61 protein-coding genes (2 of these 61 running past the window's edge) are annotated in these 54,280 nt (G+C 67.2%); 28 read left to right on the top strand and 33 right to left on the bottom strand.

Translation table 11 applies throughout. The features are described from left to right. Together QZH52_RS20670 and QZH52_RS20665 are read left to right on the top strand one after the other, a co-directional pair. Positions 1–110, top strand: the 3' end of a protein-coding gene (locus QZH52_RS20670) for an MFS transporter (protein ID WP_301812479.1). The gene continues 1,147 nt to the left of window position 1, outside the view; 110 of the gene's 1,257 nt are visible here — the last part of the coding sequence; its start codon lies beyond the left edge, outside the window; it ends in the stop codon at positions 108–110. Then, positions 107–1,510, top strand: coding sequence for an MATE family efflux transporter (locus tag QZH52_RS20665; RefSeq protein ID WP_301812478.1), 1,404 nt, complete (start codon positions 107–109; stop codon positions 1,508–1,510). The genes QZH52_RS20670 and QZH52_RS20665 overlap by 4 nt, the downstream gene beginning before the upstream one ends. Positions 1,511–1,532: 22 nt before the next feature. Here the strand turns inward: QZH52_RS20665 and QZH52_RS20660 are convergent, their stop codons facing one another. The 4 genes from QZH52_RS20660 to QZH52_RS20645 are packed head-to-tail and all read right to left on the bottom strand — an operon-like array spanning position 1,533 to position 4,247. Then, positions 1,533–2,282 carry an aldolase gene (locus QZH52_RS20660; protein ID WP_301812477.1) on the bottom strand — a complete coding sequence of 250 codons (750 nt, stop codon included), beginning with the start codon at positions 2,280–2,282 and terminating at the stop codon, positions 1,533–1,535. Between the two features lie 21 nt (positions 2,283–2,303). Then, the gene (locus QZH52_RS20655; protein WP_301812476.1) at positions 2,304–2,945 is read right to left on the bottom strand and encodes a 2-dehydro-3-deoxy-6-phosphogalactonate aldolase; all 642 of its coding nucleotides are present in this window, start codon (positions 2,943–2,945) and stop codon (positions 2,304–2,306) included. Further along, positions 2,942–3,838, bottom strand: coding sequence for a 2-dehydro-3-deoxygalactonokinase (locus tag QZH52_RS20650; protein WP_301812475.1), 897 nt, complete (start codon positions 3,836–3,838; stop codon positions 2,942–2,944). The genes QZH52_RS20655 and QZH52_RS20650 overlap by 4 nt, the downstream gene beginning before the upstream one ends. 16 nt (positions 3,839–3,854) lie before the next feature. After that, entirely contained in the window at positions 3,855–4,247 is a 393-nt protein-coding gene (locus QZH52_RS20645) for a RidA family protein (RefSeq protein ID WP_301812474.1), read from the bottom strand. Positions 4,248–4,474: 227 nt separating this feature from the next. On the opposite strand from QZH52_RS20645, the gene QZH52_RS20640 reads away from it, so the two are divergent. The 15 genes from QZH52_RS20640 to QZH52_RS20570 all read left to right on the top strand — a co-directional run bounded on the left by QZH52_RS20640 (position 4,475) and on the right by QZH52_RS20570 (position 20,676). After that, positions 4,475–5,965 carry an ABC transporter substrate-binding protein gene (locus QZH52_RS20640; protein WP_436411615.1) on the top strand — a complete coding sequence of 497 codons (1,491 nt, stop codon included), beginning with the start codon at positions 4,475–4,477 and terminating at the stop codon, positions 5,963–5,965. Between the two features lie 18 nt (positions 5,966–5,983). After that, positions 5,984–6,934 (top strand): ABC transporter permease, encoded by a 951-nt coding sequence (locus QZH52_RS20635; protein ID WP_286522943.1) that lies wholly within the window; start codon positions 5,984–5,986, stop codon positions 6,932–6,934. Continuing rightward, a complete protein-coding gene (locus QZH52_RS20630; protein WP_301812472.1) occupies positions 6,931–7,797 on the top strand; it encodes an ABC transporter permease in 867 nt (288 codons plus the stop codon). Before QZH52_RS20635 ends, QZH52_RS20630 begins: the two co-directional genes overlap by 4 nt. Further along, complete coding sequence (locus QZH52_RS20625) at positions 7,794–8,831, top strand: ABC transporter ATP-binding protein (RefSeq protein WP_301812471.1); 1,038 nt, start codon at positions 7,794–7,796, stop codon at positions 8,829–8,831. The genes QZH52_RS20630 and QZH52_RS20625 overlap by 4 nt, the downstream gene beginning before the upstream one ends. Then, on the top strand, positions 8,828–9,817 hold the full coding sequence (locus QZH52_RS20620) for an ABC transporter ATP-binding protein (protein ID WP_301812470.1): 990 nt from the start codon (positions 8,828–8,830) through the stop codon (positions 9,815–9,817). Before QZH52_RS20625 ends, QZH52_RS20620 begins: the two co-directional genes overlap by 4 nt. A gap of 35 nt (positions 9,818–9,852) precedes the next feature. After that, on the top strand, positions 9,853–11,124 hold the full coding sequence (locus QZH52_RS20615) for an amino acid deaminase (RefSeq protein WP_301812469.1): 1,272 nt from the start codon (positions 9,853–9,855) through the stop codon (positions 11,122–11,124). An 8-nt stretch (positions 11,125–11,132) separates the two neighbouring features. After that, positions 11,133–12,035 carry a MurR/RpiR family transcriptional regulator gene (locus QZH52_RS20610; protein ID WP_301812468.1) on the top strand — a complete coding sequence of 301 codons (903 nt, stop codon included), beginning with the start codon at positions 11,133–11,135 and terminating at the stop codon, positions 12,033–12,035. Continuing rightward, complete coding sequence (locus tag QZH52_RS20605; RefSeq protein ID WP_301812467.1) at positions 12,032–13,537, top strand: N-acyl-D-amino-acid deacylase family protein; 1,506 nt, start codon at positions 12,032–12,034, stop codon at positions 13,535–13,537. The genes QZH52_RS20610 and QZH52_RS20605 overlap by 4 nt, the downstream gene beginning before the upstream one ends. A 96-nt stretch (positions 13,538–13,633) precedes the next feature. Beyond that, positions 13,634–14,611, top strand: coding sequence for a Bug family tripartite tricarboxylate transporter substrate binding protein (locus QZH52_RS20600; RefSeq protein ID WP_301812466.1), 978 nt, complete (start codon positions 13,634–13,636; stop codon positions 14,609–14,611). A 61-nt stretch (positions 14,612–14,672) separates the two neighbouring features. Next, entirely contained in the window at positions 14,673–15,626 is a 954-nt protein-coding gene (locus tag QZH52_RS20595) for a 2-hydroxyacid dehydrogenase (protein ID WP_301812465.1), read from the top strand. A 10-nt stretch (positions 15,627–15,636) separates the two neighbouring features. Next, a complete protein-coding gene (locus QZH52_RS20590) occupies positions 15,637–16,383 on the top strand; it encodes a FadR/GntR family transcriptional regulator (protein ID WP_301812464.1) in 747 nt (248 codons plus the stop codon). Between the two features lie 78 nt (positions 16,384–16,461). Then, the gene (locus QZH52_RS20585) at positions 16,462–17,838 is read left to right on the top strand and encodes an ABC transporter substrate-binding protein (protein WP_301812463.1); all 1,377 of its coding nucleotides are present in this window, start codon (positions 16,462–16,464) and stop codon (positions 17,836–17,838) included. 19 nt (positions 17,839–17,857) lie between these two features. Continuing rightward, positions 17,858–18,730: a carbohydrate ABC transporter permease gene (locus QZH52_RS20580; protein ID WP_286522926.1), complete on the top strand. Its 873-nt coding sequence runs from the start codon at positions 17,858–17,860 to the stop codon at positions 18,728–18,730. Then, positions 18,727–19,584, top strand: coding sequence for a carbohydrate ABC transporter permease (locus QZH52_RS20575; RefSeq protein WP_301812462.1), 858 nt, complete (start codon positions 18,727–18,729; stop codon positions 19,582–19,584). Before QZH52_RS20580 ends, QZH52_RS20575 begins: the two co-directional genes overlap by 4 nt. A gap of 21 nt (positions 19,585–19,605) precedes the next feature. Continuing rightward, positions 19,606–20,676: an ABC transporter ATP-binding protein gene (locus QZH52_RS20570; RefSeq protein WP_301812461.1), complete on the top strand. Its 1,071-nt coding sequence runs from the start codon at positions 19,606–19,608 to the stop codon at positions 20,674–20,676. A gap of 72 nt (positions 20,677–20,748) precedes the next feature. Here QZH52_RS20570 and QZH52_RS20565 read toward each other — a convergent pair whose 3' ends face one another. Beyond that, positions 20,749–22,545 carry a DEAD/DEAH box helicase gene (locus QZH52_RS20565; RefSeq protein WP_301812460.1) on the bottom strand — a complete coding sequence of 599 codons (1,797 nt, stop codon included), beginning with the start codon at positions 22,543–22,545 and terminating at the stop codon, positions 20,749–20,751. Positions 22,546–22,835: 290 nt separating this feature from the next. On the opposite strand from QZH52_RS20565, the gene QZH52_RS20560 reads away from it, so the two are divergent. Together QZH52_RS20560 and QZH52_RS20555 are read left to right on the top strand one after the other, a co-directional pair. Then, positions 22,836–23,072 carry an AbrB/MazE/SpoVT family DNA-binding domain-containing protein gene (locus tag QZH52_RS20560; RefSeq protein ID WP_301812459.1) on the top strand — a complete coding sequence of 79 codons (237 nt, stop codon included), beginning with the start codon at positions 22,836–22,838 and terminating at the stop codon, positions 23,070–23,072. Continuing rightward, complete coding sequence (locus tag QZH52_RS20555) at positions 23,059–23,490, top strand: type II toxin-antitoxin system VapC family toxin (RefSeq protein WP_301812458.1); 432 nt, start codon at positions 23,059–23,061, stop codon at positions 23,488–23,490. Before QZH52_RS20560 ends, QZH52_RS20555 begins: the two co-directional genes overlap by 14 nt. A gap of 4 nt (positions 23,491–23,494) precedes the next feature. Here QZH52_RS20555 and QZH52_RS20550 read toward each other — a convergent pair whose 3' ends face one another. Next, a complete protein-coding gene (locus QZH52_RS20550; RefSeq protein ID WP_301812457.1) occupies positions 23,495–24,721 on the bottom strand; it encodes a tetratricopeptide repeat protein in 1,227 nt (408 codons plus the stop codon). Positions 24,722–24,974: 253 nt separating this feature from the next. On the opposite strand from QZH52_RS20550, the gene ettA reads away from it, so the two are divergent. The 6 genes from ettA to QZH52_RS20520 all read left to right on the top strand — a co-directional run bounded on the left by ettA (position 24,975) and on the right by QZH52_RS20520 (position 32,523). Beyond that, positions 24,975–26,636 (top strand): energy-dependent translational throttle protein EttA, encoded by a 1,662-nt coding sequence (gene ettA, locus QZH52_RS20545; RefSeq protein WP_286522890.1) that lies wholly within the window; start codon positions 24,975–24,977, stop codon positions 26,634–26,636. 172 nt (positions 26,637–26,808) lie between these two features. Then, positions 26,809–28,008, top strand: a complete 1,200-nt coding sequence (locus QZH52_RS20540) for a PQQ-dependent sugar dehydrogenase (RefSeq protein ID WP_436411614.1) — start codon at positions 26,809–26,811, stop codon at positions 28,006–28,008. Positions 28,009–28,096: 88 nt separating this feature from the next. Then, positions 28,097–29,272: a hypothetical protein gene (locus QZH52_RS20535; protein ID WP_301812455.1), complete on the top strand. Its 1,176-nt coding sequence runs from the start codon at positions 28,097–28,099 to the stop codon at positions 29,270–29,272. Continuing rightward, positions 29,263–30,414, top strand: coding sequence for a hypothetical protein (locus QZH52_RS20530; RefSeq protein WP_301812454.1), 1,152 nt, complete (start codon positions 29,263–29,265; stop codon positions 30,412–30,414). The genes QZH52_RS20535 and QZH52_RS20530 overlap by 10 nt, the downstream gene beginning before the upstream one ends. Positions 30,415–30,458: 44 nt before the next feature. Beyond that, positions 30,459–31,103 (top strand): hypothetical protein, encoded by a 645-nt coding sequence (locus QZH52_RS20525; RefSeq protein ID WP_301812453.1) that lies wholly within the window; start codon positions 30,459–30,461, stop codon positions 31,101–31,103. A 4-nt stretch (positions 31,104–31,107) separates the two neighbouring features. Next, positions 31,108–32,523, top strand: coding sequence for a CsgG/HfaB family protein (locus QZH52_RS20520; protein WP_301812452.1), 1,416 nt, complete (start codon positions 31,108–31,110; stop codon positions 32,521–32,523). Between the two features lie 44 nt (positions 32,524–32,567). On the opposite strand, the gene QZH52_RS20515 is transcribed toward QZH52_RS20520, so the two are convergent. The 12 genes from QZH52_RS20515 to QZH52_RS20460 all read right to left on the bottom strand — a co-directional run bounded on the left by QZH52_RS20515 (position 32,568) and on the right by QZH52_RS20460 (position 42,451). Beyond that, positions 32,568–33,941, bottom strand: coding sequence for a TAXI family TRAP transporter solute-binding subunit (locus QZH52_RS20515; protein WP_301812451.1), 1,374 nt, complete (start codon positions 33,939–33,941; stop codon positions 32,568–32,570). 113 nt (positions 33,942–34,054) lie between these two features. Next, positions 34,055–35,071 carry a P1 family peptidase gene (locus tag QZH52_RS20510; protein ID WP_301812450.1) on the bottom strand — a complete coding sequence of 339 codons (1,017 nt, stop codon included), beginning with the start codon at positions 35,069–35,071 and terminating at the stop codon, positions 34,055–34,057. Positions 35,072–35,094: 23 nt separating this feature from the next. Continuing rightward, positions 35,095–36,078, bottom strand: a complete 984-nt coding sequence (locus QZH52_RS20505; protein ID WP_301812449.1) for a glycerophosphodiester phosphodiesterase — start codon at positions 36,076–36,078, stop codon at positions 35,095–35,097. After that, positions 36,075–36,638: a YceB family lipoprotein gene (locus tag QZH52_RS20500; protein ID WP_286536540.1), complete on the bottom strand. Its 564-nt coding sequence runs from the start codon at positions 36,636–36,638 to the stop codon at positions 36,075–36,077. Before QZH52_RS20500 ends, QZH52_RS20505 begins: the two co-directional genes overlap by 4 nt. Before the next feature lie 49 nt (positions 36,639–36,687). Continuing rightward, positions 36,688–37,482, bottom strand: a complete 795-nt coding sequence (locus tag QZH52_RS20495) for an amino acid ABC transporter ATP-binding protein (RefSeq protein ID WP_301812448.1) — start codon at positions 37,480–37,482, stop codon at positions 36,688–36,690. Further along, the gene (locus QZH52_RS20490) at positions 37,466–38,119 is read right to left on the bottom strand and encodes an amino acid ABC transporter permease (RefSeq protein ID WP_286536542.1); all 654 of its coding nucleotides are present in this window, start codon (positions 38,117–38,119) and stop codon (positions 37,466–37,468) included. The genes QZH52_RS20495 and QZH52_RS20490 overlap by 17 nt, the downstream gene beginning before the upstream one ends. A 7-nt stretch (positions 38,120–38,126) precedes the next feature. Continuing rightward, on the bottom strand, positions 38,127–38,789 hold the full coding sequence (locus tag QZH52_RS20485) for an amino acid ABC transporter permease (RefSeq protein ID WP_286536544.1): 663 nt from the start codon (positions 38,787–38,789) through the stop codon (positions 38,127–38,129). Between the two features lie 15 nt (positions 38,790–38,804). Continuing rightward, positions 38,805–39,596 (bottom strand): transporter substrate-binding domain-containing protein, encoded by a 792-nt coding sequence (locus tag QZH52_RS20480; RefSeq protein ID WP_301812447.1) that lies wholly within the window; start codon positions 39,594–39,596, stop codon positions 38,805–38,807. Beyond that, a complete protein-coding gene (locus tag QZH52_RS20475; RefSeq protein ID WP_301812446.1) occupies positions 39,593–40,390 on the bottom strand; it encodes a GntR family transcriptional regulator in 798 nt (265 codons plus the stop codon). Before QZH52_RS20475 ends, QZH52_RS20480 begins: the two co-directional genes overlap by 4 nt. 211 nt (positions 40,391–40,601) lie before the next feature. After that, on the bottom strand, positions 40,602–40,916 hold the full coding sequence (locus tag QZH52_RS20470) for a hypothetical protein (RefSeq protein WP_301812445.1): 315 nt from the start codon (positions 40,914–40,916) through the stop codon (positions 40,602–40,604). A 73-nt stretch (positions 40,917–40,989) separates the two neighbouring features. Beyond that, positions 40,990–41,955: a Bug family tripartite tricarboxylate transporter substrate binding protein gene (locus QZH52_RS20465; RefSeq protein WP_436411612.1), complete on the bottom strand. Its 966-nt coding sequence runs from the start codon at positions 41,953–41,955 to the stop codon at positions 40,990–40,992. Between the two features lie 55 nt (positions 41,956–42,010). Further along, positions 42,011–42,451: an OsmC family protein gene (locus QZH52_RS20460; protein WP_286536549.1), complete on the bottom strand. Its 441-nt coding sequence runs from the start codon at positions 42,449–42,451 to the stop codon at positions 42,011–42,013. Positions 42,452–42,641: 190 nt separating this feature from the next. Between QZH52_RS20460 and QZH52_RS20455 the strand changes: the two genes are divergently transcribed. The 3 genes from QZH52_RS20455 (at position 42,642) to QZH52_RS20445 (ending at position 46,342) form a co-directional block, all read left to right on the top strand. Next, positions 42,642–44,336: a long-chain fatty acid--CoA ligase gene (locus QZH52_RS20455; RefSeq protein ID WP_301812444.1), complete on the top strand. Its 1,695-nt coding sequence runs from the start codon at positions 42,642–42,644 to the stop codon at positions 44,334–44,336. 241 nt (positions 44,337–44,577) lie between these two features. Beyond that, a complete protein-coding gene (locus QZH52_RS20450) occupies positions 44,578–45,480 on the top strand; it encodes a hypothetical protein (RefSeq protein WP_301812443.1) in 903 nt (300 codons plus the stop codon). Between the two features lie 136 nt (positions 45,481–45,616). After that, positions 45,617–46,342 (top strand): hypothetical protein, encoded by a 726-nt coding sequence (locus QZH52_RS20445; RefSeq protein WP_301812442.1) that lies wholly within the window; start codon positions 45,617–45,619, stop codon positions 46,340–46,342. A 518-nt stretch (positions 46,343–46,860) separates the two neighbouring features. On the opposite strand, the gene QZH52_RS38640 is transcribed toward QZH52_RS20445, so the two are convergent. The 15 genes from QZH52_RS38640 to QZH52_RS20375 form a co-directional block, all read right to left on the bottom strand. Continuing rightward, on the bottom strand, positions 46,861–47,142 hold the full coding sequence (locus QZH52_RS38640) for an HNH endonuclease (RefSeq protein WP_366919309.1): 282 nt from the start codon (positions 47,140–47,142) through the stop codon (positions 46,861–46,863). 198 nt (positions 47,143–47,340) lie between these two features. After that, on the bottom strand, positions 47,341–47,556 hold the full coding sequence (locus QZH52_RS20440; protein WP_301812441.1) for a hypothetical protein: 216 nt from the start codon (positions 47,554–47,556) through the stop codon (positions 47,341–47,343). Further along, positions 47,549–47,938, bottom strand: a complete 390-nt coding sequence (locus QZH52_RS20435) for a hypothetical protein (RefSeq protein WP_301812440.1) — start codon at positions 47,936–47,938, stop codon at positions 47,549–47,551. Before QZH52_RS20435 ends, QZH52_RS20440 begins: the two co-directional genes overlap by 8 nt. Then, positions 47,935–48,444, bottom strand: a complete 510-nt coding sequence (locus tag QZH52_RS20430) for an HK97 family phage prohead protease (protein ID WP_301812439.1) — start codon at positions 48,442–48,444, stop codon at positions 47,935–47,937. Before QZH52_RS20430 ends, QZH52_RS20435 begins: the two co-directional genes overlap by 4 nt. After that, a complete protein-coding gene (locus tag QZH52_RS20425; RefSeq protein ID WP_301812438.1) occupies positions 48,441–49,469 on the bottom strand; it encodes a phage major capsid protein in 1,029 nt (342 codons plus the stop codon). Before QZH52_RS20425 ends, QZH52_RS20430 begins: the two co-directional genes overlap by 4 nt. 83 nt (positions 49,470–49,552) lie before the next feature. Then, entirely contained in the window at positions 49,553–49,819 is a 267-nt protein-coding gene (locus QZH52_RS20420) for a hypothetical protein (RefSeq protein ID WP_301812437.1), read from the bottom strand. Next, on the bottom strand, positions 49,812–49,976 hold the full coding sequence (locus tag QZH52_RS20415) for a hypothetical protein (protein ID WP_301812436.1): 165 nt from the start codon (positions 49,974–49,976) through the stop codon (positions 49,812–49,814). Before QZH52_RS20415 ends, QZH52_RS20420 begins: the two co-directional genes overlap by 8 nt. Further along, positions 49,973–50,425, bottom strand: coding sequence for a P27 family phage terminase small subunit (locus tag QZH52_RS20410; protein ID WP_301812435.1), 453 nt, complete (start codon positions 50,423–50,425; stop codon positions 49,973–49,975). Before QZH52_RS20410 ends, QZH52_RS20415 begins: the two co-directional genes overlap by 4 nt. A gap of 68 nt (positions 50,426–50,493) precedes the next feature. After that, entirely contained in the window at positions 50,494–50,724 is a 231-nt protein-coding gene (locus QZH52_RS20405; RefSeq protein ID WP_301812434.1) for a hypothetical protein, read from the bottom strand. A 126-nt stretch (positions 50,725–50,850) separates the two neighbouring features. Next, positions 50,851–51,996 carry an AAA family ATPase gene (locus QZH52_RS20400; RefSeq protein WP_301812433.1) on the bottom strand — a complete coding sequence of 382 codons (1,146 nt, stop codon included), beginning with the start codon at positions 51,994–51,996 and terminating at the stop codon, positions 50,851–50,853. Further along, entirely contained in the window at positions 51,993–52,415 is a 423-nt protein-coding gene (locus tag QZH52_RS20395; RefSeq protein ID WP_301812432.1) for a DNA primase, read from the bottom strand. The genes QZH52_RS20400 and QZH52_RS20395 overlap by 4 nt, the downstream gene beginning before the upstream one ends. Further along, complete coding sequence (locus QZH52_RS20390) at positions 52,412–52,666, bottom strand: hypothetical protein (RefSeq protein WP_301812431.1); 255 nt, start codon at positions 52,664–52,666, stop codon at positions 52,412–52,414. The genes QZH52_RS20395 and QZH52_RS20390 overlap by 4 nt, the downstream gene beginning before the upstream one ends. Next, on the bottom strand, positions 52,629–52,841 hold the full coding sequence (locus QZH52_RS20385; RefSeq protein WP_301812430.1) for a helix-turn-helix transcriptional regulator: 213 nt from the start codon (positions 52,839–52,841) through the stop codon (positions 52,629–52,631). The genes QZH52_RS20390 and QZH52_RS20385 overlap by 38 nt, the downstream gene beginning before the upstream one ends. A gap of 51 nt (positions 52,842–52,892) precedes the next feature. Continuing rightward, on the bottom strand, positions 52,893–53,408 hold the full coding sequence (locus QZH52_RS20380; protein ID WP_301812429.1) for a hypothetical protein: 516 nt from the start codon (positions 53,406–53,408) through the stop codon (positions 52,893–52,895). Between the two features lie 5 nt (positions 53,409–53,413). Further along, positions 53,414–54,280, bottom strand: partial view of a tyrosine-type recombinase/integrase gene (locus QZH52_RS20375; protein ID WP_301812428.1) — the 3' portion only. Its footprint extends 282 nt past the window's final position; the window shows 867 of its 1,149 coding nt (coding positions 283–1,149); its start codon lies off the right edge, out of view — the gene reads right to left on this strand; it ends in the stop codon at positions 53,414–53,416.

Below are 54,280 nucleotides of genomic sequence, written 5' to 3'. Positions count from 1 at the left end.
ACGACATCGTGTGGTACATCGACATCGCGCTGGCGGCCGGCGCGGCGCTGGTCAACCTGCCGATCCGCGAGGCGCGGCCGGTGCTGGTGGCGAAGACGGCGGCGGCATGACGGCGCTCGACCCCCGCACCCGGCGCCTGCTCGAAGCGCCGATCGTGCCGACGCTGCTGCGGCTGGCCGCGCCCAACGTGGTGGTGATGGTCGCGCAGGCCTCGGTCGGGCTGATCGAGACCTTCTTCGTCGGCAAGCTCGGCACCGATGCGCTGGCCGGCATGGCGCTGGTGTTCCCGATCGTGATGCTGATGCAGATGACTTCGGCCGGCGCGATGGGCGGCGGCATCGCCTCGTCGATCGCGCGCGCGCTCGGCGCCCGGCGGCGCGACGATGCCGATGCGCTGGTGCTGCATGCGATCGCGATCGCGGTCGGCTTCGGTGTGCTGTTCATGGCCGCGATGCTGCTTGGCGGCCGCTGGCTCTTCACGCTGATGGGCGGCGACGGCGCCTCGCTCGAGGCGGCCCTGGTCTATTCCCATGTGGCGTTCTCGGGCGCGGTGCTGGTGTGGCTGTTCAACTCACTGGCCGCGGTGGTGCGCGGCACCGGCAACATGGCGGTGCCGGCCAACGTGACGGTGGTCGGCGTCGTGCTGCTCATTCCGCTGTCGCCGCTGCTGATCTTCGGCTGGGGGCCGGTCCCCGGTCTGGGCATCGCCGGCGGGGCGGTGGCGCTGCTGCTCTACTACCTGGGCGGCACGCTGGCGCTGTGGGCCTACCTGCGCTCCGGGCGCAGCCTGCTGCGGCCTTCATGGGCTGGCGTTCGCTTCCGCTGGCCGCTGTTTCGCGACATCCTGCGCATCGGACTGGTCGCCGCTGTGTCGACCGTGGCGACCAACCTGTCGATCGGCATCGCGACCGCGCTGACCGGCCATTTCGGACCCGGCGCGATCGCCGGCTACGGCACGGCCTCGCGGCTCGAGTACCTGCTGGTGCCGTTGGTGTTCGGCCTCGGCGCGCCGCTGGTCGCGATGGTCGGCACCTGCATCGGCGCCGGCCAGCGCGAGCGCGCCTTGCGCGCCACCTGGGCCGGCGCGGCCATCGCCTTCGTGCTCTCGGGCGCCATCGGCCTCGCGGCGGCCCTGTTCCCGCGCCCCTGGCTGCTGCTGTTCGGACACGACCCGGCGATGCTCGAGGCCGGCGCCCAGTACCTGCGCGCGGTCGGTCCGTTCTATGGCTTCTTCGGCGTCGGGCTGGTGCTGTACTTCGCGTCGCAGGGGGCGGGGCGCCTGCTCTGGCCGGTGATCGGCAACCTGGCGCGGCTGCTGGTGGCCGGCTTCGGCGGCTGGCTGGCGCTGCGCTGGGGCGGCGACCTGCTGCATGTCTTCGCGGTGCAGGGCGCTGCGCTGGTGGTCTATGGCGTGGTCATCGCCTCGGCCATCGCGGGCGGCGCCTGGTTCGGCCGGGTCGGCTGGCCGCGAACGACCCGCGGGCTGATGCGCCGGATCCAGCCTTCCTGAGAAGCCGATGGCGGCGCGGTCCCTACGCGGGCCGAGCGGGGCGCGGCGCCGGCAGCAGGCGCCGCAGGGCCTCGAAGAACAGGTCCGACTGCTCGCGCTCGCCCTGGATCTGGGCCGCGACCTGCGCGGCCAGCGCCCGATCGACCGGCACCAGCGGCCGGCCGGTGGACTGCGCGATCACTTGGTGCAGGCAGGCGCGCTCGAGGTAGTACAGGTCGTCGTAGGCATGGGCGATGCGCGCGCCGGCCACCACCACGCCATGGTTGGCGAGGAAGGCCACGTCCTTGCCAACCATGGCGCGGGCGATCCGCTCGCCCTCGCGGTCGTCGAGCGCCAGGCCGTTGTAGTCGGCATCGACCGCGATCCGGTCCATGAAGCGCATCGCGTTCTGACTCAAGGTGGGGTCGAGCGCGCGATCGGCCGTCAGCGTCAGCGCGGTCGCATAGGGCATGTGGCAATGCAGCACCACCGCATGGCCCGTGAGGCGATGCACCGCGCCGTGGATGAAGAGGGCGGTCGGCTCGACCCGGTGCCGGCCGGCGAGCACTTCGCCATGGACGTCGATCAGCACGATGTCATCGGCGCCGATCTCGCTCCAGTGCAGGCCGCGCGGGTTGATCAGGTAGCGGTCGCCGGCGCCGGGCAGCAGGACGCTGAAATGATTGCACACGCCTTCGGACAGGCCGTGGTGCGCGGCGGCGCGCAAGGCCAGCGCGAGGTCTTCGCGCAGGGTGCGCACGGCGGGACTGGCGTAGTCGGAATCTGCGGTCATGGCGGGGTGGCGTCGGGATTGTCAGGCGCGCTGCGTGCGGTTGAACGCGGCGACGAAGCGCAGTGCGTCCTCGTGCACCGCGGCGGCACTCTTGCCCGGCTTGTAGAGCGCCGAACCGATGCCGAAGCCGGCCGATCCTGCGGCGCGCCAGGCGTCCATGTTGTCGGGCGTGATGCCGCCGACCGGCATCAGCGGCGTGTCCTTGGGCAGCACTGCGAGCAGGGCCTTGACCACCGCCGGCGACGCCAGTTCGGCCGGGAACAGCTTGAGCCCGGTGGCGCCCGCGGCCAGCGCGCCGAAGGCCTCGGTCGGCGTCATCACGCCGGGCAGGCTCACCAGGCCCAGGCGCACGGCCTCGGCGATCACCTCGGCGTTGAAGTTCGGCGCCACGATCAGTTCGCCGCCCGCGCCCTGCACCGCCCGCACCTGCTGCGGGTCGAGTACGGTGCCGGCGCCGACCAGCGCCTGCGGGAAGCGCTGGCGCAGCAGGGCGATGCTCTCGAGCGGCTGCGGCGAATTGAGCGGCACCTCGAGCAGGCGGAAGCCGGCGTCGACGATGGCGTCACCCACCGCGGGCGCTTCGGCCGGCGTGAGCCCGCGCAGGATCGCCACCAGCGGCAGTGCCTGCATGGCGGCGGAGAATTTGGCGAGCGGAATGGTCATGTCTTTCGGTGGCTGGTGGAGTGAATGGCGTGCAGGCCGGCCCAGGTGGCCTCGGCGCCGAGCGTGCGGGCCTGGGTGCCCGCGGCCTGCAGCGCCAGCTGGTAGCGCTGCGTGAGTGCGGGGCTGCCGATCAGCACCACGTCGACCGCGGCATGGACCGACTGGGTGCGCAGTTCTTCGCCGATCAGGATGCCCGACAGGTAGCTGGCGAGTTCGCGCGTCGGCATGCGGTCGAACAGCGCCAGGGTGCGCGCGCCGAAGGCGTTGTGCAGCAGGCCCTGGCCGTTGTCGGACTGCGTCACGCCCTGCAGGAAGGCGGCTTCGTCGAGCGGCGCCGAGGTGTCGAGCGTGCGCGCCAGGATCGAATGCTGGCTCAGCAGCGAATAGAGCTCGCCGGTCATGAAGGTGCGAAAGCCCGTCACCATGCCGTTCTTGACGCGGGCCCACTTGTTGTGCGTGCCGGGCAGCACGAACAGGCCGTCGCGCAGGCCGGTCAGCGCCATGGCGCCGAAGATCTGGACCTCTTCGCCGCGCATCACGTCGGGCACGCCGTCGTGGCTGTCGTTGAGGCCCGGCACGATCGAGATTCGCCCGGGTTCGATCTCGAGCACCTTGGCGCGCACCTCGGACAGGCCGGCGGGGCAGGGGCAGTAGGGGGCCTCGACCCAGCCCTGCTTGCTGCCGGCCATGCCTGAGATCAGGCAGCGGGTGCCCAGCGGGCGCATCCAGTCGCCGAACAGGGTCTCGAAGACCTCGGTGAAGCCGCCGGGCTTGACGCTCAGGATGCCGCGCGGATGGCTTTGCTCCTCGCGCACGCGGCCGTCGGCGTCGAGCAGCGCGCCGCGCAGCGAACTGGTGCCCCAGTCGACCGCCACCAGGTGATGGGAAGACATCGGCGCGGTCTCCGTCTCAGCCGCGCGGCTTGTAGGCCGTGACGTCGATCTCGACCTTGGCGTCGATCATCAGCCGCGCCTCGACGGTCGAGCGCGCGGGCCGGTGCTCGCCCAGGCATTCCATGTAGACGCGGTTGAAGCTGCCGAAGTCGCGCGCGTCGTCGAGCCAGACGCTGACCTTGGCGATGTCGGCCAGGGTGCAGTCGGCCAGCGCCAGGGCCTGCTCGATGCGCTTGAAGACCTGGCGCGTCTGCGCCTCGATGCCGCCGACGATGACCTGGCCCTGGTCGTCGGTGGGCACCTGGCCCGAGACGAAGACGAAGTCGCCGGCGCGGGTGGCGGGGGACAGCGGACGGGCCTGGCGATCGGAGGCGATCGGCGACTGGCCGAGCATTTCAACTTTGGACATGGCGGGTAGGTGTGTAATGAAATTACAGAAAAATTAAGGGTAAACCCCCGTTTGACGCGCAATTCGCTGGGAAATACGATCGCCGATGTAATGTTATTACTCACGGAGCCGCGATGCAATCTTCCGCCAACACTGTAGCCACATCTGGTTTTCTCCGGTTGAAGCCAACGCGTGGATCGCCATGGCGTCCGCTCGCGGGGGCGTTCGCCGCCTGCGTCGCGCTCGGGCTGTGGGCCGGTGCGGCCCAGGCCGAACTGCCCAAGGGCGGGGCCGCCAATCTCGCCATGGTCGGCGAGCCGCAAGGCCTGGACCCGATGGTCAGCACCGCCGACCTGGTCGGCACGATCATGCAGCACGTCTACGAGCCGCTCTACACCTTCGACGCCAACTGGAACGTGGCGCCGATGCTGGCCGAAGGCATGCCCGTGGTCTCGAAGGACGGCCTCAGCTACAGCTTCACGATCCGCAAGGGCGTCAAGCTGCACAACGGGCGCGACCTCAACGCCGACGACGTGGTGGCCTCGCTGCAGCGCTGGATGGAACTCTCGCCGCGCGGCAAGTCGGTCGCCAAGGAAGTCGAGTCACTGAGCGCCAAGGGCCCGCTCGGCGTCGAGCTGAAGCTCAAGAACCCATATGCGCCGCTGCTGGCCCAGCTCGCCCTGCCGAGCGGCATGGCCGCCATCATGGCCAAGGAGAGCATCGCGCCGCAGCTCAAGGACTTCATCGGCACCGGCCCCTACAAGTTCAAGGAGCGCCGGCCCGACCAGTTCACGGTGCTGACCCGCTTCGACGGCTACAGCGCGCGCAAGGAAGCACCGAGCGGCTATGCCGGCCGTCGCGAAGCCGTGCTCGACGAACTGCGCTTCGTGCCGGTGCCGAATGCCAACACGCGCGTCGAAGGCTCTCTGTCGGGCCAGTTCCAGTACGCCGACCTGCTGCCGGTCGAGGCCATCGGCCGGATCGAGAAGGGCGCGCCGGCGGTGGTGCCGATCGTCACGAAGAACTTCGGCTTCCCCTACATCGTGTTCAACACCAAGGAGGGCGTGCTGACCTCGCAGCCGCTGCGCCGCGCCGTGCAGACCGCGGTCGGGCAGGGCGAGCTGATGGCGGCCGGCTTCGGCGACAACCGCTTCTTCGTGGTCGAGCCGAACTTCTTCCCGAAGGGCACGCCGTACTACGCGGCGACCGGCAGCAACGTCTACAACACGCGCAATCCGCAGGCCGCCAAGGAGGCCGCGGCCAAGGCGGGCTACAACGGCCAGCCGATCCGCATCATGGCCAGCCGCCAGTACGAGTTCCACTACAACATGGCGCTGGTGATGTCCGAGCAGCTCAAGAAGGCCGGCTTCAAGACCGACCTGCAGGTGGTCGACTGGGCGACCCTGGTGCAGCGGCGCAACGACCCGAAGCTGTGGGACGTGTACTTCACCCATTCGGGCCTGTTCCCGGAACCGATGCTGTCGCCGCCGCAACTCGGCGACGACGCGCCGGGCTGGTGGGATTCAGCGGCGAAGAAGTCCAGCCTCAAGGCCTTCAACCAGGAGACCGACAGCGGCAAGCGCGGCGCCTTGTGGGGCACGGTGCAGCAGACGGTGTATGACGAAGTGCCGTTCATCGAGGTCGGCAAGTTCAACGGACTGTCGGCGCGCTCGGCCAAGCTCGAGGGCTACACGCCCGCCATCTGGCCGTTCTTCTGGAACACCGGCCTCGCCAAGTAGGCCGGAACGGAACGCCCCATGCTGCGCTTTCTGCTGACCCGCCTGGCGGGGGCCGTGGTGGTGCTCGCCATCGTCGCGGTGCTCGTCTTCGCGCTGACCCGGCTGGCTTCCGGCGATCCGGTCGCGCTGCTGCTCGGCGACCAGGCCACGACGGCCGACATCGCCCAGGCCCGCATCCAGTACGGCCTCGACAAGCCGCTGCCGACGCAGTTCGTGCTGTGGGTCGGCGAGCTGCTGCAGGGCAACCTCGGGCAGTCGCTGTTCCTGCAGCGGCCGGTCTCGCAGGCGCTGCTCGAGCGCGCCGAGCCGACCTTGTTCCTGGCCTTGTTCGCGGTCGGCATCGCGGCGCTGATCGGCATCCCGGCCGGCATGTCGGCGGCGATCTGGCGCGGCAGCGCGGCCGACCAGGCCGTGAGCGGCGTCGCGATGCTCGGCGCCAGCATCCCGAGCTTCTGGCTCGGCCTGATCCTGATCCAGTTCTTCGCCGTCAGGCTCGGCTGGTTCCCGGCTTCGGGCTATGGCGACCCGAGCGCGTCCTTCGGCGAGCGCCTCCAGCACCTGCTGCTGCCGGCGCTGGTGCTGGGCCTGCTGAATTCGGCTTTGATCATCCGCTTCACGCGGGCCTCGATGCTCGACATCCTCGGCGAGGACTATGTGCGCACGGCCCGCGCCAAGGGGCTGCCCGAGCGCGTGATCATGGTCAAGCACGTGCTGCGCAACGCGCTGGTGCCGATCGTCACGGTGCTTGGCCTCACGCTGGCGCTGATGATCGGCGGCACGGTCGTGACCGAGACGGTCTTCAACCTGCCCGGCGTCGGCAACCTGGTGGTGCGCGCGGTGCTGCGGCGCGACTATCCGGTGATCCAGGGCACGCTGCTGGTCATCGCCGCCATCTACGTCTTCATCAACCTCGGTGTCGACTTCATCTATACGCTGGTCGATCCGCGCATCCGGCTGGAGGGCAAATGAGAGCCTCGCTTCTTTCCCGCTGGCGCGCAGCGATGCCGGTGGCGCGGCGCCTGTTCGGGCGCAAGATCGTGCTGGCGGCGGCCCTGGTGCTGCTGCTGGTGACCGGTGTCGCCGTGCTCTACCCGCTGCTGTCGGACGCCGACCCCGGCGCCATCGAGATCGGCCAGCGCCTGCATGCGCCTTCGCTCGAACACTGGGCCGGCACCGACGAGCTGGGCCGCGACGTGATGCTGCGCATCGTGCACGGCGCGCGCTACTCGCTGCTGATCGGCGTCGTGACGGCCGCCGGCGCGGTGTTGTTCGGCACCTTGATGGGCATGCTCGCGGGTTTCTTCCGCCGGCTCGACGCGCCGCTGATGCGCGTGGTCGACGCCATGATGTCCTTCCCCGACATCCTGCTGGGCATCGCGCTGGTGTCGATCCTCGGCGTCTCGCTGTGGAACGTGATGCTGGCCCTGGTGATCGTCTACACGCCGCGCGTGGCCCGCGTGGTGCGCGCCACCACGCTGGTGCTGCGCGAGCTGCTGTTCGTCGACGCGGCGCGGGCGCTCGGCGTGCGCACGCCGAAGATCCTCTGCAAGCACATCCTGCCGAACCTGATGTCGCCGATCCTGGTGCAGGTGACCTTCATCTTCGCCTACGCGATCCTGGCCGAGGCCGGACTGTCGTTCCTTGGGGTCGGCGTGCCGCCCGACATCCCGACCTGGGGCACGATGATCGCCGGCAGCCTCGACTATGCCGACCGCGCCTTCTGGACCATCTTCTGTCCCGGCCTGGCCATCGTGCTGACCGCGCTGTCGCTGCAGATGCTGGGCGACGGCGTGCGCGACCTGCTCGACCCGAAGCTGAGGAAGGCCGCATGAACCCGATCGCATCCGCATCGCCCCGCCTCGAAGTGCAGGGCCTGTCGACCTCCTTCGCCACCGAGGCCGGCCGCATCCAGAGCGTCGCCGATGTCTCGTTCGCGATCCGTCCCGGCGAGACGCTGGCGCTGGTCGGCGAATCGGGTTCCGGCAAATCCGTCACCAGCCTCACGCTGATGGGCCTGCATGCCAAGACCTCGCACGCGCAGGTCGAGGGCCAGGCCTGGTTCGTGCGGCGCGACGGCCGGCGCGTCAACCTGCTCGACCTGCCCGAGTCCGAAAAGCGCGCGCTGCGCGGCAACGAGCTCGGCATGATCTTCCAGGAGCCGATGACCAGCCTGAACCCGGTGCTGACCATCGGCGAGCAGATCGCCGAATCGGTGCGGCTGCACCTGAAGCTCGACCGCAAGGCGGCGCACGCCCATGCGCAGCGCATGCTCGAACTGGTCGAGATCCCGGCCGCGGCGCAGCGGGTCAACGAGTACCCGCACCAGCTCTCGGGCGGCATGCGCCAGCGCGTGATGATCGCGCTCGCGATGGCCTGCAACCCGACCCTGCTGATCGCCGACGAGCCGACCACCGCGCTCGATGTCACGATCCAGGCGCAGATCCTGGCGCTGATGGGCCGGCTGCAGAAGGAGACCGGCATGAGCATGCTGTTCGTCACCCACAACCTCGGCGTGGTCGCGCAGTACGCCGACGCGGTGGCCGTGATGTATGCGGGCCGGATCGTCGAGTCGGCGCCGGTCCATGACCTTTTCGCCCGGCCCGCGCACCCGTACACGCGCGGCCTGCTGGCCTGCCTGCCGGGCGTGGCGCGGCGGCGCGCCTCGCCCGTGCTGCCCGGCCGGCGCCCCCAGCTGGTCGCCATCCCCGGCCAGGTGTCGAGCCCCTTCGCGCCGCCGCCCGGCTGCGCCTTCGCGCCGCGCTGCACGCACCGCCGCGAAGCCTGCGACGCCCGCATGCCGATGCTCGATGCCGGCGGCGATCGCCGGGTGCGCTGCATCGGATTCACCGAGGAGTTGGCCGCATGACGAGCGCAACATTGGCGAGCGAGAACCTGCTCGAGATCCGCAACCTGAAGAAGTACTTCGGCAAGGGCAGCCATCCGGTGCGCGCGGTCGACGACGTGAGCTTCGATATCCGCAAGGGCGAGACGCTCGGGCTGGTCGGCGAATCGGGTTCGGGCAAGAGCACCATCGGGCGCCTGCTGACGCGGCTGGTCGATCCGACCGGCGGTGCGATGTCCTACCAGGCGCAGGGCTCGGATGCGCCGCCGCAGGACCTGGCCCAGCTGTCGCAGTCGCAGTTCCGCCCCCTGCGCTCCAAGGTGCAGATCATCTTCCAGGATCCCTACGCCAGCCTCAACCCGCGCATGCGCATCCGCGAGGTGCTGGCCGAGGCGCTCGACACGCACGGGCTGGCCAAGGGTGCGGCGCGCAAGCCGCGCATCGAGCAACTGCTCCAGCAGGTGGGCCTGCGCCCCGAACACGCCGAGCGATTTCCGCACGAGTTCTCCGGCGGGCAGCGCCAGCGCATCGGCATCGCGCGCGCACTGGCGGTCGAGCCGCAGTTCATCGTTGCCGACGAGCCGCTGTCGGCGCTCGACGTCTCGATCCAGGCCCAGGTGGTGAACCTGCTGGGCGAACTGAAGGAGCAGCTCGGGCTCACGCTGCTCTTCATCTCGCACGACCTGGACGTGGTCGAGTACCTGTGCGATCGCGTGGTGGTGCTGTATCTCGGCCGGGTGATGGAGATCGCGCCGACGCAAGCGCTCTATGCCAGCCCGCAGCATCCCTACACGCGCGCGCTGCTGGCGGCGGCACCGATCCCCGACCCGGCCCAGCGGCGCGTGGTCCCGCTGCTGCAGGGCGACCTGCCGAGCCCGGCGAATCCGCCCTCGGGCTGCGTGTTCCGCACCCGCTGCCCGCTGGCCGAGGAACGCTGCGCCAGCGCCGACATGCAGCTGCGCGAAGTGCAGCCCGGCCACTGGCACGCCTGCTGGCGCAACGATCTTTGAGTACGCTGGCGGCACGCAGCAACATCGGAGCGAACATGACTGAAGAGCTGATCCTCGACCACCGAAGCAAGAGCTATCCGCTGGGGGCCGCGCCATGCCGCGCCGCCGACATCGGCCAGAAGGGCTGGAACGTGCTGGCCGATGACCTGGCCTATCCGCTGGCCGTCATCCGCCGATCCGCGCTGGCGCACAACATCGCCTGGATGCAGGACTACGCCCGGCGCAAGGGCGTGACCCTGGCGCCGCACGGCAAGACCACCATGTCGCCCGAGCTGTTCGCGCAGCAGCTGGCCGGCGGCGCCTGGGGCCTCACCTTCGCGACCATCTTCCAGCTCGCCGTGGGCGTCGAAGCGGGGGCCCGGCGGGCCATCATCGCCAACCAGGTGCTCGCCGATGCCGATCTCGACGGGCTCGACGTGCTGCTGGCCGGGCACGGCGACCTGCGGGTCTGGTTCCTGGTCGATTCGCTGGCGCAGCTGGCGCTGATCGAGGACTGGGCGCGGCGCCGGCAAAGCCCGCGACGCTTCGACGTGCTGCTGGAGATCGGCATTCCCGGCCAGCGCACCGGGTGTCGCACGCTCGAGGAAGCGCTCGCACTGGCTGCCGCGATCTCGCGCTCGCCTGTCGTGCACCTCGGCGGCATCGAATGCTACGAAGGCGGCCTCGCCCGCTGCGACAGCGAGCACGACGCGCGCGAGGTCACGGCGCTGGTGCAGCGCGTGCTCGAGGTCGCGCGCTGCTGCGATGCGCAGAACCTGTTCGGTGACGACAGCCTGATGCTCACGGCCGGCGGCTCCGCGGTGTTCGACCTGGTCGTGCCGCTGCTGCGTGCGCAGGGGCTGTCGCGCCCGGTGCTCGGCGTGCTGCGCTCGGGCTGCTATGTCACGCACGACAACGGCAACTACGCCCGCTTCCTGAAGCAGGTGGAGCAGCGCGAAGGGCTGGACGCCTCGCTGCGCGCGGCGCTCGAGGTCTGGGCGATGGTGCAGTCGGTGCCCGAGCCCGGGCTGGCGCTGCTGACCTGCGGGCGCCGCGACATCTCCTATGACCTGGAGATGCCGGTGCCGGTGCGGCATGCGCCACGCGGTGCTCGCGTGGCGGCCGATGCGCCGCCCGGCTGGACGATCAGCGCGCTCAACGACCAGCATGCCTACCTGCGCTTCGATGCCGCGGGCACGGTGCCGCAGGTCGGCGATCGCGTCGCTCTGGGCATCTCGCACCCATGCACCACCTTCGACAAGTGGCGCTGGCTCGCGCTGGTCGACGACGACCTGGCGGTCAGCGGCGCCATCAGCACGCGCTTCTGAGGGCCGTCATGCACAACCCTTCCGTTCATCTCCTGCAGCGGCTGCGCGAGCGCATGGCGCAGCTGCCGGCAGCGCAGCGCAGCGTGGTGCAGTGCGTGCTGGAAGACCCGCGCGCGGCGGTGGCCGCCACGGTCGAGCAGCTCGCGCAGCAGGCCGGCGTGTCGATGCCGACCATCGTGAGAACCTGCCGCAGCTTCGGCTTCGAGTCGGTGCGCGAGTTCATGCTGGCGCTGGCGCAGGACCTGGCCGTCACGGGCTCCTACCTGCACCGCAGCGTGCTGGCCGAGGACAGCGCGGGCGACGTGGCGAGCAAGATCGTCCACGCCGCCGTGTCCTCGCTGACCGAGCTGGGCCGCCGCCTCGACGTCGAGGTGCTCGACAAGGTCGCGAGTCGCCTGGCCGAGGCCCGGCGCATCGACTGCTATTCGGTGGGCGCGGCCTCGACCTTCATGGCGAACGAGCTGCAGAGCCGGCTCTTCAGGCTGGGGTGCACCGCCAATGCGATCTTCGACGCCCACCAGCAGCTGGTCTCGGCCAGCACGCTGGGACCCGACGGCGTGGCCTTCGTGATCTCGCACGTCGGCCGCATGCCCTACACGCTCGAGGCCGCGCGTTTTGCGCGCTCGCAAGGCGCCACCGTGGTGGCGCTGACCCAGCCGGGCACCCAGCTGGCCGAGATCGCGGACCTGGTGCTCGCGGTGTCGGTGCCGCAGGACGCGGTGATGCGGGTCGGCACCGAAGCCTATCTGGCGCACCTGGTGGTGATCGAGATCCTGATGGTGCGGCTGGCGCAGAAGCTCGGGCCGGTCGCGACGCGCGGCCTTCAGCAATTCAAGCAGCTGCTGCACAAGCACGGCTTCGACAGCGCCGAGTATTCGGGCGCGTCGGAGCCATTCGAGGACGAACGATGACCATCCCAGGCACCGGCCCCACAGGATCCGGCCACGCGACGCTGCTCAGGGGCGGCACGGTCGTCGATGGCAGCGACAGCCCGGGATGGCAGGGCGACGTGCTGCTCGCCGGCGAGCGCATCGTGTCGGTGGCGGCGCCTGGCCGGACCTCCCCCGATCTGCTCGCCGGCCTGCGAGCGCTGGGCCCGATCGACGAGATCGATTGCACTGGCCTGGTGGTCGCGCCCGGCTTCATCGACGTCCATACGCACGACGACTCGGCCGCGATCGAGAAGGCCGACATGCTGCCGAAGATCTCGCAGGGCGTGACCACAGTCATCGTCGGCAACTGCGGCATCTCGCTCGCGCCGATGGTGACCGACACGCCGCCGGCACCGCTGTCGCTGCTGGGCCGGGGCCAGTTCCGGCACGCCACGATGCGCGCCTATGCCGAAGCGGTGAACGCGGCGCGGCCGGCGGTCAACGTCGCTGCGCTGCTGGGTCACACCGCGCTGCGGATGCGCCACATGGCAGTGCTCGACCGGGCCGCCAACGCGGCCGAGCGCGCGGCCATGGCGGCCGACATGCAGGAGGCGATGGACGCCGGCGCGCTGGGCCTGTCGTCGGGCGTGTTCTATGAAGAGGCGTTCGCCGCCGACGTCGACGAGCTGGTCGCGGTCGCCAGCGTGGCGGCGCGCAACGGCGGTGTCTACGCCACCCACATCCGCGACGAACTGGCCGGCATCCTGCCGGCGCTGCAGGAGGCCGCGCTGACCGCGCGGCAGTCGGGCCTGCCGCTCGTGATCTCGCACCACAAATGCGCCGGACCCGCCAACTGGGGCCGCACCCGCGAGACGCTGCCGCTGATCGAAGCGCTGGCGCGCGGCCAGGAGATCGCCATGGACGTCTATCCCTACACCGCCGGCTCGACCGTGCTGCGCGAGGACCTGGTCGACGGCATCATCGACATCCTGATCACCGGCAGCCAGCCGCACCCCGAGGTCGGCGGCCGCTATCTGGCCAACATCGCGGCGGAGTGGGGCGTCACGCAGCAGGAGGCGGCGCGGCGCTTGAAGCCCGGCAATGCCTGCTACTTCCAGATGCGCGAGGACGACGTGCAGCGCGTGATGGCGCATCCGCTCTCGATGATCGGATCCGACGGCCTGCCGAACGACGAACGGCCGCATCCGCGACTGTGGGGTGCGTTTCCGCGCGTGCTGGCCAGCTACTGGCGCGAGAAGGGCCTGCTGCGGCTCGAAGAGGCGGTCCACAAGATGACGGGCCTGTCGGCGGCGCGCTTTCGCATCGACGGCCGCGGCCTGCTGAAGGCCGGCCACATGGCCGACGTGGTGGTCTTCGATCCGCTGCGCGTGAAGGACGGCGCGACCTTCGAGCAGCCGCGCCAGTTCAGCGAAGGCATCGAGCGGGTCTGGGTCAACGGCGTGTTGAGCTACACCGCCGAAGGCCGCGCCACCGGCGCGCGTGCGGGCCGCTTCGTCAAGCGGGCGATGACCGCCGGCTGATCGCGGCCGATCAGGGTTTCTCCTGCCGGCCGTCGAAGTCAATCATCATATGATTTGAATCGAGGGCTCCGCGGCGGGCTCCGCAGGAGACGATTCATGGCCCATTCATCGAACGCGGGGCGCCGGCAGTTGCTACAGGGCCTCGGAGCCGCAGCCCTGCTGCCCTGGGTGCTGCCCGTGCACGCCGAGGACTATCCGACCAAGCCGGTCGAGCTCGTGGTGCCGGCCTCTGCCGGCGGCGGGACCGACGCGCTGGCGCGCGCCTTCGCGGAAGCCGCAAAGAAGCACTTCCCGCAGCCGCTGGTCGTCAACGACAGGCCCGGCGCGAGCGGCGTGGTCGGCATGAGCGACGTGCTCAACGGCAAGCCCGACGGCTACAAGGTCAGCGTCGTCATCGCCGAACTCGTGATCCTGCCGCACCTCGGCCTGTCGAAATTCACCTACGCCGACTTCCAGCCGATCGCGCGCCTCAACGCCGATCCGGCGGCGATCACCGTGAAGTCCGACGCCCCCTGGAACACCATCGAGGAATTCCTCGCTGCAGCCAAGGCCAAGCCCGGCGAGATGAAGGTCGGCAATTCGGGCAACGGCTCGATCTGGCACCTGGCTGCCGCGGGCCTCGAGGACAAGACCGGCGTCAAGTTCAACCATGTGCCCTACCAAGGTGCGGCACCCGGCGTGGTGGCGCTGCTCGGCGGCCACATCGACGCGGTGGCCGTGAGTCCCGGCGAAGTCGCGGTCCATGTGCAGGCCGGCAAGCTCAAGATGCTGACGGTGATGGCCGACCAGCGCCTGAAGGCCTTCGACAAGGTGCCGACGCTGAAGGAGCGCAAGATCGACCTCTCGATCGGCACCTGGCGTGGACTGGCGGTGCACAAGGCCACGCCGGCCGAGATCTCGACGGTGCTGCGCACCATGGCCCGCAAGGGCGCCGACGAGCCGCTGCTGCGCGAGCAGCTCGACAAGCTCAACCTCGGCTTCGCCTACCTCGACGCCGATGCCTTCGGCCAGGCGATGCAGCGCGACCACGACTATTTCAAGCAGCTGGTGCAGAAGCTGGGGATCAAGGTATGAGCCCCCGCCCGGCCGTTCCGAAGGGGGCTCGCACCGCAGTGCGAAGCACGGAGGTTTTCCAATGAGCAGCGCCACTGACCGGCCCGAGCTGCTGCTCGTCGCGCCGCTGATGCCTTTCCTGCTCGACCAGCTGCGTCAGCACTACACCCTGCACGATCGCATCCATGTCAGCGACCCGGCCGCCTTCGGCGCCGTGGCGCCGCGCATCCGCGGCGTGGTCGCCAACGGCGAGGCCAAGGTGCCGCGCGAACTGATCGCGCAATTGCCGGCGCTGGAAGTGATTTCGGTCTTCGGCGTCGGCTACGACGGCATCGACGTCGCGGCCGCGCATGCGCGTGGCGTCCCGGTCACCAACACGCCTGCGGTCCTCAACGACGATGTGGCCGACCTCGCCATCGGCCTGCTGATCGCGGCCGCGCGCCGCATCCCGCAGGCCGACCGCTTCGTGCGCGCCAACGAATGGACCCACGGCCCGATCGCGTTGAGCCGCAAGGTCACGGGCGGCCGGCTTGGGCTGGTCGGCATGGGCCGCATCGGCCAGGCGATCGCCGAGCGCGCGCTGGCCTTCAAGATGGAGGTGGCCTACACCTCGCGCTCGCCGCGTGCCGGTGTCCCTTATGCCTACCACCCCGATCCGGTCTCGCTGGCCGCGGCGGTCGACTTCCTGGTCGTGATCACCCCCGGCGGCGCCGCCACCAAGGGCCTGATCGATGCCCGCGTGCTGCAGGCGCTAGGCCCCGACGGTTACCTGGTCAACGTCGCGCGCGGCAGCGTGGTCGACGAAGCCGCACTGATCGATGCGCTGCGCCACGGCACCATCGCCGGTGCCGGGCTCGATGTCTTCGCCAACGAGCCGAACGTGCCCGAAGCCCTGCGCATGCTGCCCAACGTGGTGCTGACGCCGCACATCGGCAGCGGAACGAAGCAGACGCGCGAGGCGATGGGCCAGCTCACCTTCGACAACCTGCACGCCCATTTCACGGGCCGGCCGTTGTTGACGCCGGTCGACGCCTGAGCCGATCACGATGGCCAAGAACACCCATGGCCGCACGCTGGACCTGCTGGGCGAGGCGATCGTCTCGCGCCGCTACGCGGTCGGCACGCCGATGCCGGCCGAGCCCCAGCTGTGCGAGGCTTTCGGCGTCAGCCGCACGGTGGTGCGCGAGGCCGTGAAGTCGCTGGTGGCCAAGGGCCTGATCATCACAGGCCCCAAGGTCGGTACCCGGGTGCTGCCCGACGAGCACTGGAACTGGTTCGATCCCGACGTGATCACCTGGCAGGCTCGTGCCGGCCTCACGCCCGAGTTCCTGCGCGACCTGCAGGACCTGCGGCGCGCGGTCGAGCCGGCCGCGGTGCGGCTGGCGGCCGAGCGCGCGACGGCCGAGGACATCGAAGAGATCGAGGCCGCCTACGCCGGCATGAAGCATGCCGTGGAGTTCGGCGGCGACTACGTCAGCTTCGACCTGCGTTTCCACAACGGCCTGCTGCGCAGCGCCCGCAACCGGATGCTGGCACAGATGAGCAAGGCGCTGCACGCGTTGCTGCGCACCAGCTTCGAGATCTCGACCGTCAAGAAAGACGGCCCGGCGCAGTCGCTGCCGATGCACCGTGCCGTGCTCGACGCCGTGATCGCACGCGATCCGGCGCGGGCCGAGCAAGCCATCATCCTGTTGATCGACGGCGCGCGCGCGGACATCGACGAGGTGCTGGGCTCGCGCCGACGACTGCCCCGATTGTCGCGTCCGCCGCCGCGCCTGCGGGCGGCCGTCTGACGCGGAGCACCGTAGTTACTTCCCACCCCCGGCTCGTGCATCGAGCTGTTTAGCTGCAAGAAAAAGGAGACAGGCAACATGAAATTCAAAGCACTCGTGGTCCCGACGATGATGGCCCTGGGCCTCGCCGTCGCCGGCCAGGCCTCGGCGCAGGAGAAGCTCACCGTCTGGTGGGTCAAGGGCTTCTACAAGGCCGAGGACGATGCCTTGTTCGCGGCCATCAAGAAGTTCGAGGACAAGCACAAGGGCGTCAAGGTCGAACTGTCGCAGTACCCGGTTCAGGACATGATCCCCAAGACCGTCTCGGCGCTCGACTCCGGCAGCCCGCCCGACGTCGCCTATGCCGACGTCTATGACTTCCAGGTCACGGGCAAGTGGGCCTATGACGACAAGCTCGAGGACATCAGCAGCGTGCTGGCGCCGATCGCCTCCCGATTCGCGCCCAACACGATCGAGACCACCTTCCTCTACGACGACAAGACGAAGTCGAAGGCCTACTACGCCTTCCCGATCAAGCAGCAGACGATGCATATCGAGTACTGGATCGACATGCTCAACGAGGCCGGCTTCAAGGAGTCGGACATCCCGACGAACTGGAAGGACTACTGGTCGTTCTGGTGCGAGAAGGTGCAGCCCGCGAGCCGGCAGAAGACCGGCAAGCGCAACTTCGGCATCGGCATGCCGATGGGCGTCGATTCGAGCGATGCCTTCTATTCGTTCCTGACCTTCGCCGATGCTTACAACGTGAAGCTCGTCAGCGACAGCGGCAAGCTGCTGGTCGACGATCCGGCCGTGCGCGCCGGCCTGATCTCGGCCATGACCGATTACACCAAGCCCTACCTGACGGGCTGCACGCCGCCGTCCTCCACCAGCTGGAAAGACCCGGACAACAACGTCGCCTTCCACAACAAGACCACCGCGATGACGCACAACGCGACCATCTCGCTGCCGGCCAAGTGGCTCGATGACTCGAACAATGCCTCGCTCACGCCCGAGCAGCGCGAGGAAGCGAAGAAGAACTACACCGAACGCATCCGCACGGCCGGCTTCCCGAACAAGCCCGACGGCAGCAAGATGGTCTATCGGACCGCGGTGAAGACCGGCGTGGTCTTCAAGGAAGCCAAGAACAAGGCGCGCGCCAAGGAATTCGTGGCCTTCCTGTTGCAGGAAGAAAACCTCACGCCGTACGTCGAAGGCTCGCTGGGGCGCTGGTTCCCGGTCACGAAGGCCGGGCAGGCGAGCCCCTTCTGGCAGGCCGATTCGCACCGCAAGTCGGTCTTCAACCAGTACGCCGCCGGCACCGTGACCTTCGAATTCACCAAGAACTACAAGTTCACGGTGCTCAACAACGAGAACGTTTGGGCCAAGGCGATGAACCGCATCGTGAGCGACAAGGTGCCGGTGGACAAGGCGGTCGACGAGATGATCGAGCGCATCAAGACGGTCGCTCGCTGAGCTGAAACGGCGGCCGACCATGAGTTCCACAGCAAGCGCCGTGACCGCGGCCGGCACCGCCGCGACACCCATCAAGCTCGGACGCTGGCAGTTCTGGGGGCGGATGATGGTCATCCCCTACCTGCTGGTGTTCGCCATCTTCGTGCTTTACCCGGTGTGCTACGGCCTCTGGCTGGCGCGCCATCCGCAGAGCTACGTGCACCTGGTCGAAGACCCGATCTTCTTCCGCTCGGTGATCAACACGATCATCTTTCTGGTCGTCGCGATCAACGTCAAGATGCTCGTGGCGCTGGTGCTGTCGGGCTTCTTCGTGCAGTCGCGCTGGTGGATCAAGATCCTCGCCGGGATCTTCATCCTGCCCTGGGCGGTGCCGTCGATCCCGACGATCCTGTCGGTGCGCTTCATGCTCAACCCCGAGTGGGGCGTGATCAACACCACCATCTTCCGCCTGACCGGGCTCGACGGGCCCAACTGGCTCAACGACCCGACGCTGGCGCTCAGCTTCGCGATGCTGATGCACATCTGGAAGTCGCTACCTTTCTGGACCCTGATCCTGGTCGCCGGGCGGCTCGCGATTCCGGGCGAACAGTACGAGGCAGCTTCGGTCGACGGCGCGAGTTCATGGCAGAAGTTCCGCTTCATCAGCTGGCCGGCACTGCGCACGCTCTACGTGACCTCGCTGATCCTGTCGATGATCTGGACGCTGGGCGACTTCAACAGCGTCTACCTGCTGACCGGGGGCGGTCCGGCCGACCTCACGCACGTGCTGGCGACGCTCGGCATCCGCTACCTGCGACTCGACCAGGTCGATCTGTCGATGGCCTCCATCGTCGTCGCCATGCCGCTGGTGCTGCCGCTGGTCTATTTCATGATGAAGAGGTTGTCCAAATGAGCCGCAAGCGCTGGACCGTCAAGGCCGTCGGCAACGAGGCCAAGCTGCTGCTGATCGGCATCCCGGTGCTGCTGTGGACGCTGATCCCGATCTACCACATGGTGCTGTTCGCGATCTCGCCGCGCGGCACCGCGACCAGCGGCCGCCTGTGGCCGACCTCACCGACCTTCGACAACTTCTCGACAGTCTTCCATCAGAAGCACTTCTATCTCGATCATTTCTGGGTACAACTCGGCAACTCGCTGTTCATCGCGGTGGCGGTCGGGGGGATCACGCTGTTCGTCGCCACCACCGCGGCCTTCGCGATCAGCCGGCTGCGGGTGCGGGGCGGCCGCACGGTCATGAACATGGCGCTCTTCACCTACTTCATCCCCGCCGCGTTCCTCGCCGTGCCGATGTACAAGACCATGGGCAACTACGGCCTGCTCAACAGCCAGTGGGCGCTGATCCTCGCGATGGTCACCATCGCATCGCCCTATTGCATCTGGGTGCTCAAGCAGGCCTCCGACAAGCTGCCCTACGAGCTCGACGAAGCGGCGCGCATGGACGGCGCTTCGCCGCTGCAGCTGTTCCGCCTGGTGTACCTGCCGCTGATGGTGCCTTCGCTGGTGGCGGTGGGTACCTACGCGCTGCTGCTGGCCTGGAACGAGTACCTGTACGCCTTCCTGCTGCTGTCGAACGACCGCAGCGTGACCCTGGCCGTGGCGCTCGGCAACTTCCTCGCGGCCGACGATTCGCCCTGGGAACTGCTGATGGCGACCGGCCTCATCTACGCGCTGCCGCCGGCGGCCATCTACTACACGTTCAAGCGCTACATGGTCGGCGGCATCACCGCCGGCGCCGTCAAGAGCTGATCCAGAAGGGAAAAAGACAACATGGCTTCAGTCACTTTTCGGGACGTCCAGAAGTCCTACGGCAAGACCCGGATCATCGAGCGCCTGGGCTTCGAGATCGAGGACGGCGAGTTCGTCGTGCTGGTCGGGCCTTCGGGCTGCGGCAAGTCGACGCTGCTGCGCATGCTGGCCGGCCTGGAGGACATCAGCGGCGGCCAGATCATGATCGACGGGCGGGTCGTCAACGAACTCGAATCGAAAGATCGGGACATCGCGATGGTGTTCCAGAGCTACGCGCTCTACCCGCACATGACGGTCGGCGAGAACATGGGCTTCAGCCTGCGCCTGCGCAAGGCCGAGAAGGGCCTGACCGACAAGCGGGTGGCCGATGCCGCCAAGATCCTGAACCTCGACCACCTGCTCGGGCGCTATCCGCGCGAGCTGTCGGGCGGACAGCGGCAGCGGGTCGCGATGGGGCGCGCGATCGTGCGCGACCCGAAGGTCTTCCTGTTCGACGAGCCACTGTCCAACCTGGACGCCAAGCTGCGCGTCGCGATGCGGGCCGAGATCAAAGCGCTGCACCAGCGGCTCAAGACCACCACCGTCTACGTCACCCACGACCAGATCGAGGCCATGACGATGGCCGACCGGATCGTCGTCATGCACGACGGCGCGGTCGAGCAGATCGGCACGCCGCTCGAGCTCTACGACCGGCCCGACAACCTGTTCGTCGCCCAGTTCATCGGCTCGCCCTCGATGAACGTGCTGGAGGGCACGGTGCGGCGCGCCAATGGCCAGTGCAGTGTCGAGGCGCAGGGCGCCTCGTGGCCGGCGCCGGCCGCCACGGGGGCGGTCGACGGGCAGGCCGTGCACTATGGCGTGCGGCCCGGCGACATCACGCTGTCCGAGCCGTCGCGCGGCGTGCCGGCGAGGGTGATCGTGGTCGAGCCGACCGGTGCCGAGACCGAATTGCTGGTCGAGGTCGGGGGCGTCCAGTTGACGCTCGCGGTGCACGGCCGGGTCGATGCCCAGCCGGACCAGATGGTCGGGCTGGTGATCGGCAGCGAGAGCGTGCACCTGTTCGATCGCCAGACGGCCAAGCGGCTGGGCTGAGGCCGCGGCGCGAGGCCAAAAGAAAAAGGGCGCAGCGCGCCCTTTTTGTCGGAGAAGTGGACTCGCTGCGACTCAGCGACCGAAGGAGCGGCCACCGCCGCCGCCGCCGTAGCCACCACCACCGTACCCGCCGCCCGAGCGGCCGCCGCCACCCGAACGGCCACCGCCGCCGGAACGATTGCCGCCGTAGCCGCCACCGCCGCCACGACGGCCGCGGCCGCCGAGGCTGTCGACGCTGGTGCGCAACGGATCGGGCTGGCCGTCGCCGCCGGCGACCGCTTCAGCGCGCAGATGCGCCACCGCATCGGCTTGCGTCGGGCTGTGGCTGTTGCCGTGATGGCGCGGCTGGCGCTCTTCATGCGGCAGATGATTCTGATGGTGGGTCGGCGCATGGTGCGGCGCGCGCGCCGGTCCTTGCGGTCCGCGTGCCGGACCTTGGCCGCGGCCGCCCTGGCCACGCGGCCCCTGGCCGCCGCCGCCATTGGCGCTGCGGCCGGCCGGTGCGCCCTGGCCCTGGCCGCCGCCGCGGCGCTGGCCACCGCCATTGCCACCACCGCCGCCACCACTGCGCTCGCCCTGGCCCGCCTTGTTCTCGCGGATGCGCTGCATCATCTCGGTGCGAGCCGCCTTGGCTGCGGCCTGCATCACTTCGCGGCTCGGCGGACGGCCGGCGCCGCCCCAGATCGTCTGGCGACCCATGGCGATCGGCTCGGCGCGCTCGCCGTCCTCGGGACCGAAGCCGTCGATGACCTGCACCGGAATCGTCTGCTTTGTGAAGCGCTCGATCTCCTGCATGAAGCCTTCTTCGTCGAGGCACACGAAGCTCACGGCCTCGCCGCTCGATCCGGCACGGCCGGTGCGGCCGATGCGGTGCACGTAGTCTTCGCTGACGTTCGGGATCTCGTAGTTGACGACGTGCGGCAGCTCGTCGATGTCGATGCCGCGGGCCGCGATGTCGGTCGCCACCAGGGCGCGGATGTCGCCGCTCTTGAAGCCGGCCAGCGCCTGCGTACGGGCGCTCTGGCTCTTGTTGCCGTGCAGCGCCATCGCCTCGATGCCGTTCTTGGTCAGGAACTCGGCCACGCTGTTGGCGCCGAACTTGGTGCGGGTGAAGACCAGCACCTGGCTCCACTTGTGCTCGTTGATGATGTGGGCGAGCAGCGCCTTCTTCTTGCCGCGGCCGACCGGGTGGATCACCTGCGTGATGCGCTGCACCGTGGTGTTGCGCGGCGTGACCTGGATGCTCTGCGGGTTCTTGAGCAGCGTGGCGGCGAGGTCGCGGATCTCGTCGCTGAAGGTGGCCGAGAACAGCAGGCTCTGCTTTTCGCGGGGCACCAGCGCGAGGATCTTCTTGACGTCGTGGATGAAGCCCATGTCGAGCATGCGGTCGGCTTCGTCGAGCACCAGGATCTGCACCTGCGACAGGTCGAGCATGCCTTGCTGCTGCAGGTCGAGCAGGCGGCCGGGAGTGGCGACGAGGATGTCGACGCCGCTCTTGAGCTTGCTGATCTGCGGGTTCATGCCGACACCGCCGAAGATCACGGTCGAGGTCAGCTGGAGGTACTTGCCGTAGGTGCGAACGGACTCTTCGACCTGGGCCGCGAGTTCGCGCGTGGGGGTCAGCACCAGGGCACGGATGCCGGTGCCGCCGAACTTGTTGGTGGCGCTGCGGCTCATCGTGAGCTTGTGCAGCAGGGGCAGGGTGAAGGCAGCGGTCTTGCCGGTGCCGGTCTGGGCGCCGCCCAGCAGGTCGTGGCCGTCGAGCACGGCCGGAATGGCCTGGGCCTGGATCGGCGTCGGCGTTTCGTAGCCCTGCTCATGCACGGCCTTCAAGATGGCCGGGGCCAGCTTCAGTTCATCAAAGTTCATTGAGTTCAACAAGCGCCCTACACGGCGCAGTGGTATCCACCCGCTCGGGCGTCATGTGGACGTCGAGCCAGTAAGGGCAGATGAAGGTCAGAGGTGGGAGCCCGAAAGCCTGCATAAGGCCGTCTTCGTCCCCGGCAGAGAGCCGGCGTCGCGGGCAACTGGACCCGGCAACAGGCGCTATTGTCTCATGAACCGGGATGAAGGGTGAAATGACGCGGCCGGTCGTGGAAGCACGCAGTCTGGACCTGCGGCGCTAAACTCTTACTTCGCCAGTATTACCAGGAGCGCCCATGCGACTCACCTCCAAGGGTCAGGTGACCATTCCCCAGAACATTCGCGAGCTCGCGGGCCTCAAGCCCTACGACGAGGTGGAGTTCGAGTACCGCAACAAGCAGATCATCGTGAGGCCCGTGAAGCGCGCGACTTCGCCGGCCAAGGAGGCGATCGCCCTGCTGCGCGGCAGCGCGAACTCGAATATCGGCCTGTCGGCGGACGAGTGGCTGGAGATGACGCGTGGCGAACGCTGAGGCGCTGGAAACCTTCCTGATCGACAGCAACGTCCTGATCGACGTCATCCACGAAGATCCGAGATGGATCGACTGGTCGTCCTCGGCCATCGGCGATTGCCTGAACCGTGGCAAGCTGGCCATCAATCCGTTGATCTATGCCGAGGTGTCGGTCTATTTCGTTTCGGACCGCGACTTGGACGCCGCGCTGCCCCCGCGACTCTACGAGCGGCTGGACCTGCCTTATGCGGCGGCGCGAACCGCGGCATCGGCGTTCCACCAGTATCGCAAGGCCGGCGGCACGCGAACCTCACTGCTGCCGGACTTCTATATCGGCGCCCACGCTCAACTGGCGGGTTGCACCCTCGTCTCGCGCGACAGCGCGCGCTACAAGACCTATTTCCCCAAGCTCAAGCTCATCTCGCCGAAGCACAAGTAGAGCGTCAGCCGCCGGCCCGCTCCAGATAGACGAACATTCCCTGGATCGCCTCGCGCTGGTCTTCGCGGATCGGTGCCCGGATCAGCTGGACCAGGTTCAAGCCGTGGCGCGCGGCCAGCCCGCGCAGGTAGCGCTCCGAATGGGCGTAGCGCAGGCTCGGCAGCAACTCGAAATCGACGCTTTCGGCGGCGCTGCTCTCGGCCGAGAAACAGAAGAGGCCGCCCGGCTCCAGCCGTTGCTCCAGCGCGGCGAAGACCGGCTCCAGGTCGCCCACGTAGATGAAGACGTCGGCGGCGGTGACCAGGTCGTAGCGGGCGTCCGTGCCTCGCAGGTAGGCCAGGATGTCGCCATGCGCGAGCTGGTCGTAGAGCCCGAGGGCTCGGGCCTTGTCCAGCATCTGGCTCGACAGGTCGACGCCGGTGAGCCGCTCCGCCATCGGCTTGAGTAGCGCAGCGCACAGGCCGGTTCCGCAACCGAGATCGAGGGCCGAGCGGAAGCGGCCCCGGCCCAGCTCGGCAAGGTGCCTGGCCAGGGTGCTGTGCGCCTGGTAGCCGAGCAGGCCCACCAGGTGCGCATCGAAGTCGTCGGCGTAGTCGTCGAACAGGGTTTCGACATAGTGGCCCGGCGCGGTCGCCGGCGCGGGGCCGTCGGAGACCGCGGCGAGGTAGTACCGGTGCAGCGCCGGATCGCCGCCGTGCGCCAGCGCCTGCTCGAAGGCATGGGCGGCTTCGGGGTGGCGGTTCAGTTCCCGCAGGATGCTGCCTCGATTGCTCCAGGCCTGGGCGATGCCGGGGTCGGCGGCCAGCGCGCGATCGTAGGAGGCTAGCGCCTCCGCGGGCCGGCCCAGCGCCTGCAGGGTCTGGCCATGGCGAAGCCAGAGCGCGCCGGCGGGAAACACGCCCAGCGACAGCACCTTCTCGAAGGCCGACAGCGCTTCCGGGTGCCGGTTCAGCTGCCCGAGGGCGCTGGCCTTGTGAAACCACGCATCCGGGTCCTCGGCCTCGGCCTCCAGGGCCTGCTCGGCGGCCGCCAGGGCCGCCTGCGGGCGCGACAGCTTCAACTGCGTCGCGGCGAGATTGACCAGGGTCGAGACGCGGCCCGGCAGCAGTGCGAGCGACGACAGGAAAAGCTGCTCCGCGGCCTCGAAGCGGGCCGTCTCGAGGGCCTTCAGCCCGTCGAGGAAGAACTGCCGGGCCTGGGCGAAGGCATCGGGGGTGGGGGTGGGGCGCATGGCGGCAGGGGCGGCGGCCGCCGCGGGCGGCGTCCGGAGAACTCGGATGGAGTCGGAGAATAGCAGCGCCGCGCGCGCTTCTTCAGGGAATCGAGGGGCCTGGGTTAGACTTGGCACCAAACCCCGGTCGGAAAACGCGCTGCAGCAGCAAGCGCTTGCCACGCAAGGCAGATTCGCCATCGATCCTCGCACAAGATCGTTGTCGGGTTGCCCGGCCACCCCGAACAGTCCCCATCACCGAACAGAGATAGACATGGCCCAGTACGTCTACACCATGAACAAGGTCAGCAAGACCGTGCCGCCCAAACGGCAGATCTTGAAGGACATTTCGCTCTCGTTTTTCCCCGGCGCCAAGATCGGCGTGCTCGGCCTCAACGGCTCGGGCAAGTCCTCGCTGTTGAAGATCATGGCCGGCATCGACAAGGAGATCGAAGGCGAGGCGCTGCCGATGCCCGGTCTCACGATCGGCTACCTCGAGCAGGAGCCCAAGCTGAACGCCGCCCACACGGTGCGCGAATCGGTCGAGGAAGCCATGGGCGCGGTCTACGCGGCCAAGGCGCGGCTCGAGGAGGTCTACGTGGCCTACGGCGCCGAAGACGCCGACTTCGATGCGCTCGCGGCCGAGCAGGCCGAACTCGAAGCCATCATCGCCACCGCCGGCACCGATTCCGAACACCAACTCGAGATCGCGGCCGACGCGCTGCGCCTGCCGCCATGGGACGCCAACATCGGCGTGCTGTCGGGCGGCGAGAAGCGCCGCGTCGCGCTCTGCCGGCTGTTGCTGAGCAAGCCCGACATGCTGCTGCTCGACGAGCCGACCAACCACCTGGACGCCGAATCGGTCGAGTGGCTCGAAGTCTTCCTGCAGCGCTTTCCCGGCACCGTCGTGGCGATCACCCACGATCGCTACTTCCTCGACAACGCGGCCGAGTGGATTCTCGAACTCGACCGCGGCCGCGGCATTCCCTGGAAGGGCAACTACAGCACCTGGCTCGAGCAAAAGGGCGAACGCCTGGCGCAGGAGCAGAAGAGCGAAGAAGCCCATGCCAAGGCCCTGAAGAAGGAACTCGAATGGTCGCGCCAGAACCCGAAGGCGCGCCAGGCCAAGAGCAAGTCGCGCCTGGCCCGCTTCGAGGAACTGAGCGATTTCGAATACCAGAAGCGCAACGAGACGCAGGAAATCTTCATTCCCGTGGCCGAGCGCCTGGGCAACCAGGTGATCGAGTTCAAGAACGTCACCAAGTCCTTCGGCGACCGGGTCCTGATCGACAACCTGAGCTTCGAGATCCCGGCCGGCGCGATCGTCGGCATCATCGGTCCGAACGGCGCCGGCAAGTCGACCCTGTTCAAGCTGATCGCCGGCAAGGAAACGCCGGACTCCGGCGAGGTGGTGATCGGCCAGACGGTCAAGATGGCCTTCGTCGACCAGAATCGCGACGCGCTCGGCAACGAGAAGACCGTGTGGGAAGACATCTCGAACGGCCTCGACATCATCAACGTCGGCAAGTTCCAGATGGCCAGCCGGGCGTACGCCGGGCGCTTCAACTTCAACGGCGCCGACCAGCAGAAGAAGGTCGGCACCTTGTCGGGCGGCGAGCGCGGACGGCTGCACCTGGCGAAGACGCTGATCGCTGGCGGCAACGTGCTGATGCTCGACGAACCCTCGAACGACCTCGACGTCGAAACGCTGCGCGCGCTCGAAGACGCGCTGCTGGAGTTTGCCGGGTCGGTGCTGGTCATCAGCCATGACCGCTGGTTCCTGGACCGGATCGCGACCCACATCCTGGCGGCCGAAGGCGACAGCCAGTGGACCTTCTTCAACGGCAACTACCAGGAGTACGAAGCCGACAAGAAGAAGCGCCTGGGCGAAGAAGGTGCCAAGCCGCACCGGATGCGCTTCAAGGCCCTGAAGTAACGACAGCAGGGCGAATAGACCCGGGCGCGTCGCGGCGCCCTTTCCGAAGGAGCATGCCATGGCAGCAGCGACTCGGTATCTCCTGGCGACGGCCCTGGCCGCCGTGGTCGGTTGCGGCGGTGGCGGTGGCGGCGGCAGCAGCGTCGCCGTCTCCGCTTTCGGCGTCAACGGCATGTCGACGCAGGGCGCGCCGGCCCCGGCCGGCAGCAGCGCCGCTGCACCACCCGCTGGCGCCGCACCACCTGCTGGCGCCGCGCCGGCATCGCCGTCGTTCAAGGTCACCGAACTGGCGACCGGCCTCGACACCCCCTGGGCTTTGGCCTTCCTGCCCGACGGCCGCATGCTGATCACCCAGCGCGGCGGCCAGTTGCGGCTGCGCAATGCCGATGGGTCGGCCGTCAACGGCGGTGCCGATCTGGTCGCCGGCGTGCCCGCGGTCGCGGCGGTGGGGCAGGGCGGGCTGCTCGATGTTGCGGTGGATCCGGCCTTTGCGAGCAATCGCCGCATCTATCTCAGCTTCGCCGAGCGCGACGGCACCGATCCGAGCCTCAACGGCACGGCGGTGGCCCGGGCCGAACTCGATGCGGCCAACCGCACGCTCGGCAACCTGACGGTGATCTACCGGCAGTCGCCCAAGGTCGACAGCACGGCGCACTTCGGTTCGCGGCTGGTGTTCGACCGCAACGGCTATCTGTTCGTGACCCTGGGCGAGCGCCTGCTCGACACCCAGCGCGGCTTCGCGCAAGACCTGTCGCGCGGCAACGGCAAGGTGATCCGGATCACCACGGACGGCGCTCCGGCGCCTGGCAACCCCTTCGCGGCCACCGCCGGCGCACAGCCCCACATCTGGAGCTACGGCCATCGCAATCCGCAGGGAGCGGCGCTGCATCCCGCGACCGGCGATCTCTGGACCCACGAGCATGGTCCGCAGGGCGGCGACGAGGTCAACCTGACCCTGCCGGGGCGCAACTACGGCTGGCCCGTCATCAGCTACGGGCAGGAATACGGCACGCTCGCGCAGGTGGGCGAAGGCACCGCCAAGCCGGGCCTAGAGCAGCCGCTGACCTACTGGGAAAAGATCGACGGCTCGGCCTGGACGCCGGGCACCCAGAAATCGTCGATCGCGCCGAGCGGAATGGCCTTCTATACCGGCGATGCGCTGGCCGAATGGAAGGGCAACCTCTTCGTCGGCGCGCTCGCCGGCACCGCGCTCTGGAGGCTCAAGCTCGACGGCAACGCGGTGGTCGGCCGCGAGCGATTGCTGGCCGAGCGCGGTGAACGCATCCGCGACGTCCGGCAGGGGTCCGACGGCTGGCTGTACCTGTTGACCGACAGCAGCAATGGCAAGCTGCTGCGGGTGGAGCGTCAATAATCAGAAAGTTCATGCTCTCTGTTGTTTTTCGATGTAACCATTTGATAACGTAAGATCGACGCACTTTTTTTGTGCGGGCGATGTCGGAATGCGAACAGGGATGGTGCAGCAGTGCTGCAAGTGGGGTCTCGGGCTCTTGGGGATCTTCGGATGGGGCAGCCAGGCCTTGGCGGTCACGGTTTCCCTTGCGGGATTCGCATACTCGGGCGATGCGAAAAGCATCCCGGACCGTTTTCCGTATTCGCAGCGCGTCGAGGCCTCGTTCGGAAAGCCCGGCGTCAATGGCCTGATCCGCCGGGCAGTGGCAGCGCAGCCACCAAAGGATTTCGAACTCGATACGGCCGAACTGGCCGAGCTCAAGGGGCGCGACCAGGCGATCACGGTGGCGCTGGTGATGAGCGGCGAGACGGTGTCGACCGAACGCTTCGGCAGCTACTCGAAACTCTTCGTCCAATTGCGGGCGCAGGCGATGTTCTTCGACTTCAAGACCATGACGGTCTTGCGCGCCTATCCGTTCAGCGTCGCCTATGTCGACTTGCTCGATCACGCGCCCACCGAGGACGAACTCGCGAGCCGCGTGCGAACGCTCTACCTGGGGGCCGGGACCACGCCCGGCATCGTCGCGCGATTCAACGAGGCGCTGGGCCGGGCCTCGTTGCCGACGCAGGTGCCGCGTTTCCTGCAGGTGGCGCAGGTCGTGGTCAGCGACGAGGCGCGCAAGGCGCTGCCCGCCGCGCTCGGCGCCAATCCTGGCGTGGCGGAGACCTGGGTCGCCGACATGCTCGGCGAGGCGATCTCCAGCCGCACCGGCGTGCCGATCCTTCCGTACGCCAAGGGCTATGCGATCGGCCAGGTGATGTCGATGCGCATCGCGGACGGCTCGGTGTACGAGCTGAAGCTGCCCGAGCCCGATTACGCCATCGCGGTCGATCTGCTGCGCTTCGGCCGCTTCGAGCATGCCAAGGTCGCCGCCGGCACCAGCTACATCTACGCCTCCAAGGCCCAGCTCAAGATCCAGCAGCCGCTTTCCGGCCGGGTGTACCTCGATTCGGAATTCAAGAACGGCGAAGTGAAGACCGTGCCCGCCTCGCAGCAGACGGTGGACGACTTCCCGGCCTACAGCGACAGCCTGCGCGGCCTGTTCACCAAGCTCTCGAACGTGCTGGCGGGCTCCGCCGAACCGTGGCTCAAGGATGCCGCGGCGAACACCGACATCGACAAGCAAATCACCGCCACCAAAGAGGTACTCGATCAATGCAAGTAATCCGCAACGTCTTTCTCATGCTGCTCGTGGCGACGGCGGCTTTCGCCGCGCAGGCGCAGGTTGCCAATGCGCGCGGCAAGGCCTCCGTGACCTACCAGGGCTCGGTGTTCGGCAGCAAGGCATCGGCCGACGACAAGCAGAAGGCGCTGCGCGACGCGCAGGTCAAGGCGGTCGAGTTCTACTACGCCGAAGCAGGGCAGTCCGAATCGGCCAACTTCGATGCGATCCGCGACCGCGTGGCCGCCAATCTCGACAAATTCATCCTCGACACGACAGTGCTCGACGAACAGGACCAGACCGACAAGCACGTCTACACGGTGACGGTGCGGACGTCGATCAACGTGGCGCAGCTGCGCAATGCGGTCAAGGCCGGATCGGCCACCCAGGCCGCGGCGAAGAGCGACAAGTCGAAGCTGACCTTCCTGTTCGTCTCGCGCCAGGTCGATTCTGAGAAGAGCTTCGACGACCGCGTCTACAAGCGCGTCGACCGCGGCACGAAGATCGACGTGCAGGGCGCCGACGACCGCAGCGGCGTCGAAGGCGAGTCGATCCGCGGCGGCCGCATCGGCACCAACGCCTCGGTCAAGCGCTCGACCTCGATCGAAGCCAAGCGCACCGATACGATCGAGACCGGCGGCAGCACGACCCGCAAGTCCAGCGAATCGACCTGGCGCATCTTCCCGAGCGCCAACCTCAACGCGGTGTTCACCGGCATCTTCGCCTCGGCCGGCTTCAAGGTTCTCGAAGCCGCCTACGTCGAGCCCTACACCAACGGCCTGCTGAAGATCAAGAGCGTCGAGAACGACTACAAGAGCGGCAACGACCTCGATCCGGCCACCCTGCGCGACGTGGTGCGCGGCCTGCAGGCGGCCCAGGTGCCGTACCTTGCATTCGGCACGCTCGACGTCGGCCTGGCCGACACCGATCCGGCCACCGGCCTGCAGCGCGTGGCCGTGACGGTCACCGGCAAGATCCTCGATCTCAGCAGCGGCATTCCCGAGAACCTGTCGACCGTCGGCCCGGTGCAGTACGCCGGTGTCGGCCCGACCGAAGCCGAGGCTCGCGGCAACGCGCTCAAGAAGGCGGCCGACAGTGCCGCGCGCGAACTCGTGAGCCAGGTCACCAACATCGGCCTGCGCTGAGACGCCAGCCTCCGTTTTCTCTTTTCTTTTCTGATTCGAACCTCATGAAATTCAACGCCATTGCACTCGCTTGCGTCCTCGTCTCGTCCTCGGCCCTTGCCCAGTTGTCGCTGCCTTCGATCGGCGGCCTGACCGGCGGCGCTTCGTCCTCGGCCAGCGCCGGCAATGAAGCTGCCCAGCAGGACCAGCTGGTGCGTGCCTACGTCTCGGCCAACAAGGAAGTGCTGCTGGCCCAGTCGAAGATGGCCGAAGCCGTCGGCCTCAAGGAATCGGCCGCCAAGCTCAAGTCGACCGCCGACGCGCTCGGCGACGGCGCGACCAAGGGCAACCTGTTGGACGCCGACAAGATCCAGAGCGACTCGTCGAAGGAAATCAGCGAGCGCCTGAAGGACGGCAACCTGCAGATGGATGCGCAGTCGCAGTCGCTCTATGCGTCGGGCATGGCCTCGCTCGGCACCGGCGTGATCAAGTACATCGGCCTGCGTCCGCACATCACGAACTTCGCCAGCACCCTGAAGGCATCGCCGATGCTGGCCATGACCAAGCTCAACTCGGGCGCCTACGTGGTGACGAACTTCCCGGGCAACGCCAAGAACGTCTACGACACGCTGAGCATCTCGACGGCCTACGCCAAGAGCCACGACATTCCGGTGCCGACCGACGCCACCAAGGCGCTGGGCTCGTTTTGATCCCATGAAGTTCAATCGACTTGCACTGGCCGCGCTGGTGGCACTTTCGGTCGCGGCTTGCGGCAAGGCGAGGCCGCCCGAGGCCGCGGTGGCCGACGCGCCACCGGCAGCCCCGGCGGCACCGGTCGCGCCGATGCCCGACGTGGGCAAGGTCGGCACCGTCACGGTCAACGCGAAGGGCACCGGTGCCTCCGCGGCCGAGGCCGTCGACGAGGCCATCCGCTTCGCGCTGAAGCAGGCCAACGGCCAGACCGTGGACCTGAGCTCCGAGCAGTTCAAGCTCACGCTGTCGCTGGCGCGCGGCAAGGACGCCGAAGCCCTGCGCACCAACGCCTTCGCCGAGCACATCGTGCAAAGCGCCGGCGGCGCCATCACCGGCTTCAAGGTCAACCAGCTCGACGGACCGGACAGCCGCGGCTTCTACAAGGCCGACATCGACGCCGAGGTGGCGAAGTTCACGCCCTCGGCGGCCGACAGCAAGAAGCTGAAGATCGTGATCGCGCCACTGCGCTTCGACAGCGACACCTTCGCGGTCGGCGGACGCAGCGTGGCGGCCGACAAGGTGGCCGAGGACCTGCGCCAGCAGATCCTCGCGGCGCTGACCAACACCGGCCGCTTCACCGTGCTCGATCGCGATCTCGGTGGCGAAGTGGCGCAGGAGCTCGACATGATCTCGTCGGGCCAGGCGCCGCGCGCCGAGTTCGGCAAGCTGGGGCAGGCGATGAGCGCCGACGTGGTGTGGGTCGGCAAGATCGCCTCCTTCGCGTACAACCGCCATGTGCGCAAGCTGCAGACCAGCGACCGCGAACTGGTGAGCTACTCGGGCGGCTGGGCGGTGTCGCAGAAGCTGGTCAACGTCGCGACGCGCCAGGTCATGCTGTCCGAGTCGATGCGCGGCGAGGCGCCGAGCGTGGCGGCCACGACGCTGGGCACCGGCGTCGATGGCGGCCAGATCAGCGAAGGCATGCAGAACGACATCGCCAATCGCATCGTCTCGGGCATCGTCTCGCGCACCTTCCCGGTGACCGTGATCTCGCTGGAAGGCAACGCGGCGGTGCTCAGCCAGGGCGGCCAGGCGGTGCGCGAAGGCGCACGCTACCAGCTGGTCCACATGGGCAAGGAGATGTTCGACCCTCAGACCCGCCAGTCGCTCGGCCGCGTCGAGTCCGACTGTTGCGAAGTGGTGATCGACCGCGTGACGCCGACCATGGCGCAGGGCCGCCTCGACCGCGTGCAAATGAGCCTCGACGGCCTGCAGCCCGGGGCGCTTCAACTGCGCGGGATGCTGCCTGCCCGCGTGGCCGCTGTGGCGCAGAACCAGGAAGCACCGGCGCCGGCCGGCAAGCCGAAGCCGGCTGTCGCGCGCAGTGCGGCCGCACCTGCGGCGCCGAAGGCGGCACCGGTTGACGACAAGTGGTGATCGCCGCCTGAGGGCCGGAGCTGCCGCGTCGAGCGCGCTCCAGGTCAAGCGGGTCCGGTGGAAAGTTTCTGCGCGGCGCCCGCCGCGCGCGGCGCGCCCGCGAGCACGCGCCTGCGCACCGCCTCGATGTTGTTGCGCAGCGCATAGAGCTCGTCGGCATAGGACAGCGGCACCGCGACCTTGTTGACCACGCGATCGAGCTCGCCGAGTTCCTTCAGCAGCGCGTCGGGGTCGCCGGTATGCGCCTCCAGCTTGTGCTCGACCTCGCGCAGCCGTGCATACCAGCGGAACACGCGGCGGCGGACCCGGAACTGGTAGAGCGGCGGCACGATCCGGCTCAGCGGCAGCATCAGCACCAGCAGGCCGCCCAGCACCAGCCACATCCGCTCGACCAGGTTGCTGGCCCAGAACGGCAGGTAGCGCTGCCAGAACGGCGGCGTGCCGTTGATGGCGCGATCGCCTTCGGGGCTGACCGGCAGTTCGCTGGTCCGGGTGTTGGGAAAGTCGCGCGCGCGGTTGAACCAGCCGGCGCCGCCATGCAGGCTCTGCGCGGTCTGCGCGAACAGCTGTCGCAGCGCGGGGTGGGTTTCCTCGCGCGACAGCAGCGAGGTGGTGGCGGCCAGCAGCGACACGTCGTGCGACGGCAGGTCGGCCGCCAGGTCGACCACGCCGCGCGGCAGGTCCACCGGCTGCAGGAAGGCGAAACGCCGCGAATAGGCGTCGCTCTGCTGGAAGTCCATCAACTGGATGTCGGGCGTGCGCAGCAGCCGCTGCACCAGCGGCGATTGCGGTGCCGAGGCCAGCACGATCACGTCGAGCAGGCCGGCTTGCAGCGCTTCGGTCGCGGGCGTCTGCTCGAGGTTGGACAGGTTCAGCGCGGCCGGGTCCATGTGGTTGGCGTGGAACATCCGCTCCATGATGTCGGGCACGCCGCTGCCCGGCTTGTCGACGTTGATGCGCAGGTCCTTGAGCTGGGTCAGCGAGGTGAGGGTGCCGGTCTTGCGGTCGATCCGCTTCGCCGCATCGGTCCGGTAGAAGAACCACAGCGGCTCGAAGAACAGGCTGCCCAGCGAGGTCAGGCCGGCTTCCTCGTCCTTCACCGGGTCGGCGCTGCCGCCGCGCACGAAGGCCACGTCGGCGCCGCCGCTGCGCAGCAGCTGCAGGTTGTCGAGCGAGCCATCGGTGGGCTTGAGTTCGACTTCGATGCCGTTGGCCTTGAGGGCCGCGGCGTAGCGCTTGCCGAACTCGGCATACGCGCTGCCGGCCGGCCCGGTGGCCAGGGTCACGCGCCTGGGCGGCTGCGGCTGCAGCCACCAGTAGGCGGCGACCAGCAGCGCGACGACGAGAAAGATGACGGGCCCGGCGGAAGCGATCAGGTCGCGGATCGACAGCAGGAACAGGCGGATGGCTTGGGGCATGCGGAAAGTTGGAACGAGGCTCGGGGACACCGCGGTCGCGGCAGCGGCATTTTCTGTGCTTTCCGCCCCCGGCTGGTTACAAAGCGCATGTCGGGTGCCCGCGCCCGCAGTACTCAGCCGAGGTCGCCGGCGGCCGGGAAGTGGCTGTCGCCGATGCGCACCGAGCGCGCCGCACGCACCGCGCGCACGGTCGCCAGCGCCACCACTTCGGCGGCCATGGTGCCGAGCACTGTCATGCCGGGCGCGTCGCCTTCGAGCGGCACGCGGCCGGTGGCGAGCGCGAAGAGGGTGTCGCCGTCGCTCATCGTGTGCACCGGATTGATCGCCCGCGCCAGGCCGTCGTGGGCCACGCTGGCCAGGCGATTGGCCTGCACCTTGGTCAGCACGGCGTCGGTGGCGACCACGCCCAGCGTGGTGTTGGTGCCGGCCAGCAGCGGCTTCGGCAACTCGCCGCGCAGCAGGGCGCGGCGGGTGTCGAGCAGGGCGCGGCCGTCTTCGGTGCGCGCGCCCGCCACGACTTGACCCGTATCGGGATCGATCACGTCGCCGAGCGCGTTGCAGGCGATCAGCGCACCGACCGTGACGCCCTTGACCGTGATCGACGCCGTGCCGATGCCGCCCTTCATGGCTCGTTCGACGCCGAACAGCTTGCCCACCAGCGCGCCGCTGCCGGCACCCACGTTGCCCTCGGCCGGCGCCGCACTGGACGCCGCCGCGCAGGCCGCGTAGCCGGCATCGGCATCGGGCCGGATGCGGGCGTCGCCGACCGGCAGGTCGAACAGGACGGCCGCCGGAATGATCGGCAGGGTGCCGAATCGGACGTCGAAGCCCACGCCGCGCTCCTCGAGCCAGCGCATCGCGCCGTCGGCGGCGGCCAGGCCCCAGGCGCTGCCGCCGGCGAGCATCACGGCGTGGACCTGCTGCACCAGGTTGCCGGGCGCCAGCAGATCGGTCTCGCGGGTGCCGGGCGCGGCGCCGCGCACGTCGACGCCGGCCACGGCGCCTTCGCGCGCGATGATCACGGTGCAGCCGGTGGGGCGGCGGGGGTCGCTGTAGTGGCCGACTTCGATGCCGGCGACATCGGTGATGGCGCCGGCATGGGCGGTGGGGGAGGAAGCGTTCTCAGGCATCGGCGATGATTATCGGGCGTGCTTCAGGGCCGGCGCGCGACCGGCAAGGCGACACCCCGCTCGCCGAGCAGGTCGCGCAGGATCGCGGGGTCGTCCGTGATGATGCCGTCCACGCCCCAGTCCAGCAGGCGCGCCATGTCGGCGCGCTGGTTGACGGTCCAGGGCAGCACGGCCAGGCCGAGCGCGTGCGCCTCTTGCACCAGGGCAGGGCTCAGATCGTTGTAGGCCGGCGACCACGTCACCGGCCCTTTGCCTTCGCCCGCGGCGGCCTTCACGAGCCGCGGCGCGCTGCCGAAGTCCGCGATCTTCAGGCCCGCGGTCCAGCGGCTGTCCTGCAGCGTCCGGCTGCTCGTGAGGTAGGCGCGCGGCATCAGCGGCGCCGATTGGCCGACCAGCGCCAGCGTGCGCCAGTCGAAGCTCTGCACCGTCACGCGCGGGGCCATGCCGGCCTTGTCGATCTCGGCCAGCAGCGCGCGCACCATCTGCTCGGGCGACGCCGTTTCTTCCGGCCGCCCGGGGTCGAGCTTGGTCTCGATGTTGAAGCGGACGTCGGTCGCGCCGAGTTCGTTGGCCCGCGCGAACAGCGCGGCGAGGGTCGGAATGCGCTCGCCGTCGCGCCACAACTGCTTGGGAAAGGGCTTGCCGTAGCTGCTCTCGGGATTGATCCGGCCGACATCGTAGGTCTGCAATTGCGCCAGCGACAGCGAGCGGATCGGAGGGCCCTTGGCTGGCAGGAAGTTGCCCCGGGTGTCGCGCGTGTGGTCCGGATTGAGCACCGTGTCGTGCGAGATCACGACCACGTCGTCGGCGGTCAGGCCGATGTCGAGTTCGAGCGTGGTGACGCCGATGGCGATCGCATGGGTGAAGGCGCTGAGCGTGTTCTCGGGCGCCAGGGCACGCCCGCCGCGATGGGCTTGCAGGTCGACGGCGCGCTGCTGTGTCGGCGCCGGTGCGGCGCAGCCGGCCAGCAGCAGCGCCGACGCGAGCCAAAGGGCCGGGCGGCTCATTTCAGCGCGACGGTGATGCCGTCGTCCTGAACGGTGATGTCCCCGATTTCGTAGGTCTTGCGGCCGACCGTGAGTTCTTCCGGCTTGAAGGTGCGCAGGGGCTGGTCGCGCAGCAGTTCCTGCGCGACCGCGCCGCCGATCTGCTGCAGCCGCTCGGCGTCGCGGCCGCCCAGGCCTTGCAGCTCGATCCGGTCGGCCTGCGGCCGGTCGAGCCGGACCGCACGCGCCGCGGCGTCGTACTTGAGCGCGCTGCTCACCGTGACGATGCCTTCGACTTGCGAGGGCCGCAGCAGCGGGCTGGCGATCGAGAGCACCGCGGTGATCGCCGCCCGGTTGTTGCGGGCGTCGAGACTGAGCTGGGGATCGCGCAGGCCGACCGTGAAGATCTCGGCGTAGCGCTGCTGCACCGGGAAGCGCTTGGCGACCTGCGCCTGGAGTTCCTCGCGGGTGGCGGTGTATTCGCTGGTGAAGAAGTTGAAGCCGGCCAGGGCGGCCAGCGGCGCCATGGCGGTGGCGCCCCACAGGGCGCGCAGCAGCTGTCGACGGGAATGGTGTGGCATACCCTTCCGAGCTTGCCACAGGCCGGGGGTTCCCGGCCGCGCCCCTCGATCAGTCGTGCAACGATGAAAGAAACTGTTGCAGCTCCGGCGTCTTCGGGCTGCCGAACAACTCCGCCGGCGGCCCCATCTCGTGCACGCGGCCCTGGTGCATGAAGATCACGCGGTCGCTAACCTTGCGTGCGAAGCTCATTTCGTGCGTCACCATCAGCAGAGTCATGCCCTCGACCGCCAGCGACTCCACCACGCGCAGCACCTCGCCCACCAGTTCGGGGTCGAGCGCCGAGGTGATCTCGTCGCAAAGCAGCACCGCCGGCTCCATCGCCAGGGCGCGGGCGATCGCCACGCGCTGCTGCTGGCCACCCGAGAGCTGATCGGGCATGGCGTCGAACTTTTCGGCCAGGCCGACCCGCGTGAGCAGCTTGCGGGCCTGCGAAGCCGCCTCGATGGCGCTGCGCTTCTTGACCAGGGTCGGCGCCAGCATCACGTTCCTGCCGACCGTCAGGTGCGGGAACAGGTTGAAGCTCTGGAAGATCATGCCGACGCGCTGGCGCAGCTCGCGCATCGCCATCGCGCTCTCGTGCAGCAGCGGCTTGCCGTCGACCGTGAGCGAGCCTTCCTGGAACACCTCGAGGCCGTTGATGCAGCGCAGGAGGGTGCTCTTGCCGGAGCCGCTCTTGCCGATGATCGCGATCACCTCGCCGCGCCTGACCTCCAGGTCGATGCCCTTGAGCACTTCGTTGCTGCCATAGGACTTGCGCAGCGCCGTGATGCGCACGATCGGCGCGACGGAGACCCGGGCGGCGGCAGCGGCTTCGGATGCGGGGGCTTCAGCGACGAGCGACATTGATCTTCCTCTCGAGGTTCTTGGCGTACAGGCTCACGGGAAAGCACAGCACGAAATAAAGCAGGGCGACGCAACTGAACACCACGAAGGGCTTGAAGGTGGCGTTCGAGATCATGCTGCCGGCCTTGGTGAGCTCGATGAAGCCGATCACCGAGGCCAGTGCCGTGCCCTTGATCACCTGCACCAGGAAGCCGACCGTGGGCGCCACGGCGATGCGCGTGGCCTGCGGCAGGATCACGTGGCGCATCTGTTCGCCGAAGCGGAGCGCCAGGCTGCCCGAGGCCTCCCACTGGCCTTTCGGAATGGAGGCTACGCAGCCGCGCCAGATCTCGGTCAGGAAGGCGCTGGTATAGAGCGTGAGCGCGACCGAGGCCGCGGTCCAGGCCGAGACGTCGACGCCGAACAGGGCGATGCCGAAGTAGGCCAGGAACAGCTGCATCAGCAGCGGCGTGCCCTGGAAGACCTGCACGTAGAGGCCGATGAGCCGGTCGGCGACCGGACCTCCCGACAGCCGCGCGAACAGCAGCAGGCCGCCGACCACGCCGCCGCCGACGAAGGCGATCAACGACAGCACCACGGTCCAGCGCAGCGCCAGCAGCAGGTTGCGAAGGATGTCCCACAGCGAGAAATCGGTCATGGGCTTGCTACCTTCCGAAGAAGTACTTGGGGCCGGCCCAGTTGAGCAGGCGGCGGGCACCGACCGACAACGCGAGGTAGATCACGGTGGCGATGATGAAGGCCTCGAAGGCGCGGAAGTTGCGGCTCTGGATCAGGTTGGCCGCGTAGCTCAGCTCCTCGGTCGAGATCTGGCTGCAGACCGCCGAACCCAGCATCACGATGATGATCTGGCTCACCATCGCCGGCCAGACCTTCTTCATCGCCGGCGGCAGCACCACGCGCAGGAACACCTGCACCTTGTTGAGCGCCAGGCTCACGGCGGCCTCGATCTGGCCGCGCGGCGTGGCCTCGATGCCGGCGCGGATGATCTCCGTCGCGTAGGCGCCGAGGTTCATCACCATCGCGATCACCGACGCCACTTCGGGCGACAGCTTGAAGCCGGCCGCGGGCAGGCCGAAGAAGATGAAGAACAGCTGCACGATGAAGGGCGTGTTGCGGATCAGCTCGACATAGCTGCCCACCAGCCAGCGCAGCCAGGCCGGGCCGCTGGCGCGCGACCAGGCGCAGGCGACGCCCACCACCATGCCGATGACTGTCGCGATGGCCGTCAGCCCCAGCGTCCAGAGCACGCCCCGCACCAGCAGGGGCCATTGGCCGAGGACCGCGCCGAAGTCGAATTCGATGCCCATGGCAGGCCGTCGCGATCAGACCGGAAGGTCGCCGGCCGGACGGCCGAGCCACTTCTTCGCCATCGCGTCGAGCGTGCCGTCCTTCTTGGCGTTGGCGATGATCTCGTTGACCTTGGCCTTCAGCGGGTCCTCGCCCTTGGCGATGCCGATGAAGCAGGGGCTGTCCTTGAGCAGCAGCTTGTACTCGGCGCCGAGCTGCGGGTTCTTCTGCATCATGTCGCCGGCGACCGCGGCGCTGGTGGCCAGGGTCTGGGTCTGGCCGGCCACGAAGGCGGCGATGGTGGCGTTGTTGTCCTCGAATCGCTTGTACTCGAGGCTGGCCGGCGCGACCTTGGCGAGCTCCTGGTCTTCCATCGCGCCGCGGGTCACGGCGACGGTCTTGCCGCCCATGTCGGCGAAGCTCTTGATGTTGAGGTTCTTGCCCGCGTAGACCGCCTGGAAGAAGGGCGCGTAGGCGGCCGAGAAGTCGATCACCTTTTCGCGCTCGGCATTCTTGCCCAGGGTGGAGATCACCAGGTCGGCCTTGCGGGTCTGCAGGTAGGGGATGCGGTTGGCGCTGGTCACGGGCACCAGCTCGACCTTGACGCCCAGCTTGCTCGCGATCAACTGCGCCATCTCGACGTCCAGGCCCTGCGGCGTCATGGTCTTGTCGACGGAGCCGTAGGGCGGGTAGTCGGTCGGCACCGCGATCTTGATGAGTTTGGCCTTCATGACGTTGTCGAGCGCGCTCTGGGCATGCGCGAGGCCGGTGGCGAACAGCGTGACGGCGGCGAGTGCGAGCGCGAAACTGCGCTTGGATGACTTCATAACAGGGCTCCTAGGTAGGTCGATGAATCGTCGGGTGAAGCTTCGGGTCCGGCCGCCTTGCGTCCCCTCCTGGCGGGGGTGGTACGCAAGAGCTGTGCCTCGCTCCGGGTGGGGTCGGCCGCGCCCTGCATCGGCGCCAGCGCATCGCGCAGCCGGGCCAGCGGGTCGGTCGGTGTCGGCACGCGCAGCGCCGACTGCACGGTGCCGATGTGTTCGCTCATCAGGGCCTCGGCGGCCGCGGTGTCGCCGCGCTCGAGTGCCGCGACGATGCGCACATGGTCCTCGCAGGACTGCGCGGCGTCGTGCGAAGACTGGTAGAGCATCGCGATCAGCGTCGTGCGCGCAGTGAAGTCGCGCAGCGTGTCGGCCAGCAGCGAGTTGCCGAGGCATTCGGCCAGGCAGACGTGAAAGTCGCCCAGCAGGTAGCTGCGGTTGCCGATGTCGCTGTCCTTCAGTGCGGCCTTCTCGCGCTTGAGGTGTGCCTTGAGGGCTCGAAGCGCGTCGCGGCCGATGGCGCCGGCGCTGCGGATCAGGCCGGACTCGATCACGCGGCGGGCTTCGAAGGCTTCGCGCGCCTCGTCCTGCGAGGGTTCGATCACGAACCAGCCGCGGCGCGCGCTCACGGTGACGATGCCGCGGGCCGCGAGCCGTGTCAGCGCCTCGCGCACGATGGTGCGGCTGCAGTCGAACAGCATCGCCAACTGCTGCTCGCCCAGGCGGGCGCCGGGCGCGAGCTTCTGCGCCATCACCGCTTCGACGATGCGTGCACTGATTTCGGGAGCGCTGATGGACATGCCTGCGCATCAGCAGCTTTCATGCCTGCTTGTATGCAAGAAGGTGGTGCATGCATGCATGCGTGCGCGTACGCGGGCGAAAAAAAGGCCCGCACGAGGCGGGCCTAACCTTGATTGCACTTGCAGCAATGACTAACACCCCGATTTTCGCGCTGTCCGGCGCGTTTGGGTGTGAAAAATTCGACAGTCGCGGACTGTTACCTGATTTGCTTTACAAGCCCATGAACTCCGAAATCCTCCGGACGACGGATTTCGGCGGCGGCGTCGAGAAGAGCGTTTCAACGGGCGGTGGCGCGCGCCGGGCGGCCACGGTCTCCAGCGCCTCGGCGACCAGCATCGACGAACCATCGGCTCGCCGCCGCCATGCCCGGGCCACCTGGGCCAGTTCGGCGGGGGTCAGCGGCTTCGGCGGACTGTCCGGGGCGGGCCGCCGCTCCAATTGCTCCGGCGCCAGCCTGGGCCGCCGGCCGCCGAACAGGCCGTCGGGTGCGGGGTCGGGGCGGCGAGAAAAATAAAGATGATCCATGTAAGACATTGTGACTACACGGATTGCGCGTTTGAAGCCGTCCGAAAGTTGTAGGGCGAGCTTTGCCCGGCCCTCAGTCCATCTTCGCGTCCGACGCCTTCACCGCCTTGTCCCAGCGCGGGGTTTCGGCGGCCAGGAACTTCGCGAAGTCTTCGCTGCCCAGGAAGGCCGGATCGGCGCCCTGGCTCACCATGCGCTCGCGCACCTCGGGGCTGGTCAGCACCTGCCTGAAGGCGTCGCTGAGCTTGGCGACGACGTCCTTGGGCGTGCCCGCCGGCGCCAGGAAGCCATAGAAGCCGACCACTTCGAAGCCCTTGATGCCGGCCTCGATCACGGTCGGCACCTCGGGCAGCGCCGGATTGCGGGCGGCGCTGGTCACGGCCAGTGCCCGCACCTTGCCCTGCTTGTGGTAATTGGCCGCCTGCGGGATCGACTCGGCCATGAACTGCACCTGGCCGCCCATCAGGTCGGTGAAGGCCGGCGCGCTGCCCCGGTAGGGGATATGGACCATGAAGATGCCGGTCGCGCTCTTGAACATCTCGGGCACCAGGTGGCTGATGCCGCCGTTGCCGGCCGAGCCGTAGTTGAGCTGGCCGGGCCGGGCGCGGGCGTAGTCGACGAACTGCCGCAGGTTCTGGACCGGCAGCTTGGGCGTGACCAGCAGCGCGAGCGGCTGCATCGCGGTGCGGGCGATCGGCGTGAAGTCGCGCAGCGTGTCGTAGGGCAGCTTGGCGTAAAGCGCGCCGTTGATCACCGCGACGCCGGTGTTCGCCAGCATCAGGGTGTAGCCGTCGGGTGCGCTCTTGGCGACCGCCTCGGCGCCGACCGAGCCGCCGGCGCCGGGCTTGTAGTCGACGATCAGGGGCTGGCCCAGCACCGCCTGCAGCCGGTCGGTGAGCAGCCGCGCATGCTGGTCGAGCGGGCCGCCGGCCGGGAAGCCGATGACGATCTTGATCGGCTTGTCGGGAAAGGCGGCCAGGGCGGCCGTCGAAACCGCCAGCCACAGCAGTGCGGCGATGCCTTTGCGGGCCATGTTCATGCGTGTCTCCTCGTTGTGAGGGCGATCATAAACAGCGGCCCGGCGGCCTCGGGCGTCAGGACTTGAGCGTGGCTTTCAGCGTGATCTCCGGCACGCTCGCCAGCGCCTTCGACAGCGGGCAGCCGGCCTTGGCGCCGGCCGCGAGTTCCTGGAATTTCGCCTCGTCGAGGCCCGGCACCACGGCTTCGAGTTCGAGCTGGATGCGATCGATCTTGAAGCCCGGACCGTCCTTGGCCAGCCGCACGGCGGCTTTGGTGTCGATCGAGGTGGCGGTCAGGCCCGCGCCTTCGAGTGCGAAGGCGAAGGCCATCGTCAGGCAGCCGGCGTGCGCCGCGCCCAGGATCTCTTCGGGGTTGGTGCCGCGCTTGTCGTCCTCGAAGCGGCTGGCGAAGCCGTAGGGGTAGTCCTTGATCGCCCCGGTCTCGGTGCTGATCAGGCCCTTGCCGGTCTTGCCGGCGCCTTCCCAGTGAACGCTCGCGTGCTTGTCTGCAGCCATGGAAGCTCCTCGTCGAAATGGGTTGAGAGGCTGCTCTTTTACGGCAGATCGGGCGCCGCGTCTGTCGGTCGATGGCGGTAGCCGGCTTTTTCCTGGCGGCAAGAGGGAGTCGCCCAGGTGACGTCTGTCGGGGCTTCCCCGATGCGTCGGCGCGGCCGGGCATCGTAGGCTCACGCTCTCTGGAGACTGTATGGATCGACCGCACTACAAGTTCTGGCCCCAGCGCCTGCCCCATTCGATCACCGTGCCCGCGACATCGCTCTGGCACAACCTGGCGGTCAATGCCGCGCGCTATCCGCGCAAGCCCGCGCTGGTCTTCTTCGGCAGCGAGATCAGCTATGCCGAGTTCGCGGCCCAGGCCGAGCGGCTGGCCGGCACCTTGCACGCGCTGGGCGTGCAGCGCGGCGACCGCGTCATTCTGGACATGCAGAACTGCCCCCAGCTGGTGATCGCGCATTTCGCGATCCTGCGGGCCAATGCGGTCGTGGTGCCGGTCAACCCGATGAACCGGGCCGAGGAGCTCAAGCACTACATCACCGACCCGGATGCCAAGTTCGCGATCACCACCGGCGACCTGGCACCCGAACTGGCCAAGGCCAGCAATGCGCTCGATCCCAAGGACCGGCTGGCGCACATGATCGTCACCCAGTTCACCGACACCTTCGACCCCGAAGTGACCGGCGACGAGGCCCCGGCGCCGGCGTGGCGCGACTGGCTGCTGACGCAGCATCCGCTGCCGGCCCTGGAGGGCGGCGCCGTGATGCGCTGGACCGAGGCGCTCGCTGCCGGCCATCCGCCGCCCGAGCATGTGGTGGGTGCCGACGACATGGCGCTGCTGCCCTACACCAGCGGCACCACCGGCCTGCCCAAGGGCTGCATCCACCATCATTCGAGCCTGATGCACAACGCCTGCGCCGGCCAGATCTGGGGCCTTGGCTCGGCCGAGGTGGTGGTGCTGGCCGTGGTGCCGATGTTCCACATCACCGGCGTGGTCAGCATGATGCACACGACGGTGCTGATCGGCGGCACGCTGGTCATCATGCCGCGCTGGGACCGCGACGTCGCCGGGCGCCTGATCTCGCGCCGCAAGGTCACCAGCTGGACCAACATCCCGACCATGGTCATCGACCTGATGGCCAGCCCGAATTTCGCCAGCTACGACCTCAGCAGCCTGAGCTACATCGGCGGCGGCGGTGCCGCGATGCCGCAGGCCGTGGCCCAGCGCCTGTTCGAGCAGTTCGGCCTCAAGTACCAGGAAGGCTACGGCCTCACCGAGACCGCCGCGCCCTCGCACGCCAACCCGTTCGAGAACCCGAAGCAGCAGTGCCTGGGCATCCCCTACATGAGCACCGATGCGCGGGTGGTCGACCCCGACACCCTGGTCGAGATGCCGGTCGGCGAATCGGGCGAGATCATCATGCGCGGCCCGGGCGTGTTCGAGGGCTACTGGAAGCGGCCCGACGCCACGGCCGCGGCCTTCATCGAGTTCGAGGGCCAGCGCTTCTTCCGCTCGGGCGACATGGGGCGCATGGACGAGGACGGCTACTTCTTCATCACCGACCGCCTCAAGCGGATGATCAACGCCAGCGGCTTCAAGGTCTGGCCGGCGGAGGTCGAGCTGCTGATGTTCCGCCATCCCGCGATCCAGGAGGCCTGCGTGATCGGCACCAAGGACGCCTACCGCGGCGAGTCGGTCAAGGCGGTGGTGGTGCTGCGCCCCACGCACAAGGACACGACGGAGCAGGAGATCATCGACTGGTGCCGCGAGAACATGGCGGTCTACAAGATCCCGCGCGCGGTGCAGTTCGTCGACGCGCTGCCCAAGAGCGGCAGCGGCAAGGTGATGTGGCGGCTGCTGCAGGAAGCCGAAAGCGGCTCCAGATAACGATCTTTTGCTATCTATTTGATAGCTGATATCAAATAGTTGGCTGCATACGGAATTTGTACGAAAAACAACAGCGCACGCAAGCGAATGGGTGCACTTAAACTTCTCAGCTTCGTCGTCTGCGAGGGCTGGAGAAGGCAGCGCAAGCGGGAGGACTAGATACCAGCCGCACACCGGGCCCCTAGCGGCCCGTTTTGCTTTTGGTTCCCACAAAAGACATAAGAAGGTTCGATCGCGAAACATGAAGTTCCAGCCGGCGCACATGCTCATACAACTGCTCGGCCCCGAGGATTTTGTGACTCCCTACGGTTGGACCAACGATCAGCAGGGAAACGCTTGCCCCGTCCTTCACGGGCGTTTCGACATCCCCTCGCGCGGCATAGTCGACTGTTATGCCAAGGCCTTTGACCCCGACGAAATGGCCAGCAGCGTCATGTGTTTAAACGAGATCACTGGATGGTTGCTCGGCCAAGCCTATGGCCTGCCGGTCGCCGAATGTGCGTTTGTCGCGCGCATCTCCGCTTCGGAACTACCTCCGTATGCCGGCTCTTCGCCGTTGCCGACACCTTGCGCAGACGGGACGATTTTTTTCTTCTGCACCCAAGAAATCACTAGGTCCCAGGTCAGAGCCATCCTTCCAACCCTCGAACTGGTGGCAGAACAAGCCCGATGGAGCCATTCGCATGCGACCATCGCGCTGGATGAATGCATCGCGAACGCAGACCGCCACCTGAACAACCTGATACGCCGGTCGGTTGAGGACTTCGCGCTCATCGATCATGGAAGGTTGCTCTTCCGCGGAAGCGAACCATGTTGGGTGCCGGACCAACTCGAAAGCCTCTCGGGCGTTGAAGTCGCAAACATCCTCCACTACAACACCTATAAGGCACGAGGAGTGTTTGGTCCGGCGGAAACGTCAAACGGGTACAGGTTAGCCCGTGACAGTGCTGACCGACATGGGCAGAATATCAACAAGGCGTTCTATGAGATTTCCCTCTGGTGCGCCCAACTCATTCCTGGTGTGAGTGCTCATTGGCTGCGGTTTCTACACCGTCGGCAGCAGGCTGCCGATGACCTTTTGTCGAGGCGTTTCGCAGTCCTACGTTTGGTCCAGAACAATGCTAGCCCTACTTCAACCCCGTAGAACCGGTCACACCCGCGCCGGAGTCCAAGGTACTTGGCGCCTTGCTCGCCTGTGCTTGGACGTGGCAACTGGGGAGCAAGTAAATGTAGGGATCGTCTTTAGCGAGCAGGGGACTGGCGAGATCGTTGTTAGATGCTTGCAAAACGTCGCGGGCCTGCGCTGCCTCTACAACGACGATCTCGCGAATGATGCGGCCTTTTTGATCGATCAAGCTGAGCAAGTTCTGGAGGCAGGCGGGTCCTTGCCGCTCGGCTGGAACATCACGCTGAGCGAACCGAAATTTGTTCGCGGCGCGACCGCTGCAGGCATTGTCGAGGACCTTTTCCGTCGACTCGTACCGTTGGCCCTTCGAGAGACTGTCGGTGAGCGGTTGGACAGCGATGACCACTCACATACCACTCGAAACGTGCGCCGCACCGTTCGCGAGTTGATGCGCAAGCACATGAACCTCAAGACGGCCCCTGATTTTTGGAGATCGAAGCCCACTCAAAGTGTTCAGGACGGGGGTAAGGTGTCTCTAGACCTTCAAATCGTCGGAACTGGGCACGACGCTGGAGAGATTCGTGGAGCAATCGCTTCGGCTTGGTACAAGACGCAATACCATCGAAGCGCGTATCTGGATCGAGCTGCCACGGCAGTTCTGCGGGCCCACGAGGTTTATCCCAACGCGCTCAATGTTTTGTATCTCCTGCAACCCCAGGCTGGGGGCGATTTTTCCGGGAGAGAGCTTGCCGAGATTCAGGACGAGGTCGATGGGACCCAATGGCTGCTCAAGCGGAACGGCGCTCGGTTGAACGTATTCGAGTCGGAGCGCGCAATGGCGCACACGATTCTCGAAGACCTTGCGATCGTGGGCGGTTAGCCCGGTTCAACACCATCAGTCGAGTCTGGCCCTTGGCGTTGGCGTCCAGGCCGGCGATGCGCCCGCTAACCTCGAGGCGGCGATTTGAACTTATTGCTGCTGCGAATCAAGTTTGCGCATGGAAATATGACGGCCAAGTAGGAACGCTCCGAAGGCACTTGCTCGTGCAGCAGCGTGCACGCGTCGTAAAGATCCATGAAACTCATCTCGTCACATACAAAGTGGTGGCAGATTTTTTCCCGGATCGCAAACTCTCGCGGTGAATAGGGCTGTCGTTGCGGGTCGATGCTCGTTCCGTGAGGCAAGTCGGGAAGTGCATGGCCGTCCGCTCTGTAGTAGTAGTCGACTACGTGTTTCACGGCAGCGAGCTTCGCGCGGACCTCTTCCTCGGCCGTACGGTAGTCTTCGCTATCCGCATTCAAGTGCGAGTACCAGGGGCTGTAGCAAGGCATTTCGTGGGCACAAGTTGGTCAAGGCGCAGATGGTACGGACTTCATCCGCCGGGGCAAGCACTCAATCTAGCCGGTCGTCGATGCCGATATGCCCGCTTGGTGCTCAAGCAACACGAGGGTCGCGTACTCATCGACTGTCATTGGCCGGCATCGTGGGTCAGCATGCCGACGCTCGTTGCAACGCCGACATGCGGCGACGATGTTTGATGCAGTCGTCGGACCACCGTGCTGGCGGGGGATTAGGTGCTCTGCGGTTGGATTGGTCATCTGCAGGCGGCAATAGAAGCACAGGCCGTCCTGAGCACGGCACGCGCGACGACGAAGTTTCGGAATAAGAGAAAGGTCCACGAGGAACTCCAAAGTGAATTTCTGGAATCCCCGAGCGCGTGTATCGGCAGATCGGGAGCCACCGAAAGGTCGGATTGGCTGTGCAGAGGGCTGAGCCTCATGCGGTCGGTGCTATGCCCGAGCGGGGGGAAGTCTATCCGAACGTCGCATCTGATTGCAACCGGTCACCCCCCCGGTGCTTTGCTTGAATCCAGGGCATCAGTGCACTTGGCCGGACAACATGGCCTCCACCGTCGCCACGTCGATAGCGACCAGGGTCTGCAGCGCATCGGAGCGCATGAAAGCCTTGTGAACGCTGACAGCCTCTGCTTCGGTCATCTCGCCAGCCTCGACGAAAGCCGTCAGGCGGGTGAGATTCTGGAAGCGGTGCATATCGATGATGGCGTCGCGGTCAACTTCGAGATCGTCAATCATGATTCTGGCCCTTTGAAAAAATCTTCACCCAGCCGTCTGCGCCATCGCGGAGATGCTCGCCCGGTTCAATAGCCTTCGCGGCGACGTACAACCGATCGTTGAGCGTGACCAAATCGCCCGGCTGATAGCTCATGGTGCGGTTGAACGCGCCTTTGAAGACCATCGAAGCAGCCTTGCGCTCCTCCAGCTCGGCAATGCGATCCACCAAAGTTTCGAAAGTGTTGGTGACGTTGTTCGCAGCGTTGTAGGAGGCGCTTCTCACTGCTCCATCGAGCTTCTTGATGCGGTCGCTGAGGCCCGCAACTACCTCTTCCATCGCAACGGCAAGATCCCGCACCATCTCGTGCGCGCTCGGCGTGGCTGAGGATTCGCTTTCGGTCATGGCTTTTGCCTCGCGCTAATCAGTGGGATGCCAGCGGAAATCAGCTTGACCGCGCCGTCTGTGCTGCGCTGGATACGTGCTTCCGGTTGCGCCGGGATCGTGACAACGCTGATCTCGTACAAGGACCAGGAAACGAACTTCAGCCCACCAGTCGGCAGCGGCTCGGATTTGAGCGCCTGGAAGCCGATGCTGAACGCGCCCAGCAAGCCGGCTTCGATCATGGCCCATGCTTCGTCAGCCTTGCCGATGCCCTCGACCAGCTCAGCCTCGATCCAAAGGCCATCGCCGCGCACCTCGATGGAACGGACCAGGCCAATCGGGTCTGAATGCACGTGCTGTAGCAAAAGTGGTAGGGGTAGAGTCCACGTGCCTCCGCGCGGCAAAACCACGTCGCCGACTCTGTCGACCGACGCGGTAGAGGCATAGCCGCGAACCTTGCGCTTGCCGCTGGAGATGAACTTGGTAACGCCGCTCGCGGCGAGGGTGAGGCGCTTCTCGACGATCACAGCAGCCCTTCCAGCGCGACAACAGAGCCGGGACGCTGGCGGCTCCAGTTCGCGTCAATTTCCGCCTTGTAGGCGTGCCCGTTCGTCTGATAGAGCGACACGTTGAAGACAGGCGATCCCGCATCGTTCGGGTCGTCGCTCATCTGCAGCGTTGCTTGATCGCTCGAATCGAGGGTCATGCTGCCGACCGCCGCAGCGATGCCGGTCGGATCGATCAGCAGGAGCGAGCTTCCGGAAGTGGTCGTGACGTTGGAGCGCGTGGTCAGCACCGGGATGCCCAGCAGTTCGCCGCCGCGTGCACCGATGCCGGGGAACAGGTAGTGCCCTTGGCTGTCGGTCATGGTGGCGATGCCGACCGCGACATCGGGGCTCGTGACGAAGGCCGCATAGCCGAGGTCGCCCTTGAAGGCCGCGATCATGGCGCGCAGATCAGCGCCGAAGTCGGAGGTAGCCTGGATCTGGGTTGCGCCGTACGCGATGCTCGCCGGCATCTCGTTCGCGACGCCTGCGTTGTCGGGGTCCATGAACGCCTCATCGAGAACCACGGTCACGGCGCGCACGAGGTCATCCTGCAGCGTGGCCTCGGCGGCTTCGTCGTTGGCCCGGAGCATTTCCTTCGTCACGACGAGGATTGCCGCGACCTTGAGCGGATCCAGTGTGCTGCCAGCGAGGGCGACGCGGGAGAGGGGCTTGTTCTGGCCCTGGCGGACCCAGTAGCCGCGCGAGCCTGCGGTAACGGCCAGCATGCGGGTGCTGAACGGAACGCGTCGGAGGCCAGTGAGCCGGCCGAGAATCGACTGTTCGCGAACCAGACCGAAGAATGCGCGCGCCACATCGACGCCACCGGTATCGGCCGACGAGATCGCGGCAACCGCAGCCTTCGTCACCTCGGTCCCTTGGTACTCGCCCCATCGGTTTCGAGCGTAGGCGTGGATATGTTCGTCGGAGTTGCCGACGACGGAGCGGGCAATCAGCCCGCGCACAAAGGTGCGGGCCGGCGAGATGAGGGAAAGTGGATTGGTCATGGCTCAATCATGGAAAAGCAGCGCCCTTCGGTCGATCAGAGGTCATGACATCGCGTGGCGATTCGTGGGCATCCGTGCAGCGATCACCAGCCCGGGACGCATCGGCCACGCTCGATCGTTTCGGCCAGGTCGCGCAGTCGGTAAGTGGGCCGACCACTGACCCGATAGAACGCAGGTCCGGTGCCTGCCCGTCGCTGATTCGCCAGGGTTCCCGGTGCGATGCCCAGCAGCGGCGCGGCGACTTCCTCATGCACCCGGCCATCCCCGCTGACAAACGCGCCGGCACGCTCCACCGCCGCGCGCAATGCCTGTTCGGTCGCCTGGATGCGGGCTTCGAGGTCGTCAGTCATCCTCGCCCTCGATGTTTGCGGCAATGCCGAGCACCACGCCTAGCACCTCATCGATGGCGCCGAGAACGTCATCCAGTCGCGAGGCAATGTGCGAAACATCGGCGCGCAGTGCGTCCAGTTCGTCGGCAAGGTCGGCGTTTGTGGTTCGCGCCGTCATTGAGCAGACCTGAAGTAACGCTCGCCAGGGTCCTCATCTTCGCCGGCCAGCAGACCATGGATGTCCTGTTCCCACGGCTTGGGCGTGTTGAGTTGCTGCCGACTGTTGGCGCCGGCAACCAGCCTGTCGAACCGGCTTTGCGGAGCGATTCGCAGGCGCGCAGACAGGGCTGTGAGCGCCTTTACGGCCTTCTCCTGCACGGTGAGCCATGGAGAGGGCTTCCCGGCGACTACAGCGCCCTCTGCGTCGATCTGCTGGGCTGCATGGGTCGCCATCGCGGCATGGTTCGCGTACGACTCAAGCAAAGGCAGATCGACCGCGCTGAAATGTGAAGGGTCGACGGACGCGACGATGTGTTTGAAGACGGCGAGCGCCGGAGGGCTCAGCGTGGTCATGGGTTGGACGCGGCGTCCGGTGGAAATGGTCGAGCCTTTGCGGTGGGCTGGCATCAGGGTGCTCCAGGGTTCAAGGTCACATGGATAAAGAGAGGGGAGGCGGCGGTTTCCAAATCGACCGCTCAAAAAATGGGCGACCGCCGCCCCCTGGGTAGAGGTGCGCCAGCCAACAGGGCTTGGGTGGTCGCGTGGGCATCGGTGAGGAGGGCGACTACCTCGGCTCTATGCAGCGTGAGGAGGTTGCGCATGGGGCGATCAAGGCGGGTAATGGGGGCGACGAGAAGGGATTGCTTCTCGACGCGAAGACTGAGGCCTGCAACTCTCGCGACCTCCAGCACTTCAATGGCCTTCATGACGAAGCCTCCTCGTTCGATAGCCGCCGGAAACTCCACCGTTTTCCTCCTCCCCCCTATAGGGGGAGCGGAGGATTTCGGCGCCGGCGTTCACCGAAAACGGAGAAAACGGCGAATTTCGGCGTGTCAGGTGAGCCATAGCCAACCCTCGTGAAGACCGATCACGCCACGGGCAGCAAGACCGGTGATCGCCTCTCGTGTGCGACTGGTGCGCCTGTCGGTGGGACAAGTGAGCTTTGCGGCGCCAGCAGCGATTGCGGCGTCCAGTTCGATGCAAGGGCGCAGCGGTGGTGCGCCTGGCAGGCCTGCTCTACCGTTCTTGAATAGCGGCCGCAGGGCATCGAACACCAGCCGTTGATTGCCTCCTTGCGGCAGCTTCGCGGTGCGCACGTCCTGCGCAGCGGTGTCGCGGTCCACCACGCAAGAGGTGATCGGGTCGCCATGCTCATCAATGCCGAGGGTTTCGACGCGCAACTTGAACGAGTGCACCTCGCCGTCTTGGCCGTCCTTGGACTTCGCGACGCGCCATTCCCTCCGGTCGCCGTCGCGTGAAACCTCGATGGCCGCATCCATGGCCGCCAATAGCGAGCTGTGTCCGCGCAGGCCGCGTGTGCTGTCCTTGCCTGTGTGGTGCACCAGCACGACAAGCCCGCCTGTCATGGACTGCAGCAGCTTGGCCGCTTCGAGGATGGCGCCCATATCCCGCGAACTGTTCTCGTCAGCGGCCGGTGCGGCTCGATTCAAGGTGTCGATGAACAGCACTGCGCCCGCTGGCAGGACGGAGGCGAGATCGTGCACGTCCTGAGGATCGGTCAGCTTGAACGGCTGCAGTACCATCTGGAAGCCTTCTGGCAACGGTCGGCCTCGGCTGGCCTCCCATGCTTGGGCGCGCAGCTTGAAGCCTGCTTCGCCCTCCAGCGCAAGGTAGACAACCGGCGCTGGATTGACGCGGCAGTCAAACCACCGGTTTCCGGCAGGAATCGCCGCGCCGAGATCGAAGCCCAGGAACGACTTTCCCGACCCCGAGGGGCCAAACAACGCTGCGAGGCCCACGGCAGGAAGCACGCCGCGAACGCAATACGCGGGCGATGGCAGGTCGTGCAGGTCCTCGCCGCTCAGGAGCTTGTAGCGCGTCGCTACTTGGTCGATGACGCCAACATCGTTTGATGGCTCGAACTCCTCGATGAAGTTCGGTGGCGGCATCGGCGCCGGGCGTGGGGCAGGGCGCTCCGCTGCCGCCGCGTCAAGAACCGCATAGGGGTCGTGCCTCATGCGTGCGCCTCCCGTTCGATGGTCTGGATTCGCCCGGCGGCCGTCAGGAGGCGGGCGCGGTCTTCGTCGGTCAGGCTGACGCCGTGCGCCAAGTTCGCGGCGGCGATGGCAACCAGATTCGATTCGCTGGCGAGGATGCGTAGAGCGTCCGTGGTGGAGATCAGCGAGCGACGGCGTGGCCGTTCAGTGACCGTCAGAGGCTCGGGGAATAGGTCGTGTGTTTCCAGGCCCAAGCCGCAAAGCAGCGACTCCAAGTCATCACCTCCGAAATCGTGCAGGAGGATCTTGCCGTCCGGCAGCTCGCGCATGCTCACGCTGGCGGTGCGGTCGTCCCGATTGGGGCTCTTGAACATCCAGCGATCCGGGCCGGCTTTGCGCACGCCAGAAGCGCGGGACAAGACTTTCTCGGCGGGCGTCATGGCTGACCTCCGACACGCAGGAGGAATGCTTCCAGGTCTGCGAGCTTTGCCGCGAACAGGGTGCGATCCCAGCGGCCAATGACCCAACCGCCAGAACTCACGTCGTGAACCGTGAAGCCCCGTAGGGCAAGCTGGGCCTTCAGGTTGGCAAGCTGCTTGGCTTGGTCTTCGGATGTCGGAAGCGCCCCGACCGCCGCCTTGCTGCGCGCCATCTCAGGCGCCTCGCTTGCGATTGAGGTGATCGAGGACATCGCCGGCACGCCAGCGGCTGCAGCGCGGCCCGTCGCGCTCAGGTTGCGGAAATCGACCCGCCTTCATGTCGGCATAGATTGCCGTGCGACCCTTGCCGGTGAGGATCGAGACTTGGGCGAGTTTGAGCCTTTGCTCTGGGTTGAGGATCTGGGGAAGTTCCGCCTGCTGCGCCATCGTTTCGCTCCTGTGCGACTTTGTTCAAGATGGAGCAATTACAAGAGCGGCTTACTCGCTGTTTGGGGACAATAAATTGATGTGCCGAGCCTCGTCCAAGAACCACTGAGGCGAGGTGCCATCAATGCCTTTCGCTCTCAGGAATTGGAGAAGCTGTGCCGCATTGACGCTACCCAGTCTTTCGATCACGTCATCTGGCATGGCGAGTAGGCGACGCTGCAACTCGTGCCTGAGCTCGTCCTCCGAGTGTTTCAACTCCCCCAACAATCGGCCTAGCGGATGTCGCTGATAAGCCTTTTTCACCCATGCCACATCTTGTCGAAGTTCGGCGGCCACTTTTCGAATGGCGCGGGTCTGCGCACCACGCGCATTGTTTTGGGCCGCAATCAAATAGGCAACTCTGGAAGCTGCATCAATCAACAGGTTGTTGAGGTCCCCGATGGTTTGCTTACGCGGCCGACCGCGCTTGCCTGTAGGTGGAGACGGGCCCACGCCGCCGATCTCCCGCAGCATTGCGAAGGTCAGCGGACCAAGGTTGCGCCGACTAGAGGGTTGCTCGGCTGCCACCCGCCTCATAACGCGAGCCTCTCCAGCGCATCGGCGCTGTGTTCTGGTGCGTGGTGGTGATAGTTGGCCTCGATCTGAGCAACAGATGTTCCGGCCCACGTCGCCACGGTGATGGTTGGCACGCCGGCCGTGACCAGATCGGTAATGCCGCTGTGCCTCAGGTCATAGGTTGATGCTTCGGACGGGATCTCGGCCAGGTCGGCGGCGTTCCTGAACTGATGCGACCACGAGTCGCGATCCCAAGCGGTGTTGCGGGTGTTGCTGAACATGAGGGCGCCGGGCAACTTGTCGCGTACTTGCGCGGTGAAGAATGCGGCCGCCTTGCCTTGCAGCTTGATCCTGCGATTGCCGTGGGCCTTGTCCTCGTTGATGTGGAGCACGCCCGTGCGCTTGTCGAAGTTGCCGGCGGTCAGGGCGGCGATAGCGCCGGGGCGCGCGGGCAGCAGCGTGAGCGCTTCGAAGAACGGGCGAATCTCGGCCTTCGCATGTTGGAGTAGGGCACGGCGCTGGTCGCGGTCCAGATAGACGCCGCCGGAGCGCTCGGCCGAGCCATCCTTGGCAAGCGCATCCTTCCATGCGCGGCTGGTGGTCACGTAGCCATCCTTTACGGCCTGATTGAGCACTGCGCGTAGCAGATTGGACACCCGGTTGAGGGTGGAGCCGGCGCGCGGAGTGCCCTGCGGCGTGGGCTTGTCCCGCATATCGCGCCGCCAGTTCACAATGTCCTTGTCGCGCAGCTTTCCGAGCCCAATGCGGGCGATGCGGTGCGAGAGCACGTGCAGCTCAAGCTGCCCCTCGGCATGTGCAGCCACTTTGTCCCGTTTGTCGGCGCGAAGCTCGGCCAGATACGCGCGCGCGGCGTCGGCCACGGT

The organism is Variovorax ginsengisoli (genome assembly GCF_030486595.1).
Classification (GTDB): Bacteria; Pseudomonadota; Gammaproteobacteria; order Burkholderiales; family Burkholderiaceae_C; genus Variovorax; species Variovorax ginsengisoli_B.
Note: the sequence above shows the minus strand (reverse complement) of the source record. Positions and strands in the feature narration are given on the sequence as shown.

Coding starts and splice junctions, on each gene's coding strand:
- QZH52_RS20435 (WP_301812440.1), bottom strand. CDS start 47,938: ATGACCGAAAGCGAATCCTCAGCCACGCCGAGCGCGCACGAGATGGTG.
- QZH52_RS20605 (WP_301812467.1), top strand. CDS start 12,032: ATGACCATCCCAGGCACCGGCCCCACAGGATCCGGCCACGCGACGCTG.
- QZH52_RS20615 (WP_301812469.1), top strand. CDS start 9,853: ATGACTGAAGAGCTGATCCTCGACCACCGAAGCAAGAGCTATCCGCTG.
- QZH52_RS20410 (WP_301812435.1), bottom strand. CDS start 50,425: ATGCCAGCCCACCGCAAAGGCTCGACCATTTCCACCGGACGCCGCGTC.
- QZH52_RS20620 (WP_301812470.1), top strand. CDS start 8,828: ATGACGAGCGCAACATTGGCGAGCGAGAACCTGCTCGAGATCCGCAAC.
- QZH52_RS20580 (WP_286522926.1), top strand. CDS start 17,858: ATGAGTTCCACAGCAAGCGCCGTGACCGCGGCCGGCACCGCCGCGACA.
- QZH52_RS20395 (WP_301812432.1), bottom strand. CDS start 52,415: ATGACGCCCGCCGAGAAAGTCTTGTCCCGCGCTTCTGGCGTGCGCAAA.
- QZH52_RS20420 (WP_301812437.1), bottom strand. CDS start 49,819: ATGACTGACGACCTCGAAGCCCGCATCCAGGCGACCGAACAGGCATTG.
- ettA (WP_286522890.1), top strand. CDS start 24,975: ATGGCCCAGTACGTCTACACCATGAACAAGGTCAGCAAGACCGTGCCG.
- QZH52_RS20630 (WP_301812472.1), top strand. CDS start 6,931: ATGAGAGCCTCGCTTCTTTCCCGCTGGCGCGCAGCGATGCCGGTGGCG.
- QZH52_RS20490 (WP_286536542.1), bottom strand. CDS start 38,119: ATGACCGATTTCTCGCTGTGGGACATCCTTCGCAACCTGCTGCTGGCG.
- QZH52_RS20510 (WP_301812450.1), bottom strand. CDS start 35,071: ATGCCTGAGAACGCTTCCTCCCCCACCGCCCATGCCGGCGCCATCACC.
- QZH52_RS20560 (WP_301812459.1), top strand. CDS start 22,836: ATGCGACTCACCTCCAAGGGTCAGGTGACCATTCCCCAGAACATTCGC.
- QZH52_RS20460 (WP_286536549.1), bottom strand. CDS start 42,451: ATGGCTGCAGACAAGCACGCGAGCGTTCACTGGGAAGGCGCCGGCAAG.
- QZH52_RS20570 (WP_301812461.1), top strand. CDS start 19,606: ATGGCTTCAGTCACTTTTCGGGACGTCCAGAAGTCCTACGGCAAGACC.
- QZH52_RS20645 (WP_301812474.1), bottom strand. CDS start 4,247: ATGTCCAAAGTTGAAATGCTCGGCCAGTCGCCGATCGCCTCCGATCGC.
- QZH52_RS20455 (WP_301812444.1), top strand. CDS start 42,642: ATGGATCGACCGCACTACAAGTTCTGGCCCCAGCGCCTGCCCCATTCG.
- QZH52_RS20595 (WP_301812465.1), top strand. CDS start 14,673: ATGAGCAGCGCCACTGACCGGCCCGAGCTGCTGCTCGTCGCGCCGCTG.
- QZH52_RS20505 (WP_301812449.1), bottom strand. CDS start 36,078: ATGAGCCGCCCGGCCCTTTGGCTCGCGTCGGCGCTGCTGCTGGCCGGC.
- QZH52_RS20600 (WP_301812466.1), top strand. CDS start 13,634: ATGGCCCATTCATCGAACGCGGGGCGCCGGCAGTTGCTACAGGGCCTC.
- QZH52_RS20650 (WP_301812475.1), bottom strand. CDS start 3,838: ATGTCTTCCCATCACCTGGTGGCGGTCGACTGGGGCACCAGTTCGCTG.
- QZH52_RS20480 (WP_301812447.1), bottom strand. CDS start 39,596: ATGAAGTCATCCAAGCGCAGTTTCGCGCTCGCACTCGCCGCCGTCACG.
- QZH52_RS20415 (WP_301812436.1), bottom strand. CDS start 49,976: ATGACGGCGCGAACCACAAACGCCGACCTTGCCGACGAACTGGACGCA.
- QZH52_RS20475 (WP_301812446.1), bottom strand. CDS start 40,390: ATGTCCATCAGCGCTCCCGAAATCAGTGCACGCATCGTCGAAGCGGTG.
- QZH52_RS20535 (WP_301812455.1), top strand. CDS start 28,097: ATGCGAACAGGGATGGTGCAGCAGTGCTGCAAGTGGGGTCTCGGGCTC.
- QZH52_RS20525 (WP_301812453.1), top strand. CDS start 30,459: ATGAAATTCAACGCCATTGCACTCGCTTGCGTCCTCGTCTCGTCCTCG.
- QZH52_RS20665 (WP_301812478.1), top strand. CDS start 107: ATGACGGCGCTCGACCCCCGCACCCGGCGCCTGCTCGAAGCGCCGATC.
- QZH52_RS20550 (WP_301812457.1), bottom strand. CDS start 24,721: ATGCGCCCCACCCCCACCCCCGATGCCTTCGCCCAGGCCCGGCAGTTC.
- QZH52_RS20585 (WP_301812463.1), top strand. CDS start 16,462: ATGAAATTCAAAGCACTCGTGGTCCCGACGATGATGGCCCTGGGCCTC.
- QZH52_RS20495 (WP_301812448.1), bottom strand. CDS start 37,482: ATGTCGCTCGTCGCTGAAGCCCCCGCATCCGAAGCCGCTGCCGCCGCC.
- QZH52_RS20390 (WP_301812431.1), bottom strand. CDS start 52,666: ATGTCCTCGATCACCTCAATCGCAAGCGAGGCGCCTGAGATGGCGCGC.
- QZH52_RS20485 (WP_286536544.1), bottom strand. CDS start 38,789: ATGGGCATCGAATTCGACTTCGGCGCGGTCCTCGGCCAATGGCCCCTG.
- QZH52_RS20625 (WP_301812471.1), top strand. CDS start 7,794: ATGAACCCGATCGCATCCGCATCGCCCCGCCTCGAAGTGCAGGGCCTG.
- QZH52_RS20540 (WP_436411614.1), top strand. CDS start 26,809: ATGTCGACGCAGGGCGCGCCGGCCCCGGCCGGCAGCAGCGCCGCTGCA.
- QZH52_RS20635 (WP_286522943.1), top strand. CDS start 5,984: ATGCTGCGCTTTCTGCTGACCCGCCTGGCGGGGGCCGTGGTGGTGCTC.
- QZH52_RS20470 (WP_301812445.1), bottom strand. CDS start 40,916: ATGGATCATCTTTATTTTTCTCGCCGCCCCGACCCCGCACCCGACGGC.
- QZH52_RS20385 (WP_301812430.1), bottom strand. CDS start 52,841: ATGGCGCAGCAGGCGGAACTTCCCCAGATCCTCAACCCAGAGCAAAGG.
- QZH52_RS20520 (WP_301812452.1), top strand. CDS start 31,108: ATGAAGTTCAATCGACTTGCACTGGCCGCGCTGGTGGCACTTTCGGTC.
- QZH52_RS20565 (WP_301812460.1), bottom strand. CDS start 22,545: ATGAACTTTGATGAACTGAAGCTGGCCCCGGCCATCTTGAAGGCCGTG.
- QZH52_RS20425 (WP_301812438.1), bottom strand. CDS start 49,469: ATGACCAATCCACTTTCCCTCATCTCGCCGGCCCGCACCTTTGTGCGC.
- QZH52_RS20515 (WP_301812451.1), bottom strand. CDS start 33,941: ATGCCCCAAGCCATCCGCCTGTTCCTGCTGTCGATCCGCGACCTGATC.
- QZH52_RS20400 (WP_301812433.1), bottom strand. CDS start 51,996: ATGAGGCACGACCCCTATGCGGTTCTTGACGCGGCGGCAGCGGAGCGC.
- QZH52_RS20575 (WP_301812462.1), top strand. CDS start 18,727: ATGAGCCGCAAGCGCTGGACCGTCAAGGCCGTCGGCAACGAGGCCAAG.
- QZH52_RS20450 (WP_301812443.1), top strand. CDS start 44,578: ATGAAGTTCCAGCCGGCGCACATGCTCATACAACTGCTCGGCCCCGAG.
- QZH52_RS20655 (WP_301812476.1), bottom strand. CDS start 2,945: ATGACCATTCCGCTCGCCAAATTCTCCGCCGCCATGCAGGCACTGCCG.
- QZH52_RS20405 (WP_301812434.1), bottom strand. CDS start 50,724: ATGAAGGCCATTGAAGTGCTGGAGGTCGCGAGAGTTGCAGGCCTCAGT.
- QZH52_RS20440 (WP_301812441.1), bottom strand. CDS start 47,556: ATGATTGACGATCTCGAAGTTGACCGCGACGCCATCATCGATATGCAC.
- QZH52_RS20465 (WP_436411612.1), bottom strand. CDS start 41,955: ATGAACATGGCCCGCAAAGGCATCGCCGCACTGCTGTGGCTGGCGGTT.
- QZH52_RS20590 (WP_301812464.1), top strand. CDS start 15,637: ATGGCCAAGAACACCCATGGCCGCACGCTGGACCTGCTGGGCGAGGCG.
- QZH52_RS20610 (WP_301812468.1), top strand. CDS start 11,133: ATGCACAACCCTTCCGTTCATCTCCTGCAGCGGCTGCGCGAGCGCATG.
- QZH52_RS20660 (WP_301812477.1), bottom strand. CDS start 2,282: ATGACCGCAGATTCCGACTACGCCAGTCCCGCCGTGCGCACCCTGCGC.
- QZH52_RS20530 (WP_301812454.1), top strand. CDS start 29,263: ATGCAAGTAATCCGCAACGTCTTTCTCATGCTGCTCGTGGCGACGGCG.
- QZH52_RS20500 (WP_286536540.1), bottom strand. CDS start 36,638: ATGCCACACCATTCCCGTCGACAGCTGCTGCGCGCCCTGTGGGGCGCC.